Consider the following 57671-nt stretch of genomic DNA (forward strand, 5'->3'; position numbering starts at 1 on the left):
GCAGGGCCTGAGCCCAGAATAATCAATTTATGGTGTTGTATATCGCTCATTGGTGATCCGTTTTCTGTTCACGCATTGTATTGAGGCCTATTATGCCCGTTTCACCGAGCGGACAAAACAGGGATGAGTGCTGAATTTTTTAATCTGTCGCAGGTCAGACACTCTTTGTTTAGTCTTTCAGCACTAATTTCCAGAGTAGCGGACATTATTGTTCAGTTTATGCTCAGTCCGGTCCGTTATGCTGAATAAAGAGTATAAAAGTCCGGATTGTGTCTGGGGAGCCGGGGCTAAATATGTTATTTTTTAGCTCATTTTTATGGATAGATGTAAGGATATTTTTCTTGTCTCATAGTAGTCAAACAAATAGTCACGACAGCCGTAGCAAAGAAGCCGGTAGCAAAGCTGATTCCCGCGAAACTAAGATCGTCTCTTTCTCAGAACTGCTCGGACGGGTGGTGAAAGAGGGCGGGCTGATCATTGTTATCGGTTTCGCTGTTTTTCTGCAGTTCGCTCTGTTTGGTTATGACAGTCGGGACCCGGGCTGGTCTCACCTGGGGTATCAGCCAGAAGCGCGAAACTTTACCGGCTATGTCGGTGCCTGGCTGGCCGATCTTATTCTGTCAGTTTTCGGTATCGCTGCATGGCTGGTTCCGCTGATGCTATTAGTGCCAGCACTGCGCTTTATGGTGCGTCGGCATGTATCGCTGCTGGATGGTATCCCCTTTATGATGTTGCGCTTTACCGGCGCAATACTGGTGCTGCTCTGTCTGGCAACCCTGGCGGCCACCCATCTGTCCAATGCCGAAGCGATGCTGCCATTCAGTATGGGCGGGCTGGTCGGGCAGGCGGTGTCTGATCTTGCGGTATCGCTGTTTAGTCTGATTGGTAGTTCAGTGGTGATCTGGACTGTACTGTTGTTCGGCTTTACCTTAATGCTGGAACTGTCCTGGTCGCACTTGCTGGAACGACTCGGTCAGGCACTCTTTTCGCTGGGTGCTAAGTTGAAACCGGCGGTGCGTGAAAAACCTCAGAAACCAGCGGTAAACCCGTATGCTCAGGAGGATGAAGAAAAGCGTAATCTGCTCAGAGCCGCAGCCCGGCAGGGACATCCGCAAGAGGGCAGTTTGCGCACAGAACCGGGCATCAGTATCAACGTGCCTGTTGTGGGTGATGAGCGGCGCAACGACTCCAGAAGTCGTGATCAGCCGCTAACGGAATCAGCGCCGGAGAGTTACTCAGCCGATCATCAGTACGATGAGACACTGACGATGCCCCGGCGGGAATATGCCCCTGATCAATACGAGTCGGTCACCGTTAGTGATGAAGAACTGGACGCAATCCCGCTGGTGACACAGTACGCTGATCCTCACGCCTCGCAATCATTCCACCCTGATCAGCCGTTTGTGGCTGTCGATCGCAAAGGGGTTAAGGTGGTGCCTCTGTCGGAGGCGCATACGCCGATGAAGGACAGTGAGTTGGGACTGGATCATATCCCTCAGGCAACCCGTCGCCGTGAGCCGCGCAGAAAGATTCCTTCGCTGGATCTGCTGGATGCGCCTGAGCTTAAACAGGGGCACTGCTACAGCGATGATCAGCTGGAAGAGATGTCACGTCTGCTTGAAAGTAAGTTGAAAGACTTTGGCATCGTCGCCGAGGTTGTCGAAGTCAACCCTGGTCCGGTGATCACCCGCTTTGAGATGCAGCCGGCGCCAGGCGTCAAAGCCAGCCGGATAACCAATCTGGCACGCGATCTGGCCCGCTCCATGGCGGTGATGAGTGTGCGGGTGGTGGAAGTCATCGCGGGAAAATCGGTTATTGGTATTGAGATTCCGAACGAAGAGCGGCAGATGGTGCGCCTGAGTGAAGTACTTAACTCAAAACCCTATAAAGAGGCGTCATCCAAACTGACATTGGGTCTGGGAAATGATATCGCCGGTAATCCGGTGGTTGCCAACCTGGCGAAGATGCCCCATTTGTTGGTAGCGGGTACCACCGGTTCCGGTAAGTCTGTCGGTGTCAACGCGATGCTGCTGAGCTTGCTGTTTAAAGCGACCCCGGATGAAGTCCGACTGATGCTGGTCGACCCGAAAATGCTGGAGCTGTCAGTCTATGAGGGCATTCCACATCTGCTGGCGCCGGTTATAACCGATATGAAAGAAGCGGCAGGTGGTTTGCGCTGGTGTGTTGCTGAGATGGAACGGCGCTATAAGCTGATGTCCAAAATGGGCGTCAGAAACATCGCTGGTTACAACGACAAGGTTACCGAAGCCCGTGACCGGGGTACCCCTTTGCTTGACCCACTGTGGAACCCTGAAGAGCAGGGGCTGCCCTCTGATGCACCGGCACCCTACCTGGAGACACTGCCCTATATCGTCGTCTGTATCGATGAGTTTGCCGATATGATAATGGTGGTGGGTAAAAAGGTCGAAGAACTGATTGCGCGAATTGCGCAAAAAGCACGGGCGGCTGGTATTCACCTGATTCTCGCCACTCAGCGCCCCTCTGTGGATGTTATTACTGGTTTGATTAAGGCTAACATCCCTACACGGATCGGCTTTCAGGTGTCTTCTAAGATCGATTCGCGCACGGTACTGGACCAGAGCGGTGCAGAACACCTGCTGGGCAACGGCGATATGCTCTATCTGCCAGCGGGTAGCAGTCTGCCTAACCGGGTTCATGGTGCCTTTGTCAGTGATGATGAAGTCCACCGGGTGGTCGAAGCCTGGAAGAAGATCGGTGCGCCGGATTATCTGATTACCGACCTTTCTGAGGTGGTTGAAGGGGGCGGCGGAGCATTTTCCGGGGATATGGATGAGGAGCAGGATGCGTTGTATGACGAGGCGGTCGCTTTTGTTACCGAAACCCGCAAGGCATCGATCTCTTCGGTGCAGCGTAAGCTGAAAATCGGTTATAACCGGGCCGCCCGAATGATTGAAACCATGGAAGCCGCAGGCGTTGTGTCTACGGCCAGCCATAACGGTGCCCGTGAAGTGCTGGCATCGCCACCGCCTAAGGATTGATGATGACATTAAAGAAGATAGCCGCGGCTGCGCTGCTGGGTTGTTCGCTGAGTTTCTCTGTGCTGGCGGGTATCCAGGAAGATGCGGCCAGCCAGCTCAATAGTCAGTTGGCAAAGTTTAGTAGTTTCAGTGCTGAGTTCGATCAGGTCTCTGGCAGTGAAGATTCACGGCGCATGGAAAACTCACAGGGCACGCTGCTGCTGGCCAAACCCAACAAATTCAGATGGATTGCTACCGAACCGTTTGCGCAAAAGCTGATCAGCGATGGCGAAACACTGTGGATCTATGACCCTGATCTGGAACAGGCGACGAAACGCAAAGTGGCAGAAAGCGATGCTGGCGTGCCAGCCCTGATTCTCAATGGTCAGATAGAGGAGCTGCAGGCACACTATACGATTCGGCTGCTTCAGGAAAAAGGCGATGATCAGCTGTTTGAACTGTTGCCACTGCAAGAGGCTGATGTATTCACCCGTATCCGTTTGTTGTTTAGCGCGGGTCTGATTAAAGAGCTGCAGATGGAGGATTCTCTGGGTCAGCGAACATCTATACTCTTTAATAATCAGAAGCTTAATCCAGACTATTCAGAGGATGCTTTTACATTTATTCCCCCTGAGGGCACTGATATTATTGTCGAGAACAAAGCGGAGCCGGTTAACTGATGGCGGACCTGTTTGATGATCTGCAACCGCCAGGATATGAACCTCTGGCGGCACGGATGCGGCCCCGATCACTGGAAGAGTATTGCGGTCAGCAACACTTGCTGGCACCGGGAAAGCCGCTGCGCAAAGCGCTGGAGCAGGGCACTGTTCACTCGATGATTCTCTGGGGGCCACCCGGTGTTGGTAAAACAACGCTGGCACGCTTGCTCGCCCATCAGGTTGATGCCCACTTTATTATTCTGTCTGCAGTGCTCTCCGGGGTTAAGGATATACGTGCGTCGGTGGATCAGGCGTTGCAGGTCAAAGCGCAGTCCGGGCGTAAGACCATCCTGTTTGTCGATGAGGTGCATCGTTTTAACAAGTCCCAGCAGGATGCTTTTCTTCCCTATATAGAAGATGGTACGTTCCTGTTTGTTGGTGCCACCACTGAAAATCCCTCATTCGAACTGAATAATGCACTGTTGTCCCGGGCGCGGGTTTATCTGCTACGAAGTCTGGAACAGAGCGATATTGAAGCGTTGTTGCTGCGTGCCTTGCATGATAAAGAACGTGGCATACCGCAACAGCCGCTGGTGTTTGCTGACGGAGCGCTGCAGCAACTTGCTGCAGCCGCCGACGGGGATGGGCGTCGCGGGCTTAATCTGCTTGAAATAGCTGCGGATCTGGCTGATTTCGATGGCACTGAATATACCATTGGGCCGCAGATTATCGAGGAGGTGCTGAAGTCCAGTGCCCGTCGTTACGATAAGCAGGGGGATCTGTTCTACGACATGATCTCCGCTTTTCATAAATCGGTACGCGGTTCATCACCCGATGGTGCGCTGTACTGGTATTGCCGGATGCTGGATGGCGGCTGTGATCCTCTCTATATTGCCCGGCGACTGGTGGCTATCGCCTCAGAAGATATTGGTAATGCTGACCCACGGGCGATGCAGGTTGCCCTGTCGGCCTGGGATGCCTTTGAGCGGGTTGGCCCGGCGGAGGGCGAACGGGCAATCGCTCAGGCGGCGATCTATTGTGCCAGTGCGCCGAAAAGTAATGCGGTCTACCGGGCCTTTAATCAGGCGATGGCGGATGTGCGCAGTGAACCCGGCTATGACGTCCCGGTGCATCTGCGCAATGCGCCGACCAGTCTGATGAAGGACCTTGGATATGGGGCTGAATATCGTTATGCTCATGATGAGCCCGATGCCTATGCCGCCGGTGAGTGCTATCTGCCGCCGGAGATTGCGGGTCGGCACTATTACCAGCCAGAACCGCGAGGACTGGAAATTCGCATCGGCGATAAACTTGAGCATCTGCAAGCGCTGGATCGAGCCAGTAGCAAACAACGTTATAAGGATTAACCCATGCTACACCTGCTTTCCGTCGCCACAGGCGGCGCAGTCGGAGCCCTGGCCCGTTATTGGGTGAGTGGGGTGCTGGTGAGTAATGCCCAGTTTAAACTGCCCTATGGGACGATGCTCTGTAATGTACTGGGCTCCTTTCTGATGGGTATATTCTTCGTTTTGATTATGGAGAAAGCCCGCATCAGTCCGGAATTAAGACCGCTGCTGATGGTTGGTTTTCTCGGCGCATTCACAACTTTTTCCACCTTCTCGCTGGAAGCCGTGACCATGCTGCAAGAAGGGCATATAATGTCCGCCGCAATTTACATATTAATGAGCGTAGTGCTCTGCATGGTCGCCCTGTATAGCGGCTTATGGTTTACTCGCCTGTTCTGACTTTAAGGTTGTTTCTGACATCATGCTAGATCCTAAATTTTTACGTGCAAATCCTGAAGAGGTAGCACAGCTACTACTCAAAAAGGGTTATAAGTTTCCGGTTGACGAGTTTAATGCGCTGGAGAATCAGCGTCGTGACGTGCAGGTTGAGTCTGAGCGCTTGCAAAATGAGCGTAACATCCGCTCCAAAAACATTGGTAAAGCAAAAGCAGCAGGTGAAGATATAGAACCGCTGCTGGCTGAAGTCAGCACCCTGGGTGAGCAACTGGATGCCGCCAAAGAGCAGCTGAAAGTCGTTCAGGAACAGATGGATGCGCTGCTGATGGGGATGCCTAATATTCCCCATGAGTCGGTGCCTGCGGGACTGAGCGAAGACGACAATATCGAGATTCGGAAGTGGGGCGTGCCTGCTCAGCTGGATTTTGAGCCAAAAGATCATGTCGACCTGGGTGAGCAGAACGGCGGGCTGGATTTTGCCACTGCGGCGAAGATTACCGGTGCACGTTTTGCGGTTCTGCGGGGCGGTATCGCCCGTATGCACCGGGCCCTGATTCAGTTTATGCTCGATACCCACACCGCAGAACACGGCTATGAAGAGACCTACGTCCCTTATTTGGTGAACGCTGATTCATTGCGTGGCACCGGCCAGCTGCCTAAATTTGAAGAGGACCTGTTTAAGGTTCCCGGTGAGCGGGATTACTACCTGATCCCGACGGCTGAAGTTCCGGTCACCAACATCGTTCGTGATGAAATTATCGATGCTGAGCAGATGCCGCTGAAGTTTGTAGCGCACACCCCCTGTTTCCGCAGTGAAGCGGGCAGTCATGGTCGTGATACCCGTGGCATGATCCGCCAGCACCAGTTCGAGAAAGTTGAACTGGTACATATTGTAGAGCCTTCCAAATCATGGGATGCGCTGGAAGAGCTGATCGGAAATGCTGAAACGATTCTGCAGAAGCTTAATCTGCCATACCGTGTCGTCACCCTGTGCGGTGGTGATCTGGGTTTCAGTGCGGCAAAGACCTACGATATTGAAGTATGGCTGCCGGGTCAGCAGAAATACCGTGAAATCTCCTCCTGTAGCAACATGGAAGATTTCCAGGCTCGCCGGATGATGGCGCGCTGGCGTAACCCGGAAACCGGTAAGCCCGAGCTGGTGCATACGCTTAACGGTTCTGGTCTGGCGGTCGGTCGTACGCTGGTGGCTATTCTGGAGAACTATCAGACGGCAGAAGGTAAGGTGAAAGTACCTGAAGTGCTCCTGCCGTATATGGGCGGCATTACCGAGCTCTAAGCCTGAATCTGTCAAAAAAGCGCCAGTGGCGCTTTTTTTATACCTGCTGTCAGCTGTTGATGGCATAGCTGATACCTGCATCCATCGATAACTATTGCCCGGATAAAGCGTTTGAAAACACTTTAGAAGCATCGGGCTGAAAGGTACAATTCAGAGCCATTTTAACAACCTGAGATAGGCTGTTTATCGCTAGCGGAGAGAACATGAAAAACCGGTATGATCTGTTAATTGTCGGTGGTGGTATGGTGGGTGCGACCATAGCGGCGGCCCTGGGGAATACCGATCTCAAAATTGCGGTTGTAGAGCAGCAATACCCTGACCCGTTTCAGCCCGGTTCTGAACATGATCTGCGGGTATCGGCGCTGAGCATCGCGTCAGAACAGATTTTCAAAACTCTCGGAGTCTGGGATGGCATCGTCTCTCGCAGAGTCTGCCCGTATCGGCGGATGAAAGTGTGGGAAAGTGATGAAAATCGAGCGGCTACTGAGTTTGTCAGCGACGACATTGGTGCCGATCACCTTGGCTATATTGTCGAGAACAGAGTCATTCAGCTGGCCCTGCTGGAACACCTGAGTCAGTTCGACAATATCGATCTGATCTGTCCCGCAGAAACCGTTGATGTCGATTACTCTCCCGGCTGCAGTCTGCTGCGACTGGCTAATGGCCGTGAACTGATCGGTAAACTGATGATCGCCGCGGATGGCGGTGGCTCAAGGGTGAGAATGGCGGCCGGTATCGGTGTCCATAGCTGGGACTATGATCAGCATGCGCTGGTCGCTTCCGTTATCACCGAGCAGCCTCAGCAGGATATTACCTGGCAACAGTTTACCCCTGATGGCCCTATGGCGTTTCTGCCGCTGTCGGGGCACCGTGGATCTTTAGTGTGGTATAACCGCCCGTCTGAAGTCAGGCGGCTACTCAACCTTGATGACCAGCTGTTCATCAATGAACTGAGCACAGCGTTTCCCGATCGGCTGGGCACCATTGAGACACTACTGGAGCGAGGTGCATTCCCCCTGCGACGCCAGCATGCCCAGCAGTATGTCAAAGAGGGTGTTGCCCTGGCGGGTGATGCCGCCCATATGATCAACCCGCTGGCAGGTCAGGGGGTGAATATCGGCCTGCTGGATGCTGCTGTCCTGGCGGAAGTTATCCTTAAGGGCCATCGTCAGGGCGTTGAGATTAGCGATCTGTCATTATTACAACAGTATGAGCAGCAGCGACGCAGCCATAACCTGATGATGATGCAAGTGATGGATGGTTTTTACCGGGTGTTCTCTAATGACCTGTTACCGCTGAAGCTGCTACGAAACTTTGGTCTGGGCGTTGCCGAACGATTAGCCCCGGCGAAAAACAAGGTGATGCGTTTTGCGATGGGACTGGAAGGCACACTGCCGGCACTGGCCCGGGGTGAAAAGCTCTGAGGCTGAAAAACGATAATTGAGCTATTGTGAAGCTAAAGTCCTTATGCAGGCCTTAAAAGAAACATAAAAAAACGGAGCCTTCAGGCTCCGTTTTTTATTAGGGGAAGGTCGCTTATTTAGCGTCCTCAGCCTTCGGTGCTGCAGGTGCTGGCTTAGCCGCTGGAGCGGGTGCAGCAGCAGCCGGAGCTTCGGCTTTCTTAGCTGGTGCGGCTTTCTTAACCGGGGCAGCCTTAGCAGCAGGTGCAGCGGTTTTCTTCGCAGGAGCGGCAGCAGGTTTCTTAGCAGCAGGCGCAGGCTTAGCAGCGGCTTTTGGTGCGGCAGCTTTCTTCGCAGGGGCTGGTTTGGCAGCCGCTTTTGGTGCAGCAGCAGGTTTGCTTTCCGCTTTGGCAGCAGGGGCTGCTGCAGATGTCATGAACTTACTCAGGTCTTCAAAGTAGTTCATATCTTTCAGGCCCAGGCCTGCAAAGCTTTTCTCAATAACGGCGGTTAACTCATCTTTAGCTGAGTTCAGTGCAGCTATCTCTTCTTCTGCAACGCTGCTCAGTTTAGCTTCAAGTGTCTTAACGAACTCAACCTGAAGTTCGATCGCTTCTTTAGGATCTTTGATAGAAGACAGAGCCTGCATTTGCGCCATAGTAGCGTTAACAAAGTCAGATACATAACCAGACTGCAGGGCAATCAGTTTCTCTGCAGCTTTTTTGTTGATCTCAGCCATATCAACAACTGGCTTCATATTTTCCTTAACGTCTTTCATCATATCTTCGTACATGTTTATTCACCTGTGATCGCAAGAGTTTCAATCTTTGTGCGTTGCAGCAATTTTGTCCACTATATTAGCCGCATACAATAATGTCAATTATATTGTTGCGGTGCAACATAAGGATTATTTTTCAAAGAACACAACTGTTTGGCAGAAGTTTCCGACTGTATCAACCTAAAGACTATTGATGAAAAAAACATGACAATAGGCGAAAGATTGAGACTACCGGACGCGTCCTGCTAATTACTGTAGCTCAGTTCCTGTTAAAGTTGCGGGTAATCTGTCATTTCTTTGATCCGAACGGGTCAAAACAGATTGATTTAGTTACAATGATCGCAATATCTAGCTATGAGATCACAGACATTGGATAACGTTATGACTTGTCACCCGGCTTTTACCCTTCAGCGCACTGAAACAATTGAATCACTGGGCATCGATATGCAGGAGTATGTCCATACCCGCACCGGCGCTCTTCATTATCATATAGCCGCTGACAACCAGGAAAACGTATTCCTGGTTGCGTTTCGTACCGTGCCGGAAGACAACTGTGGTGTCGCCCATATTTTAGAACACACTGCGCTGTGCGGTAGTGCTAAATATCCCGTGCGTGACCCTTTCTTTATGATGAGTCGGCGTTCGCTGAATACCTTTATGAACGCATTCACCAGCAGTGACTGGACCGCGTATCCCTTTGCCAGCCAGAACCGTAAAGACTATTTTAATCTGCTGGACGTTTATCTGGATGCGGCATTCTTCTCCCGACTGGATCCACTGGATTTTGCCCAGGAAGGACACCGGATTGAGTTCAGCGAGGCCGATAACGCTGACAGTCCGCTGGTCTATAAAGGTGTGGTTTATAATGAGATGAAAGGGGCGATGAGTTCGCCGGTTTCCTATCTGTGGCAAACTCTTACCCGTCATCTGTTTCCATCGACTACTTACCATTACAACTCCGGTGGTGACCCAGAGGCGATACCCGATCTCAGCTATGAGCAACTGCTGCACTTTTATAAAACCCATTACCACCCATCCAATGCGGTATTTATGACCTTTGGTGATATCCCGGTTGAGGAGTTACAACAACGCTTTGAGGCTCAGGCGCTTTCCAGCTTTGAAAAGCTGGATGAAGAGATCGCTGTAGGGGATGAAAAACGCTACTTCTCGCCTGTCAGAATAGAGGAGGCCTATGCGCTGGATGATGAGGACAGCAGTGGTAAAACCCATCATGTGCTGGCCTGGTTGCTTGGCCCGAGTATCGATCTCGAACAACAGCTTAAAGCCAACCTGCTGTCCCGTGTGTTGCTCGACAACAGCTCTTCACCGCTGCGCTATGCTCTCGAGTCAACCGACCTGGGTGCATCGCCTTCGCCGCTCTGTGGTCTGGAAGAGTCCAACCGTGAGATGGGCTTTATGTGTGGTATCGAAGGCAGTGAGCCGGAGAAAGCCGCTGAGTTTGAACAACTGGTGCTGGATACACTGGCTAATGTTGCTGAGAACGGCGTGCCTCAGGAACACCTGGAAGCGGCCTTACATCAGCTTGAACTCAGTCAGCGGGAGATCAGCGGTGATGGTTATCCCTACGGCATGAGTCTGATTCTGGCATCGCTTTCCTCCGCTATTCATCGCGGCGACCCGATTGCGTTGCTGAATCTGGATCCGGTGCTGGCTAAGTTGCATGAAGAGATTACCCACCCGGACTTCATCCCATCGATGGTGCGTGAGTTACTCGATAACCCGCACCGGGTAAGACTGACACTGAGGCCTGACGCCAAGCTGGCAGAAAAACGCGATGCGGCTGAAACGGCGAAACTGGAAAAGATTCGTCAGTCTCTTGATGAAAGCCAGAAGCAGGCGGTTATAGACCAGGCTAAGGCACTTGAAGCACGGCAAAATCAGATTGATGATGAGTCTCTGCTACCTAAAGTCACCATTGCAGATGTCCCTGCGCAGATGCATATTGCCCAGGGCGCCGAAGCATCGTCGCAGGGGTTTACCTATCATTTTTACCCTCAGGGTACCAATGGGCTGGTGTATCAGCAGGTGATTATGGATCTGCCGCAGCTGACGGAAGAGGAGCAGCAACTGATTCCGCTTTACAGCAACTGTCTGACGGAGCTGGGTTGTGACGGCAAGAGTTATCAGGATACTCAGGCATGGCAATCACAGGTGTGTGGCAGCATCAGTGCTTACGCATCGGTGCGTGGCGACATTGAGGACGAGCAAAAAGTCAGCGGTTATATGACGCTCTCAGCTAAGGCGTTGCTGAGCAAGAATACTGAAATGACCGAACTGATGCATAAAACCCTCACCAGTGTTCGTTTTGATGAGCTGAGCCGGATTCGCGAGATGGTGTCTCAGCAGCGTACCCGTAAAGAGCAGAGCGTCACCGGGCAGGGCCACAGCCTTGCCATTATGGCCGCGGTCAGCCAGTTATCACCGGGCGGACTGTTATCCCATAACCAGCGTGGTCTGCAAAGCATCCGTGCGGTAAAAGCGCTGGATGAAGCTATCCGTGATGAGGGAAAACTCAAACAGCTGGCGAGCTCTCTGGAGCAACTGCATCAGAAGATCCTCAACGCGCCACGCCGTTTTCTAATTGTGACGGAAGCAGAGCATCAGCAGGCGATAGCGGAGACTCTTGCGGCGCAATGGCAGACCGCTGTTGATGACAGTGGCTTTAAACCCTTTACCCTGCCATCGACTCGTAAGGGTGTTAAGCAGGCCTGGACCACCAGCACCCAGGTTAACTTCTGCGCCAAAGCCTATCCTACGGTTCCGGTTGAACATCCCGATGCTGCCGCGTTGACGGTACTGGGTGATTTTCTGCGCAACGGTTTTCTACACCGAGTGGTGCGGGAGAAAGGCGGTGCTTATGGCAGTGGTGCCGGTCAGGACTCTGCTGATGCAGTGTTCCGTTTCTTCTCCTACCGGGATCCGCGTCTGAGTGAAACCCTGGCGGATTTTGATGCCTCTCTGACCTGGCTGCAAAGCAGTGAGCTTGAAGCACAAAAACTGGAAGAGGCGATTCTCGGTGTGGTGAGTAGTATTGATAAACCGGGCTCACCTGCCGGGGAGGCGAAGCAGGCCTATCACAGCGCATTGTTTGGCCGTACAGCCGAGCAGCGAGAAGCGTTCCGTCAGCGTATTCTTAAGGTGACCCTGGAAGATCTGAAGCGTGTCGGGGCTACCTATCTTAAACCTGAACTCGCCAGTGTTGCGGTGGTTACCAGCCCCGCGGCGGCGGCTAAACTGGATGATCAGTTCGAGATTATCGCCATTTAACGATGGGTTAACGTTTTATAAATAGGGAGTTCAGATAGCCCTTCTGCAACCGGCAGGAGGGCTATTGTTGTTTATGAAAAGCAATAATTTTCTGCTGGGTGCTGCGCTGATACTGGTATCCGAAATGTTTCTGGTGCTATCCGGAATGGTTATCAAGCAGCTGTCAGGTGAGTTACCCACGGAGATGATCGTTTTCTTTCGTAACTTCCTCGGTCTGATGCTCTTTATCCCCTGGTTGCTTCGCAATGGCGGCAACGTTCTGCGTACTCAAAAGCTACGATTTCATCTGATGCGGGCAGGGGTGGGTGTCACCGCGATGACCTGCCTGTTTTATACCTGGGGGCATCTGCCCCTGGCTCAGGCGGCGTTATTAAAGCAGACAGCGCCTTTCTTTATGCCGCTGATCGCCTTCTGGTGGTTGAAGGAGCGTATTAGTCTACAGGTGAAATTTGCGATTCTGGTTGGCTTTATCGGGGTTGCATGTATCATTAATCCAGACAAATCCGCTATCAATATCGGCATTCTGATCGCCTTAGTCGGTGCTTGCCTGGGGGCGCTTGCGAAGGTGACTATTCGTCGGATGAGAGATACGGAATCGCCACAGATCATCGTCTTCTATTTCGCATTTTTTGCTGCATTGCTATCAGCCATCCCTGCCTGGCTCAGTGGTGCCGGGCTTAATCTGGTGCAGTTCGGCTGGCTGATTGTACTGGCAGCGACCTCCACTGTGGCGCAGCTGTTCCTCAGTAAAGCCTATGGTCTGGCCCAGGCGGGCCAGTTAGCACCTTACACCTATGGCTCGGTGGCGATGGCAGCCCTGTTTGGCTGGCTGGTCTGGGATGAGGTATTGGGAATGAATACCTTGTTAGGTATTTTGCTGGTCAGTTGTGCCGGCATCGTGGCGATGATGGGTAAACGAGAGCCGGTGATTAAGCCGGCTACCGATCCGGTGCTTTGACGTTTAACGCACCTCTCTGATCACGCTTTTCGTTTCAGCCGCCATGCTCATCCTTCTCTTCTAAGGGAGGCGATTGGCTGAGGCTTTGAATGCGCGAGTCGCTGCGATAGGGCACCTGACTGCTGGGAACCCGCTTCGAGGCCGTTATCAGATGTGCCGGTTGGTCATCAAAAAAGATATGTGGGCGCAGCGCACTTAATACCGGCTCTTTACTCATGCCGCCGAGAAAAAACGCCTGATCGACATTCACACCCCATTGCCGCAGCGTTTTAATCACCCGCAGATGTGCCGGGCCGTTACGGGCGGTGACAATGGATAAGCGCAGCGGGGAGCGATCGGCACCGAGTTTCTGGTTGAGTCGGGACAAAACTCTGACCAGTTTGGCAAAGGGACCATCGGGTAACATCACGTCTTCATTGTCCGATTCATTCTGCTGAAAGCGCTCCAGTCCCTCGGTTTTGTAGATATATTCCGACTCATCTGAAAACAGCACCGCATCGGCATCGAAGGCGATACGGATCTGGTCACGGTCCGGCTGGAAGCTTTCCGGTGGATCATAGATCAGCGCAGCAGCACAGTCCTGGGTATCAATCGCCACCTGTGCATCATCTGAATGTCGTGTCAGCAGCAGGTCAACACTATAGGCCTGCAGAAAAGGGGCGAGGGATTCACCTCCGGTAAAGGCAGAGCGGGTAATATCCAGTTGGTAGTGCTGAATGGACTTAAGCACCCTTAAACCTGTGTCGGGGCTGTTTTTTGACATCACCACCACTTCAACAAGACGTTCTTCAGACAGGGCGTTAAGGCTAAGCAATGCTTCTACCAGATGAAACGCGGTTCCTTTGCCGAGAATCTTATCTTCCTGCTCAAACTGATAGCGGCGGTAGGCCTCAACATCCTCTTGCTGGTAGATACTGTCTTCATGTTCCAGATCAAACAGTGCCCGGCTGGAAACGCCAACCACCAGAACCTCATCAAAGGCAAATGTCATTATCTTGTCCGCTGTTTACGATCAATTCATCCATGCCGCTAGTTAACCACACTACAGGCAATGAATCATCTGTGAGTGCTGTTCAAAAAACAGTCTATGTTCGGTATGATCATTCCTATTCCGGCGTCATCCTTAACCCTGCGGTAACCCTATTTTGAAAGCTTCCCGTTGCTCAATTCGCAAGTGGCTGATCCGTATGCTGCTGGCGCTGATCCTGTTTCCTGTTTTGCTGGTACTGGCGCTGCGCTTTGTCGACCCGGCGGTGTGGATGTGGCAGATTCAGCGGGAACTTAATCCACCCACAGGTTATCCGGCAAATACGCACCATACCTGGGTGCCTCTGGAACAGATATCTCCGGCGATGCAACTGGCGGTTATCGCCTCTGAAGACCAGAAGTTCCCGCAGCACTGGGGGCTCGATCTGGAATCTATCTCGGATGCGTTAAGTGACAACGAAAAGGGCGGGCGGGTCAGAGGGGCCAGCACACTGACCCAGCAAACCGCCAAGAATCTATTCCTCTGGCCGGCAAAGAGTTACCTGCGCAAAGGACTGGAAGCGGGGTTGGCGGTATTAATGGAAACCCTGTGGAATAAGCCGCGTATTCTTGAGGTCTATCTGAATATTGTTGAGTTTGGCCCCGGAATCTATGGTGTAGAAGCGGCAAGTCAGACCTATTTCCATAAATCGGCGAAGCGGCTTTCAACCACAGAAGCGGCACGGCTGGCTGCGGTATTACCCAACCCTTATCGACTGAGTGCCGCACGCCCCAGTAACTATGTCTGGCAACGGGTTCGCTGGATTGAAAATCAGATGCGCCTGTTGGGACCTGATCACTGGAACCCATAAACTCACAGCGCTGAAGCTCTTTACCGGAAATAGCGCTGAAGCTCTCTGTCGGCAATATAATGCCGCAACAAAAAACCGCCCGGAGGCGGTTTCTGCATTGAGATTATCCTGCGTATGCTCAGGTATCTTCCGGTTCGTATCCCAGGTTGGGTGACAACCAGCGTTCCGCTTCGGTTTTCTCCATGCCGGTCCGTTTGGCATAGGATTCCAGTTGATCTTCACCGATCTTGGCGACACCGAAATACTGTGATTGCGGATGGCTGAAATACCAACCACTGACGGAGGATGTTGGCAGCATCGCGTAGCTGTCCGTCAGACTCATGCCGATGCGATTTTCGACATCCAGTAGCTTCCACAGCAGGCCTTTTTCGGTATGCTCAGGACAGGCCGGATAGCCAGGGGCAGGACGGATGCCCTGATACTTCTCTTTAATCAGCGCTTCGTTATCCAGCGTTTCATCGGCGGCGTAGCCCCAGAACTCCCGACGTGTCCGCGCGTGCATATACTCCGCAAGGGCCTCTGCAAGTCGGTCTGCCAGCGCTTTCACCATAATGCTGTGATAGTCATCATGATCGGCTTCATAGGCATCAATCATTACCTGATCACCGAAACCGGTGCTGACCGCAAAGGCACCAAAGTAATCGGCTTTGCCGCTCGCTTTAGGCGCGATAAAGTCGGTCAGACACATATTGGCCTTGCCATCGGTTTTCTCTATTTGCTGACGCAGATGATGCAGATTCATCAAGACCTCTGAGCGGCTGTCATCGGTATAGAGTTCGATATCGTCATCATTGATGCTGTTCGCAGGGAAGATACCGATAACCGCCCGGGCTTCCAGTTTCCGGTTATCAATGATGTCATCCAGCATCGCTTTCGCATCGTTAAACAGGCGGGTGGCCTCTTCACCGATAATCTCGTCGGTGAGAATGCGAGGATAGCGACCGGCCAGTTCCCATGAGTGGAAGAACGGTGTCCAGTCGATGTAATCACGCAACTCATTCAGATCGATATTCTCGAAGGTCTGAATACCCGGCTGTGTCGGTACCGGTGGGGTGTAGCTGTCCCAGTCGATCTTGAATTTGTTGGCCCGCGCCTGAATCAGCGAAACCCGGCGCGACTGACTCTGACGCTCAGCATAACGCTGACGTACCGCTTCATAGTCCTCCTGTATCTCTTTGACATAGGCGGGTTTTCGCTCTTTAGAGAGCAGGGTGCTGGCAACGTTTACCGCACGGGATGCGTTGGTAACATGTACCACCTGATCACGTTTATAAGCCTGATCAATCTTCACCGCCGTGTGTGCTTTAGAGGTGGTGGCACCACCGATCATCAGTGGGATGCTGAAGCCCTGACGCTCCATCTCTTTAGCGACATGCACCATCTCATCGAGGGACGGGGTAATCAGCCCGGAAAGACCGATAATATCGACATTCTCTTCACGGGCGGTACGCAGAATCTTCTCCGCCGACACCATGACACCCAGGTCGATGATCTCGTAGTTATTACACTGCAGCACCACGCCAACAATGTTCTTACCGATATCGTGAACATCGCCTTTGACAGTGGCCATCAGAATTTTGCCTGCGGTCTCGCTGGCGGCACCGGCTTTTTCCTCTTCGATGAACGGCATCAGATAGGCAACCGCTTTCTTCATCACCCGGGCGGATTTGACGACCTGAGGCAGGAACATCTTACCTGCACCAAACAGATCGCCGACCACGCCCATGCCATCCATCAGTGGACCTTCAATCACCTGAATCGGGCGGTCATACAGATGCCGACACTCTTCAACGTCTTCATCAATAAATTCAGCGATGCCTTTAACCAGCGAGTGTGACAGACGCTCCTGAACCGGGAGTGCACGCCACTCCAATACTTTCTCTTCAGTCTGGGAGCTACCATCGCCGCGGTATTTCTCGGCAATTTCCAGCAGTTTATCGGTGCCCTGGTCGTCGGTGTTAAGAATCACCGCTTCGACGGCAACCCGCAACTCTTCTGGCAGGTCATCGTAGATTGCCAGCTGACCGGCGTTGACGATGCCCATATCCATACCCTGCTGAATCGCATGGTAGAGGAACACACAGTGAATCGCTTCGCGCACCGGGTTATTACCGCGGAATGAGAAGGACACGTTGGATACACCGCCGGAGATCATCGCATAGGGCAGGTTTTTCTTAATCCAGCCGGTCGCGCGGATAAAGTCCAGCGCATAGTTGTTGTGCTCATCAATACCGGTGGCAACGGCAAAGATGTTCGGGTCAAAGATTATATCCTCTGGCGGGAAGCCTACCTTCTCGGTGAGCACCTTATAAGAGCGCTCACAGATACTGATCTTACGTTGCTCGGTGTCTGCCTGGCCATCTTCGTCAAACGCCATCACAACGACGGCAGCACCGTAACGACGCAGCAGATTAGCCTGATAGATAAACTTCTCTTCACCCTCTTTTAAGCTGATGGAGTTCACCACTCCTTTACCCTGAATACATTTCAGGCCCGCTTCAATCACCTCCCATTTGGAGGAGTCGATCATGATCGGCACCCGGGAGATATCCGGTTCAGAAGCGATCAGTGTGAGGAAACGGACCATCGCGGCTTCCGCATCCAGCATCCCCTCATCCATATTGATATCGATGATCTGCGCGCCGTTTTCAACCTGCTGACGGGCAACATCAAGCGCAGTTTCGTAATCACCCTCTTTGATCAGGCGTTTGAACATCGCCGAACCGGTGACGTTGGTTCGCTCACCGACGTTGACAAACAGGGTGTCTTTATTGATGTTCTGCGGTTCCAGGCCGGCTAAACGACACTCAATCGGAATCTCCGGAATCTGCCGGGGAGGGTATTCGTTGGCAGCATTACCCATGGCAGTCACGTGGGCTGGAGTCGTACCACAGCAGCCACCGATAATATTCAGAAAGCCCGCCTGAGACCATTCGCGGATCTCTGCTGCCATCTGCTCAGGCGTCTCATCATAGCCGCCGAAGGCATTGGGTAAGCCTGCATTAGGGTGAGCAGAAACAAAGGTGTTGGCGATGCGGGAAAGCTCTTCCACATACTGACGCAGTTCCTGTGGTCCCAGTGCGCAGTTCAGACCGATCGATAACGGCTTTATATGGCGTACCGAGTTCCAGAACGCTTCTGTGGTCTGGCCAGAAAGGGTACGGCCAGAGGCATCGGTAATGGTACCGGAGATCATAACAGGCAGGCTGATAGCGTGGTCTTCAAAATACTGATCAACTGCGAAGATAGCCGCTTTGGCGTTCAGTGTATCGAAGATGGTCTCAATCAGAATGATATCGGCGCCGCCTGTGATCAGTCCATCAACCGACTCAGTATAGGCTTCAACCAGTTGATCAAAGCTGACATTACGAAATCCGGGATCGTTAACATCCGGGGAGATTGAGCAGGTGCGGTTGGTTGGGCCAAGCACCCCGGCGACGTAACGTGGCTTATCCGGCGTTTCCGCGGTCACCTCATCGGCCACCTTACGGGCTAGCTGAGCCGCCACCAGGTTGATTTCATGGCTGATCGATTCCATCTCATAATCGGCCATGGCAATCTGGGTGGCGTTAAAGGTATTGGTTTCAATGATGTCGGCACCGGCATCAAGATAAGCGCGGTGGATCGTACTGATAACCTCTGGCTGAGTCAGCACCAGCAGGTCATTATTACCTTGCAGATCGACACTCCAGTTAGCAAACCGTTCACCGCGAAAATCAGCTTCCTTCAGTTTGCGATCCTGAATCATCGTGCCCATACCGCCATCGAGAACCAGTATACGCTCTGCCATTGCCTGTTTAAGCTGTTCGGTCTTATCTGTCTGAATAACTGCTACCACGGTGAAAACCTATTATAACCTGTTGTAAAGGCGGCTATTTTATAGGATTTATTCAGCTTTTGGGTGAGTTAGACTCATCTATGCATGAAAAACTTTGTGGTTGATAGGCAGTCCGAACATGCTAAACAGCCATATTGACGCAAAACTGACCGATCCTCGCTTATATTCTGCAAAAGTTATATTGATTAGATCTTAATTTTTTAAAATATACTGGTACAATTGCCGCTGCTTTAAAGGTAAGTGATATATTAACCTGGCGTCATGCGCTGCTTACCTTTGGTTTCAGGTCTGTTTAGTGATGCTGGAATAATCCGCAGCTAAGCCTGTGATGAGGCCGCTATCAATCGATGGTTAAAGCCAATGCTGAGGTCTGGTGTCGATAATATCTGCCAGCAGATAGATATCGGCAGGGATATGCTGAAACTGTTTTCAGCAGTATGAGAGTCCGGTTTTATCCGGCTAACTGAGACGTAGGTCATTTAAATGCTGCAAACATTCCTAAAAGCTAAATTGCATCGGGTTACGGTAACGCACGCAGAGCTTCATTATGAAGGCTCCTGTGCAATCGATGGTGTACTACTCGAACGCTCCGGAATTAAGGAGTATGAGCAGATACATATATACAACATCAATAATGGTGAGCGTTTCACTACTTATGCGATTCGGGGTGAAGATAACAGCGGCATCATCTCTGTTAATGGTGCGGCTGCTCACAAAGCCTCAAAGGGTGATCTGCTAATTATCTGTTCTTATGTACAACTTGATGAGCAGGAAACAGAAACATTTCAGCCAACCCTGTGTTATTTCGACAATGCAAAGAACGAAAATGATGCGCACCGGGTCAGTGATGCAGAGCTGCACCAGCGCAACATCATGACCGGCATTAAAAACAGTATTGCGGTGCAGGAAAACAACTGATATCTGCCGCTCTTAAGCTTTGCAAAAGCTGCTACCTGGCAGCTTTTTTTATGTCTGGAAGAAAATAGTGGATGATCAGAGGAAATCTTAGATTGTCGACAATTGATCTGAGTCATTATTTTATCACGCTATAAATGATCTAAAAACGCTATCAAAATAAGATTCTGTCTACATATCGTAGACAATTTAGCCTTTTGTAGTAGTTTATTTTTAAGGTATCTCGGTTAGAGTGTGTTTCATCAGGCTATACCTGCAGATAAAAATGATAGGCCTATAAAAGCAGGTGCTGCCGGTCTGAAACATATAATAACGGTTACAGCGAAGGGCCAGAGCTATGTCATATAAAGAAGAATACAGAAAATCAATCGAAACCCCTGAAGCGTTCTGGGCTGAGAAGGCTGAAGCGGTTAAGTGGTTTAAAAAGCCAGTGACTATTCTGAGTAAGGATGAAAATGGCATAGACCGCTGGTTTGCCGATGGTGAGATGAACACCGCTTATCTGGCACTGGACTATCATGTTGAGTCCGGGCGCGGCGATCAGGATGCGCTGATTTTTGATTCACCAGTCACTGACACTAAGCAGCGTTACACTTATTCAGAGCTGCGTGATGCAGTAGCAAAGTTCGCCGGCGTGCTGAAAGCTCAGGGTGTTGAGAAAGGTGACCGGGTTGTTATCTATATGCCGATGATTGCTGAAGCAGTTATCGCGATGCTGGGTGTTGCTCGTCTGGGTGCAATTCATTCCGTGGTGTTTGGTGGTTTTGCCCCCCACGAACTGGCAGTCCGTATTGATGATGCTGAACCTAAGGTGGTTGTTACCGCTTCCTGTGGTATTGAGATTGCAAAAGTTATCGAATACAAGCCACTGTTGGATGAGGCTATCCGCAAGTCAGCGCATCAGCCTGATAGCTGTATTGTTTTCCAGCGCCCACAGGTTACTGCTTCGATGATTGAAGGTCGGGATATTGACTGGGCAACAGCGGTTGCCACTGCTGAACCTGCCGACTGCACGCCGGTTAAAGCCACTGATCCTCTCTATATTCTCTACACTTCCGGTACCACCGGCAAACCAAAGGGTGTTGTGCGGGATAATGGCGGCCATGCGGTTGCCCTGAAGTACAGTATGAAAGCGATCTACAACATGGAACCTGGCGATGTATTCTGGGCGGCTTCCGATGTTGGCTGGGTTGTAGGGCACTCCTATATTGTTTATGGCCCACTGCTGGCTGGCTGCACTACCATTGTTTACGAAGGTAAGCCGATCAAGACTCCTGATGCTGGTGCATTCTGGCGTGTGTGTGCAGAGTATGGTGCTAAAGCACTGTTTGCTGCACCTACCGCCTTCCGTGCAATCAAGAAAGAAGATCCTGATTCTGAGCTGCTGAAACAGTATGATTTGAGCAAACTGCAGACAATCTTCATGGCCGGTGAGCGACTGGATCCACCGACCTATCACTGGACTAAAGAGACTCTGGGTAAGCCGGTTATCGATCACTGGTGGCAGACCGAAACCGGCTGGGCGATCTGCGGTAACCTCACCGGTGTTGAGATGCTTGAGCCTAAACCGGGTTCTTCAACCGTGCCTGTCAGTGGCTTTAATATTCATATTCTTGACCATGATGGTAACGAACTGCCTAACGGCGAGCAGGGCAATATCGCGCTTAAACTGCCGCTGCCACCCAGCTGTCTGCCAACCGTATGGGGTGACTTCGAGCGTTTCCGCACCGGCTACCTGAGTGAGTTCCCGGGATATTACTGCTCTGGTGATGGCGGCTATAAAGATGATGACGGTTATATTTTCATCATGGGGCGTACCGATGATGTTATCAACGTTGCCGGTCACCGTCTCTCTACCGGAGAGATGGAGGAGATCGTTGCCGATCACCCGGCAGTGGCTGAGTGCGCGGTAATTGGTATTAATGATCCGCTGAAAGGGCAGCAACCGATTGGTCTGGTGCTGCTTAAAAACGGTGTTGAGATTGATGATGCACAGATTGAAGCCGAACTGGTTGCGATGGTGCGTAAAGAGATTGGTGCGGTTGCCTGCTTCCGTCGTGCGATTGTGGTGCAGCGTCTGCCTAAAACCCGTTCGGGTAAGATCCTGCGTAAATTGCTGCGTCAGATCGCCGACGGTCAGGAATATACAGTACCCTCTACCATTGATGATCCGGCCTCACTGCCTGAGATTCAGGAGATCATGGGGCGTAATGGCCTGGTAAGCTGACCCTTACCGATTAAAGCGTTTTACTACCTTCAGGCAGCCATCGGGCTGCCTTTTTTATGTTGCTAGCGGATAGCGTGCCTTAAGTCCGTTAATCCGGTTAAGCTGCCAGCAAGCCTGACCATTTATACTAACCATATGCACTTTAAGGATCGCTCCAATAAACTGTTCGCTCTCTATCTGTATAAGGGTCTCTATGCTTCGCATCAATGCTTTACCACTGTTCGGATTACTCTTTTCTGTTATAGCGTCTGCCTCAACCCAGGTGAATGATTCAGCTATTTTTGATCAGAAAAACTTATATGGTCGCTGGAACTGTAAATATGCGATGGAAGATGCCAATACACGGATGAAAGTTGACTATGATATAAGCTATTTCGCAGATGGCAGAGCCAGTGGTTCCGGAACATTGTTACTCAGGATGCAAAATTTTCCTCAAATGGAGTATAGCCTTTCGAATCGTTCGACCTGGGTGGTTAAAGCGGGCTCGCTTATCTTATCGTCAGCAGAGTTTAAGCTGGTGAACAGAAGCCATCCGGAGTTGGATCAGATTCTTAATCTGGAGAGTTTATTTCCGCAGAATGTTCGTGAATCATCAACCATTCTTGAGTTAACTCAATCGACCCTTGTGGCACGATCTGACTCCTATGGTGGGGTCTATTCCTGCTCAAAGCGGGCACCGAAAATCTGATGCTATTGGTTCATAAGTAGTACAGATCTGTACTTTTAAGATGATAAAAAATAGCACCAAAGTTCTGCCGTAGTTCTTGAGTGTCAGTGATAAAGTGCTGTGACCTGGACGTTTCCGACAACTGTTGTTGAATGTTTGTGACGTTAGTACTGAGACATATCCTATGTATTTAAAATTATCGTCTTTGGGAATGACTCCTGGCTGTATAGGCTGGCGGGTTTTGACCTGTCGGGCTCTGATACTATTTTTGTCGGCCGGAATTGTGTCATCCAGCTTTGCTCATGGTGTTTCCGGCAGTGATGCGCTATTTATCCAGCAGACTAGTGGTATGCAGTTGTTTCCCTTTGCCTATCTGGGGGCGAAACATATGGTGACCGGATACGACCATTTGCTGTTTCTGACAGGTGTGATTTTCTTTCTCTACAGAATGAAAGAGGTTTACATCTATGTGACGTTGTTTGCCGTCAGCCATAGTGTCACGCTTTTATATGGTGTACTTAGCGAGGTGCAGGTTAATGCACATATCATCGACGCTATCATCGGCTTCTCTGTTGTCTATAAGGCGTTAGATAATCTAGGGGGCTTCCGTCGCTGGTTCGGGTTTCAACTTAACACCAAAGCAGCTGTAGTGGTTTTTGGTCTGTTTCATGGTTTCGGTCTTGCCACTAAACTTCAGGATTTTTCTTTACCGGCAGAGGGACTGGTAGCTAATATTTTAGCCTTCAACGCAGGTGTTGAACTGGGGCAGCTGGTGGCCCTGAGTGGCATACTTATTTTAATGAATATCTGGCGTAAAACGGATGCATTTCCCCGGCATGCATATTCTGCCAATGTTCTGTTGATGTCAGCAGGCTTTATTCTGATGGGTTATCAATTAACGGGCTTTTTGACACTTTCCTGAGGTATTCAATATGCGTGATATAGCTGACCTTAATCATGACCAGCTACCATCGGCAATGAGTTTAATTAAAGCCACTATGACGGCTATTGCCGGGGCCCTTGTACTGCTTGTTGTCATCATTTTGCCGGCTGAATATGGTCTTGATCCTACCGGTCTGGGTAAGCAGTTGGGTCTGACAATACTCAGTGTAGACCCTTCTGAGGTCGCTATTAACGCTCAATCTAAGACAATGGACACTCCGCTTAATGCTTATGTTCCACCGGTCTGGATAGGCAGTTCCCCATTTCGTTCCGATGAGGTCTCCATGACCTTAAAGCCAGGGAAGGGTGCAGAAATTAAAGCCAGAATGAAGTCTGGTGAAAATTTTGTATTCAACTGGAAGGCTCAGGGTGGTGATCTGTACTTCGATATGCACGGTGAGAAAATTGATGCGGGTGATGAATTTACCAGCTATTGGCTGGAACGAAGCAGGTCGAGTGCCAGTGGGTCCTTTGAGGCACCGTTTGATGGCACGCATGGCTGGTATTGGAAAAATAATGGCACTGAAATGGTCACGGTGTTTTTGGAAATAAGTGGCTTTTATGAAGCGCTCTTCAAGCCCTGAGTCAGCGCTTCACAACAGATAAGCTCTTTTCTGGTCTTATATTATTGCTTGAGGTTTTATTTGTTCTCTGAGGCTGAAGCCCGAAGCAGAATCCAGTCAAGCGCCCGGGTAGGCAGCACTCGTCGCAGAAAGCCAAACAGGTGGGTAGGGACTGTAACGTAGTAACGCGGCCTGGGCCGTTTACTCTCCAGCGCATGAATGACTTTTATCAGCACGGCTTGTGGTCCAAGTGTAAACATATCATCACCATCATCCGCTTTGCTCAACCGTTGCAGTACTTTCCGGTAAATATCACGAAAAGGGCTGGATTCAACATCGATATTGTCACGAAAGGCTATTAAGCAGTTATCTCTGAATTTACTTTTTACCGGGCCGGGTTCTATCAGCGATACATAGATACCGGTACCTGCCAGTTCCTGCCGCAGGGTATCGCTGTAACCTTCAAGGGCGAACTTACTGGTGTTGTAAGCGCCACGAAAGCGCATGGTAATCAACCCCAGAATAGAACTGTTCTGAATAATCCGGCCAAAGCCCTGGCGCCGCATTAGCGGCAGCACCCGACAGGTGAGCTCATGCCAGCCCAGCAGGTTAGTTTCCAGTTGTTGACGTAACAGGTCGCGACTGAGATCCTCTATTGCACCGGGCTGGCCATAGGCGCCGTTATTAAACAGTGCATACAGTTCGCCGCCGGTTTCTGCTTCAACCCAGTCCATAGCGTGTTGGATCGATTCAGAAGATTGCAGATCAAGCTGGACCGATTCCAGCCCCTGCTGCTTTAATCGTTCTACATCCTGCTGTTGTCGTGCAGTTGCAATGACTCTGTAGCCGCGCTGCTGCAGTCCGTTTGCTACATGATAGCCAATGCCGCTGGAGCAGCCGGTAATCAGTATTGTTTTCATCTGTTTCTCAAGTCTGTGCCGGTCTATACGATGGCTTAATGGTTGGCTAGATCTTATTCAGTAATGACAGAAACGCATGCTCAGGCACCCCTTTGCTGAACAGAAAGCCCTGCGCGTAAAAGCATTTTTCATCAATCAGGAACTGACGTTGTTCTTCTGTTTCCATGCCTTCAGCAATGACTTCAAGGCCTAGGCTGTCGGCCAGGGCGATAATGGCTCTGGAGATCGCCTGATCATTCATGTCACCGGGTATATCCCGAATAAAGGAGTGATCGATCTTTAGTCGGTCCAGCGGTAGTGTTTTAAGATAACTGAGAGAGGAGTAACCGGTTCCGAAATCATCAATGGCTAAGCGGATGCCCATCTCCCGAAGTTGCGTCAGCTCTTTACCGGCACGCTCTGGATTGTTCATGATCACCCCTTCGGTGATCTCAAGTTCAATCATTTCGCTACTGCATCGGTTTTGATCGAGTATTGCGGCAACCTCAGTCGCCAGCGAGTTAGAACCAAAATGGCGGGGGGATATATTGATTGAGATGCGCGGAACCTGGTATCCCTGCTGTTGCCATTCATGAATGTTGCGGCACACGGTATCGAGCACCCAGTGATCGATAATCTTAATCATGCCGGTTTTTTCAGCGACCGGAATAAACCGGGCAGGCTCGATGGTGCCCATTTGAGGGTCTTTCCAGCGAATCAGTGCTTCTGCACCGATAATGCTATTGTCTCTCAGGTCTATTTGCGGCTGATAATGTAGCACGAACTGTTCATGTTCAATGGCATTGCGCAGTGCACCGACCATCAGGATGCGTTCGAATGCCTGATCAGTCATCTCCTGAGTGTAAAACTCATAGCGATTTTTACCGGCGGCTTTAGCCCGGTACATCGCCGTATCGGCATTTCGGATGAGTGCTTCAGGCAGGTCGGCATCGTTTGGATAGAGGCTAATGCCGATACTCAGACTGATATGCAGTTGCTCATCGAGTTCAACCGGAAGGCGAAAGGCATCCAGCAGGTTTTGTGCAACCAGCGCAGCATCATTTGCATGTGCGAGATCTTCAATAATGATCGTGAATTCATCGCCGCCTAAACGTGAAATAGTATCGTTATCGCGAACATGGTTTTTAAGCCGTTCTGCGACTTTCTTAAGTAGCTGATCCCCCAGGTTGTGGCCAAAACTATCGTTGATCTCCTTAAACTCATCCAGATCAATAAATAAAAGGGCGACACCGGTGTTATTCCGTTTTGCATGCCGCAGCGCTTGTTCTAACCGGTCACCAAACAGCAGGCGGTTGGGCAGCTTTGTCAGCGGGTCATGATGTGCCAGGTAATCCAGACTTTTCTCTTTTTCCATCAGGGTCTGACGGGTTTTAATATGCTCGGTGATGTCACGGCTTGATTCTACCAGTCCGGTGACCTGACCATCGACGCCATAAAGAGGGCTGGCCATCAGCTCAAATGTCCGGGTTTCTCCACTCTTTATGGTGTGCTCATGTATCCGGGTAAATGGCTGTTTACTTGTCACGACATCTTTCAGCGGGCAGGCCTCGCAGGGGTTGTCGCTGTTATGGACCACTTTATAACAGGGTTTATCATGATGTTGCAGGCAGTTGAAATCATAATCGTTCGCCGCCCGATTTGACTTCATCACCTGGTAGTCGGTGCCAATCACCATCACCGGATCACCGATGCAATCGATTACCGCCTGTAAAAAGTCACTCTCCTCGCGAGCGTGTTGTTCCGCTTGTTTACGCTCAGTAATATCTCTGACGGTTGACAGTATGACCTGCTCACCGTTAATGGTTTGTAGTGCTGTACTTATCTCGACAGGAATTTTGCGACCGTCAGCGGTTGTATGAGTCGCTTCAAGTAGTGACCCTTTACTTCCTAACAGTGACAGACGTTGATGCCAGCTGTCGAGGTCATAAGACTGATCACTGATATCAGTAATTGACATCTGCAGAAGCTGTTCCCGGTCATAGCCGAGATAATCACAGCTAGCCTGGTTGATATCGAGTATCCGTGAGGTAGCGACATCAATGACAAACAATGCGTCGTTACTATGATCAATCAGCTGCCGGAACAGCCGCAGCTGTGAATCAATCTTATGTTTCTCTGTCAGGTTGGTGAGCAAACATTGTGTCTGAACGAAGTTGTGCGCTTCATCACGAACGATCTGTCCGTCGAGTCGAATATCAACCCGCTCTCCGGCCTTTGTCACTAGTTGATAAAGGATATTTTTAACATATCCATTGAGATGGAACGATGAGAAACAGTGCTCGAATTTTTCATCCTGACCTTCGGCCAGCAATCTCTTAAATGGGGTGCCTATAACTTCCCGGCTATCGTACCCCATTAACGCGCGCCAGCAGGCATTCACTTCGATGATATTGCCGGCAGCATCAAGTGACTGATAGGCCATCGGAGAGTTTTCAAAGAAAACCTGATAATGAGTTGCCTTACTACGAGTACTATTGAGCTGTTTATTCAGATTATCGATGGCATCCCGCATCATATGAATAAAGTGCGTTTGCAGCCGATCAATCAGATGCTGCCGTGTCAAAATTCCGATAACCTGTCCGCCATCATCGCATACCAGCAAGCGGCGAACATTCATGGTTTGCATAGTTTGCCGGGCTTCCAGAAGGGAAGTGCCAACACCAATCATTTGAACCGGGCTACTCATATAATCGCGCACCAGCGCGTTATTCAGATCGATCTGATCATCAAGCAGGCGGACAACATCCCGCTCGGTAAGAATGCCGTCAGCGTTGTGTCCATCTCCGACTACGACACTGCTGATCTTCTTTTCACTCATCATCGTGAAGGCATGGCGCAGTGTGCTGTCGGGTGTGACAAACAGAATAATCCGCTCCATCACCGCTTCCACATGCTTTATTTCGGCAAGGTATTCAAACCCCAGATGCTGAACAAAGTCGGTTTCAGTGGCGATCCCCCTGAGGCTGCCATCGCGGTTAATCACGACAATATGACGCAGACTTTCCTGTTGCATCTTTTCATACGCATGTTGGAAGTCGCAATCACCGTACATGGTTTTCACTGGTGATGTCATGATATCAGCGGCGGTCAGTCCACTGATATCACTATCAGCCGAGCTGACCAGGCGAAGTATATCTTTCTCGGTAATGATGCCCAGCGGTTCTTGCTGATCAATGATAACGATTGAGCTAACGTGGGATTTGCGCATGCGATGCAGAACGCTTAACGCAGCGTCAGTCGGATGGGCATGCAAAACATCCATGCTACATATGGTATTCAGAGTGACAACCGGTTCCGACATCTTTACTACGTCCTTAATTTAAAAATCTTTAGACTCAACGTTTGTGGTTGTTGCTATTCAGAGATTTATCTAAAAAAGACATATTAACAGGCATTTTTAATATGTCCCTCTCATCGTTATGTTTTCGTCTGAATTTAATAGATTCAACGTTAGCACAGGGGGTGGTTTCATATATTGATCAGGCTCTTAAGAATCATTAATTTATGGTTTTGAACGCTATTATTTACTCATTGGAATCAATCTATTTACTCCAGGAGCATTGAAGCCTGCCTGTCTTCTGGTAACGTACAATCGGACAATAACAAATAACATCAGATCTCAGCGAGGCAGGGCTTGTAGTACTGAGCTCTATACCACAAAGCTCAGTAATACAAAGCTTTGTGGTATAGAGCTTTGCGGTGAAAGCGATCCAGGGCTGAATGATGATGTGCGATAACGACAGAGAGTGAAATATGTTTGTGCTGAATGAAACCCATAATCCCGATTTACGCAGCTGGGTGAGCGCTGCAAACCTTCCTGATAGTGATTTTCCTATTCAGAACCTGCCGTTTGCTGTGTTTCGTCGTAAGGGGGCCGGTGAGTTATATCGTGGTGGGGTGGCTATTGGCGATCAGGTACTGGATCTGACTGCTGCCAGGGCTGCCTTCAGCGGAGATGCGGGCACCGGCGCACAGGCCTGTAGTCAGCCAACCCTAAATCATTTTATGTCACTGGGCGCACCGGTCTGGTCAGCGCTGCGGCTGGCGCTCTCCCGAGTGCTGCGAGAAGGCGCGCCAGAGCAAGGGTTTCTGGAAAGTTGTCTGATTTCTCAGAGTGATGTTGAGTACAGTCTGCCTTGTACTATTGGTGATTATACCGATTTCTATACCTCTGTTTTCCATGCCACCCGTGTTGGCAGCCTGTTTCGTCCGGATAACCCGTTACTACCGAACTATAAATGGGTGCCTATTGGTTACCATGGCCGCAGCTCATCCATCGATATCTCTGGTCAGACGTTCAAGCGACCACAAGGTCAAACTAAAGCGCCAGATGCGGATCAGCCAAGTGTTGGCCCCTGTAAGCGTCTTGATTATGAGTTGGAGGTCGGCATCTATATCGGTCAGGGCAATGCGCTGGGTGAGCCGATAATGCTGGATGACAGTGACCAGCATGTGTTCGGTTTCTGCCTGTTTAATGACTGGTCTGCTCGCGACATTCAGGCCTGGGAATATCAGCCTCTGGGGCCGTTCCTGGCGAAGAATTTTGCATCCACTGTGTCGCCCTGGATTATCGCTAATGAAGCTCTGCTGCCATACCGGGCAGCGTTTAAACGTGATGCAGAAGATCCTCAGCCGTTGCCTTACCTGTCATCAGTAAAGAACAGCCAAGAGGGCGCTCTGGATATCAAACTGGAGGTTCTGCTACAGACACAGACGATGCGCGATAAGGGTGAGCAGCCCGTTAAAGTCTCTGATTCAAATTTTGTCTACTCCTACTGGACGGTAGCCCAAATGGTGGCTCATCACACGGTGAATGGTTGCAACCTGCGCCCCGGCGATTTCTTTGGTTCAGGTACCCAGTCGGGCCCTGAACATGAACAGGGTGGTTCACTGCTGGAGCTAAGCAGAGGCGGTAAAGAATCGATTACCCTGCCGAATGGCGAGCAACGTACTTTTCTTGAGGATGGCGACACCGTGGTGATGCGCGGATTTTGTGAAAAACAGGGGGCTGCGCGTATCGGTTTTGGCGAAGTTGCCAGTACGGTTCTGCCAGCGAATAGCTGAGCACAGAGATCTGGCGATAAAAAAGGCAGCCGAGGCTGCCTTTCTGTTTTGATGATTACTTCTTCGGTTTCTTTTTGAACAGGCTCAGCAGTTTCTTTTTCGGATCATGTTCTTCAGTCGGTAGCGCTTTTTCAAACTTGCTTTTCAGGTCGTTCAGTTGTTTTTCTTTACGCTTATGACGAATATCGTCCCGTTTGCTGTTGATATCGACAACGTTATCGCTCATATCCGCTACTCTTATGCTCGCTGCTGGAGTTCTTGATGGCAGTTTAGCTCTGTAGCACCTTCAGCGGAAGCCCCAGCAGTGCATCGCCCATACCGTGGAAGTACCAGATAATAGCAATTAACCCGCCAATAGTGAGCAGGTACCAGAGCGCCGACATTATCTGGCCATATCGATCCAGTGGTAGTAGCAGACTGTGGTGCCGGCCTCGCCACTCGAAAAATACCTCAATACTGCCGATCAGTAGCAGAAAACCCAGCAGCGCCAGGCCGAAGGTGTAACTGAGCCAGATACCTGCTGCTGCCGCAGCGCCACACAGTAGTATCCCTGCCAGTGAGTTCATCGAAAAAGCGATACTTTTCAGAACATGGCCGCCATCGAGAGGCAGAATCGGCAGCAGATTGAACAGATTAAGGAGCGCGTTGAATGCACTGAGTCCCGCAAAGAACATCGAGCCAGTCACCCAGTAAGCGACCAGGCTGAGCAGCGATAACCCCAATCCAAAAAAAGGCCCCATCAGAGAGATAAAGACATCCTGCCAGCGGGTATTGATACGGGCATCGCTCAGGGCAAGACCACCAACAAACGGGATTAGATAGATCCCTTTGGTCTTCATTCCAAAGTGTTTCATCGCTCGGATATGGCCATACTCATGGATCACCAGGCAGAAAAGCAGCGCCAGTGCAAAGGGCAGGGAGAAAAACCAGGAGTAGGCTGCCAGGCTGGCTCCCGCCATGACCGCTTTAATCACTTTGGCGCTTTTCAGCAGTTTCAGGCCCAGAGCGCCGAGGCCGATAATGCTGAATGAACGTTTTTCCTGGCGTATCGGTGCTTGAGGCACCTGTCGCTCCATCTCTTCACGGCCATGTTCACCATCGCTAATCAGTTGCTCTCCCATAAAGAAGCGGTAGCTGACTTTAACCGGGTTCCACTGGACCTCCGTTTCCAGCCGGCAGAGAAGGGTTTCTCCCTGCGCGTTTTGTAACTCAAATCGGTGTTCGCTAATACCATCAAACTCGCCATCTGCATCGCGCCGGGAAACCGGGGTGTTATTCCAATACAGCAGTTGCCAGCCCGCCATCGAGCCTTCAAGACGCAGACTATGCCCCTGACAATCCAGATTAAGTAATTCCACTTCCATTTCCTGCAAAAAGATATCGGCGGGAATGGTTGCATAACTTGATGGCAGTTTAAAGTGACTTCTTCTGGCAAGCAGGTAGACTGCGGGGTTTGCAACCGACTATTCACTCTACTATGACGTCTACCCATCCTATTCTTTACTCTTTCCGCCGCTGCCCCTATGCGATGCGTGCCCGGCTGGCGATTGCTTCTAGCGGCATTTCTGTTGAGCTGCGCGAAGTGGCGTTGAAAGATAAGCCTGCCGAAATGTTGCAGGCTTCGCCAAAAGGGACTGTTCCGGTTTTAGTGTTGCCCGCTTCGTCTGAAAAAGAGGGGCAGGTGATTGATGAGAGCCGGGATATTATGCGCTGGGCGTTACGCTTGAATGATCCGGATAATTGGCTCTGCGCTGATGATCCTGATCGGCTATGGCAGGGCGAGGCATTGATTCAGGAGAACGACGCGGTCTTTAAACAGCACCTGGATCGCTATAAATACTTTGAACGTTACCCGGACCATCCGCAACACTATTACCGTGAGCAGTGTGAAGTGACTCTGGTTAAACTCGAACGCCTGCTTCAGCAACATGCTTATCTTACGGGAGAGCAGCGCCGCCTTGCAGATATCGCAATCTTCCCCTTTATTCGCCAGTTTGCCCATGTGGATCGGGAGTGGTTTTACAATGCGCCGTACCCGGCGTTGCAAAGCTGGCTGGATCAGCATCTGAATTCAGAACTGTTTATCAGGGTGATGCAGAAATCTTCGCCGTGGCAGAGCATATCCCAGCCTCAGGGTGATTAGCTTTAACGGGTTAAGCGTCTGAAAAGGTCTGAGCTGAGATAGAAAAGGCCCTGAAGAGTATTCAGGGCAAGATCTGAGGCATCAACAAAGATTCCTCCCGGAAAGGTTACAGGCAGGCGTTGACTGTTGGAATTTTCTGCGCCCAGGGACGCGCCTGTTCCAGCTGCAGTGCCAGAGCAAATAGTGTGGCTTCGTCAGCAAAACGGCCAGCAAAGTGCGATCCCAGTGGCAGCCCTTCAGGCGTCCAGTATAACGGTACTGACATCGCCGGTTGTCCCGTCGCGTTAAACAGGGCGGTAAATGGGCTATAACTGTGAGACAGATGAATGAACTCCTCAAGACTGGCGTTCTCATCTTTCATGACAAGATCTCCGATCAGTGGCGGTTCCCGTGTCAGTGTTGGTGTCAATATGACGTCATAATCCAGCATGAAGTTTGCCATTACCCGGCCCAGCGTATGAAACATCTCAATCGATTTGACATAGTCAACTGCGCTGATGCCGCCTTTCTCCCGCAGGATGATTCGGGTATTAACTTCCAGTTCCGGGTCCCTAACCGGCGTGCCCCGCATCTGACCGACCAGATCCAGATAGCTGCGGGTGCTGGCACCTATAACATTAAAGGCACTGTTTAAAAAAGCTTCCAGGTCTATTGGCAGTTGAGCGGGCGTAACAGTATGGCCGAGGCTTTCACACAGAGCCGCAGTGGAACGTACCGCATTCAGCGCCTCAAGAGAGCTTGAAAAGGGGGCGATCTGTTCAACCAGTGCAATTTTCAGTGGACGAACAGGTTGCTTAAGCAGATCAGCAAACGGTACGGCTTGTGCCGGCGCTGCGTAAGGTGCGCCAAGATCTTCACCCGCCACGGCATCCAGAAGTGCTGCGCTGTCCCGGACAGAGAGTGTCAGTGCATGGGCAGAGCCCATCCCTCCCCAGCCTTCACCTACCAGAGGCCCGCTTGGGACACGACCACGGCTCGGCTTCAGACCGAAAATGCCGCAACAGGAGGCGGGGACACGAATGGAGCCACCACCATCATTGCCATGCGCAAAAGGGATCGCCCGGGCGGCCACCAGCGCGGCTGAGCCACCACTGGATCCTCCGGCGCTGTGTGCGGTATTCCACGGGTTACGTGTGGCTCCAAAGCGCTGGGATTCAGTGGAGTAAGACGCGCCGAACTCGGGGGATGTTGTGGTGCCGATAAAGTTGCAACCGGCCGCTCGCAAGCGGCTGACTGTTGAGTCATCAATTCCCAGACGGGCTTCACCCAGCGCCAGAGAACCGTTGGTGGAGCGGGCTTCTTTGAGCGGTGCAAACAGATCTTTGATCATGGTTGGAATGCCGGAGAAGGGGCCTTCCTCTGGGGTTGTATTACGGGCAGCGTCATAGAGCTTTTCGGCGACGGCGTTAAGTTCAGGATTTACTTTTTCCACCCGCTCGATACAGACTTCAAGCAGCTCAGATGCTTGTATTTCTCCTGCTTTTATCAACGCTGCCAGGTCAGTAGCATCGTGGGAGTCGACCAGACGATGAGTCTCTTTCATAAAATATACCTATTTCGCATTCCGGGCTGATCTGTCAGCCCGGTAGTAATAAAAAGCCTGGTGTTTCTATAGGTCAGAACCACCGGATCTATCCGTGCACCAAGCGTGTTTATGTCACCGCTTCTGCTTTGGCGCGTGGTCCGCGGATAAACAGACTGTCGATAAGCCAGATGCCCGCGATAACAAAACTCACAATGGCAAGTTTCACGATGGTACTGCGCAGATCCGAGGCGCTGGCCGCCATGATGGCACCGACAATAATCGGGCTGACGAATTGCCCCAGATAGAGACAGGAGGTAAAACCACCGATACCCCGGCCACGTACTGCTTTTGGCAGAGCATGCATCACCTCGGCCATGACGTTAGGCACCAGCAGTCCCGCACCGATACCATGAATGGTGACGGCGACCAGTACATTCTCGTAGGTCGTTGCACAGGATAAAAGCCAGAGGCCTGTTGCCAGCAGAGCCAGCAGGATGGAATTACAGAAGGGAATACCGAAGGTACCGCGAAGCAACGGCCAGGAGAGTGAGCCGATCAGTGTTGCCAGTAAGCCAAGTCCCGCGGAAATACCGATTTTAGTCGTGGAGACAACCCCCATCTCGACCAACAGCGTTGGCGTCTGAATGGGAACGATGAAGTTCAGCACCATTCCCCCCAGAATCATGCCATAGCCAATGAATAGAGGAAGTTTGGCCACTTTCTCATCGCTTTGTGAAGCCTGAGACATACCTTCCACGGCTTTTTTAACCGGTTCCCAGAGCACTTTCATCATGAACGGGATTAACAGTAGTGGCAGTAGGTATAGGTAGAACGGTGTGCGCCAGGAGCTCTCGCCGAGCACTCCGCCGATGACGAAGAATATGGAACCGATCAGCCCGATCGAGACCACCTGATAGTTAACGAACTTCATCCGGTTCTCGCCATGCCAGTAGTCAGCTATGAGCGTTGTACAACAGGTCATAATCGCAGCTTCCGCACAACCGAACAGCAAGCGGGAGAAGACAATGCTGCCCAGGTCGTTCAGAATCGCAGGCAGGAAGCCCAGCAAAGCGTACAGAAAAGTAGCGATGATCAGCAGTTTTTTGCGTCCTGCCCGATCTGCCAGCCAGCCCGCCAGCGGCGCAACAATAGCGATGGCCAGTGCGGGACCTGTGACTGCCAGTGGCACCAGCATGTCGGCCTGCGGTTCGGAAGGCCCGAATTCAGCGCCCATTTTTGGCAGCATGGGGGCAACCATTACTGCCCCCATGATGGTTAAGCTGCTACCCAGTACCAGAAGAGAGCCTTCAGCTTTACCGGGAGCCTTGGTCGATAGATTTACAGTGTCAGACATGGAAGCCACCTCTTAAAAGCTTTTAGCGATACGGAAGGCCAGGTTATATCCCTCGGCACGATTAGACGCATCGAACTCTTTATAAGCATGCAGGGAGATAACCGGCGCGCCGGGCTTAAAGTAACTGAGGGCCGGACCGAAAGCGGTTACCTCCGCCCGGTTGCCATCAGTCACAGAGGGGCCTTCATCGTCTGTAAGCTGGCGATAGAAGTAGCCACCGACACCGATCGTCCATGGCCCGGCGTGCTGTCCCACCGCAAACTAATGACGATACTCAATACCGTTTTTATAGTCGGTATCGGAGTTGCGGGTGCTGAAATCCAGTTCAAAGCTTGACGACAGCTCCAGGCCAGTTTCGGTGATATAGGTCACACTATAGATAGGTGAGAATGCCCAGTGATTTAACCCCGGAGAGATCAGTCTGTTGCCATCGTAATCGCCGGTTGGTATCTGAATCTGGAACTGTGTGTTCATCGCGAGGTTGGGTGCAAGGTTCCATTGCAGAATCAGTGGTGTAACCTGTATGTCCGCGATATTAAAGACCTCAGCGCTATCGGAGAAAGTACCCACCGGAGTAGGAACCGATATCGAGTTGTCCATCTTGAAAACCGGCACAATGACATTGAAGCCATACTTAGCTCCCAGAACTTCATGCTCAGTCATTCTGACATACGCCACACTCAGGCTGAGTACATCCAGAGAGAAATCAATCGGAGCATCCTTCCCGTTAGCCCCTTTGAGAGTATCACTGGAGTAATATGCTGCACGGGAACCGAACGTGCCGGAGGGTGTAGCGGGCGGCATAAAGCCAGCCCCGAAATCGTAAACCCCCATTGCAGTGGTTGGCGCGCCATTTTCGGTAGCGAAGGCACAACTTGTTGCAGTGAGTAGCGAAACACCCCCAAGAAGGGCGATCAATCGACTATTTGTTTTTTTCATTATTTACTCCCAATGTTCTTATTGTGCTTTCACAATACAAAGGGAGCGGAAAATCAGTTAGCCGATATCAGCAAAGTTGAGATTGAGTACGGCGTAAAGTCTCGGATGGAAGTTCGCCAAAAAGCTGTTTGTAATCGTTAGCAAAGCGACTCAGGTGCAGGAATCCTCGCTCTACAGCGATATCATGCACTGATTCAGTGCGGTAAGGCGTGAGAAGTTCACGGTGCACTGCATTCAATCGCAGTGTTCTCAGGTAGGCTACAGGATTAGTCCCGAGAGTTTCCTGGAAACAGTACTGGAGTTTCCTGCGGCTGGCGCCAACGTTGTTGCACAGCTCTACAATGGTTGGGGGCTCGTTGATATGCGACATCATATAGTCCCGTGCCCGGTCGACCACCCGCTTTCGCGCCAGAGGCTCTAGATAGTGTACCTGTTCCTCATCAATCAGCTCCAGCAGATGTTGCAATACGCTGTCCCTGATACCTCGCTGAATGGCAGGGAGTTCGAGCAGGGATTGATTGCTATCCGGGTTCAGCACTGAGCCCAAAAGATTAACCAGTTCAACCTGATTGTTGAGCTGTTGCAACTGGTACAAGTGGGTGGTGGCTGTCAGATTAAGCTTAATATTCTGTTTTTGCAGGGACTGCTGCAGCATATCCAGTTGGGCAGAGATGCATATGACATCAATATTGGAGGGAGTCTTGATCTCCGGCAGACACTCACCGCGTGAAACCAGTAAACTCTGCAAGTTAAACGAATGGCCGTCACAATAGACATTATCTGCAGTTGAGGTCAGCGGCAGGTTAAACATGACAGAACCTTCCGGTGATGCCCCATTTTTGACCATTGCCTGGTTTGCTTTATCTCTGACTAACTGCATTCCATTGAGACTTAACTCAGTGATACTACCGGCAAACTGTCCGGGTGAGACCTGATCGTAACGCACATTCCAACCGGTCATGCCCGCTGCATGTTCGGTAATGTCAGATGTCTGTTGAAACTTAAGAACGCTCTCCCTGTGTTCATCGGAACTGAGAGTATTAAGCATATCAGTAACCCTGTTTATTTATTATTTGAACTCTCGCACAGGACAGCAAGCAGCATGCCTGAACGGGAGGGGGCTTCAATTTGTGCCAAAACGGATATCAGTACGCACCCATCGCACTATAAACAACAATATCCCGTCTCTGACGTGTTACCAGGACACTACAATCAGGCTCTGTTATTGATGCTTTAAAGCTCAATATGGCCTGTTTTTAATGATATCTGGAGACTCTATTTAACATGTTAAATAAATATCAGTCCAGTGATTTGGAAAAACAGATCTCTCTGAAGATCAGAGCTAAAGTGCGGTGTTGTCATCTTTTGGATGCCATTTTTTGGTAGATCAAGCTTGTTTGATTGAGCCCAGAGTCAGCTGTCGCTCCTCTAATGTTTTGAATTTCTGAGTAATATCGGCAGTGAAACTTGCGTCAAAAGAGTTTTTAAGGAGCGTAGGGTGCCTCGATGATCAGTGAGGACGTCAGTTGAAGACTCAGCCAGGAAAACCATTCTGGATCAGGCTATCAAAGGCGGCCTGGCTGATTTAAGCTAAAGAATTACCGGCACCTAAGATCTATGTCCGCGCGAATACACAGGCCGACAGCTTATTAAATTAAGTGACAGTCCTCGTCAGACGCCTTAGGTTCAGATCATCGCAGAGCTGATCATCTGCATGTCATGATCACTCACCTGAAACAGCCCAAAGCGGAATCGGTAGCCCCAGTTTTTATTACCCGCAGAGAATTCCAGCTGATCCAGTAACGGCAGAATGGAGACCTCCCGGGCATCAAACCAGCAAACATCCCGTCGAAATGGCTGAAATCCAGCACCCATATCAACCTGATAGGGTGCTGCCGGTTTCACAACCCCGATAGCGGTAAAGGCCTGTCGCTTAACCTTATCTCCCAGCCTCTCTGTTGGCGAGTAATATACTACAGTGTCTCCCGGCCTGATCCGCCTCAGGGGCGCGGCCTTGCCATGGCAAACCTGCATAAAACCTGCAGACTTGCCGATTCTGACATGGTCTGCTGAGGCGACAGCAATCCAGTTGTGTTTCATGATTGAGCAGGGGAAAAGACTCTGAGCCGGTTGCCATCCGGATCCAGAGCAACAAAGGTATAGCCGAACTCCATGGCGGTCGGCTCCTGTATCATCTTCAGTCCGCGATCCTTCCAGTCACTGTAGGTGTTACCGACGGCGGCCTTGTCTGGCAGTGGAAAGGCGATCTCTCCGCTGATCCCCAGTTCCTCTACGGCGGGTTGTACGTCCTGTTGCTGCCACAAACCGAACTTCATGCCGCTATCTAAAACAAACAGGGCAAAGTGAGGTGAGTTTTCTACCGGGGACTTCTCCAGTATTGCGCTATAAAACTCAACACTACGGGATGGGTTTTCGACATAGAGGATAATAAAGTTGCTATCAGGCATGACGCTGTCCTTGTGTAATTAAGTAGAGTGAGTGTCTTTTGACCCTCGACATCTGCAGAATACAGAAAGGGATTGTCAGTTTTTGTCAGTAGTGTTTTGATCCAGATACTTTTTGCTAACGAGCTTTTTCTAACAAGCTTATTGCGAAGGGATGTTTTCTGCTTTACGCCACTCTCTGAGTAACTGTCGGCGTCGGCGGGGGTAGTGTGCTTCACTCAGCTCCAGCTGTAAAACTCTATCGGTACGAAAGTGACGAAAGCTCTGGCGCAGTTCACACCATCCGACTAACACGCGAACATTATCAAAATAGCCCAGTGCAAATGGCCAGATCGTCCGGGTTGATTCCTGCTCTTTAAGATCAAGATAACGAATAGTGATTTTTTGTTCTGCGCGGATAGCCTGGCGAATCTGCGGAAATTCAGGAGGCTCCGCAGTAGATTGTTTTGACGGACCGATAAACAGCGTATTTTCATCCAGAGCAGTTTGCAGATCCTTTGGCAGCACCGAGGCGATCTTTACCATCGCGCTCCGGGCGCTGTCACTCAGATCAGAATCAGTGCGGCTTGCGACCCAGCGGGAGCCTAATACCAGGGCTTCTAATTCCTCCTCGGTGAACATCAGGGGAGGGAGCATAAAGCCAGGCTTGAGCACATAACCCAGCCCCGGCTCACCCTCAATACTGGCACCCTGTTCCTGCAAGCTGGCGATATCGCGATAGAGCGTCCGCAGACTGATTCCCAGGGTTTCAGCCAGCTGATAACCGGGTGCCGGATAGCGATAACTACGCAACAGATGGATCAGTTTGAGTAAGCGTTGAGAACGTGACAACGGTTTAATTCCATGCAAAAACAGAGATGGTTAGTATAACGATATACTGACAAAAAGTGACAGCGTTGGTTTTATTACGTATTTTTAGTTATTTATAAAAACAGGGATTAACCGGCCGATAAATGCCCATTGTGACGATACATAAATAGTCTAATCTACATTAGATATATTTTTTATATCATTGTTTATAAATAATTATTTACATTTTTTTATTGTATCCATCTAATCAGATTCTGCGCTAAGCCCTGACGACCGGCAGTTGATCCCAGCGGGTTGTATAGGCGGGAGAAAGGTGATTGCGCTGCATCTGCCAACCAGTGCTAAGCAGCTCTCCGGCAAAGCGAACCTGCCCCAGTCCGCTGTGATTGATATTGTCGACAGCCTGCATCAGACGCATCGTTGCAGGTGATTCCGGGGCGTCAAACAGGGAGGGCTGAAAGTGCCCGGAGCGGTACAGGTCGGAGAGCATAATTCCCGCTTTCATATAACGATGACCAGGCTGCCAGATCGACTTCAGTAATCTGAGTGCCGTGGCTGTCAGTCGTCGGGAGTCCGCACTGGGGACACTCAGAATGCGACTGGCGCTGTTGCTGTAGAACCCCTCGTGCTGACTATGAGGATTGGTGCGGATAAACACTGTTATCACTCTGGCGAGACTCTCTTGTTCCCGAAGTTTCTCTGCGGCCCGAGCTGAATACTGGGCAATAGCTGAACGCATATCATTGTATTCGGTAATCCGGTGAGAGAACGAGCGGCTGCACAGGATCTGCTGTCGGGGCGGCGGACACTGTTCCAGCTCCATACAGGGCTGGCCGCTCAGCTCTCGCACGGTGCGTTCCAGGGTGACGGAGTAGTGGCTGCGAATCCAGGCGGGATCACGGTCTGCCAGCGCCAGTGCTGTGCTGATCCCGTGTTGCTCCAGGCGTCGCGACAGTCGACGTCCCACTCCCCAGACCTCCTGTAGTGGCATAAGGCCCAGCAGCCGACGCTGTCGTTGCGGGTCGCTCAGATCAACCACTCCCTGTGTAGCGGGATACTGTTTGGCGGCATGGTTGGCCAGCTTTGCCAGTGTTTTAGTCGGCGCGATGCCTACTGAGACGTGGATACCGGTATATTGATAGACCTGCTGTTTTATCTGTAGTCCGTATTCGACCAGCGAAAAGTGGGTTTTCAGTCCGCTCAGATCCAGAAATGCTTCGTCGATGGAGTAGACCTCAATGGCTGGGGCCTGCTGTTCTAACACCGTCATCACCCGGGCAGAGATATCACCATACAGGGCATAATTGGAGGAAAATACCGCCACATTCTCCCGATCAATCTGTTCCTGCACCTGAAATAGTGGCACTGCCATTTTGATACCCAATCGTTTCGCTTCAGCGCTTCGGGCGACAACACAACCGTCATTATTGGATAGCACGACAATGGGGCGTCCCTGCAGGTCCGGGCGGAACAGTCGCTCACAACTGGCGTAGAAATTATTGCAATCAACCAGAGCGTACACCGGATACTTAGCCTCGCTGCCGTACAGAGTGGATAACCGTGGTGACGACACCAAACAACTCAAGGGTGCTGTCCTCGCTAAACCGGATCGGCGCGTAGGCTGGATTATGCGCCAGCAGCTGCAATGCAGGGCGGGTACGCAGCTCTTTAACAGTAAACTCGCCATTGACGCAGGCGATCACAATATCGCCATCCACCGCTTTCAGTGATCGGTCAACCACCAGAATATCACCGGAAAAGATTCCGGTGCCTTGCATCGAATCGCCCTCGGCACGCACAAAGTAGGTCGCGGCCGGGTGGCGGATGCAAAGCTCATTCAGGTCCAGCGTTTTTTCAATATAATCCTGCGCCGGCGAAGGAAAGCCTGCCGTAACGGAATTCATGAATAACGGTAGTGCAACAGAGGAAGCAGGGCACAGATAGCGCCCCAATAATGTAATAGTCATAGCAATACAAATACTCTACTGTATATATAAACAGTATATTAGTGACCTCTGCCTGGAGAGTAAAGCAGTTAATACTCTGACGTATTTATTTGTACTATTAATACATAATACATATCTTGTGCTTTTTATAATTGAGTGTCAGTGAGGCCCGGTTAGCCCGCAATTGTCAGTAAAGCTGAAGTGATCCGTCAGTGTCATAACCAACCGTTCTGCTACATTACAAAACAAAAAGGCTCTGTTATGTCGACGACCCGCGTTCAACGGTTGCTCACCGAATATGGCAGCAGTCATCAAAACCCCACCCATAAAGCGATCCACTGGGTGATGGTGCCACTGATCTATCTGTCTCTTGTGGCGCTTTTATGGGGTATTTCAATCGCAACTATCAATGCTGCGCTGCTGCTCAGTATTCCGATGATGATCTATTACCTGATGCTGTCCCTCAGATTGGGGGCAGGGATGCTGCTATTTATATAGGCTGGCTGAGATCACTATACCCATAACGCTATGGCAAATGGCCGTTGGGCTCTTTATTCCTGCCTGGCTATTTCAGTTTATAAGCCACAATATTGAAGGCCGGAAACCCTCTTTTTTCAGAGATATCCAGTTCCTGCTGATCGTTCCAATGTGGCTGATGTCGGCACTTTATCGCCGACTGGGAGTTGATGTGTAGCGACGTATCTCAGCAGGATATAGGCAGGAGGTGAAGATAGGCATATTCCCCGAAACGCCCAATAAACAAAAGCTATCAGAAGTTAATCTAATTTGTTGAATATTGACGCATATATCTGTTTATAAATGAAAATAAATAATATTAAGGGAGGGGTTGCAGCATTTTATCTGCCTGAATTCTTAATGGCTTAATGCGTGAAATAGAGTGGCTGGCTCTCAGGGTGTGTTGAATCCTTAACGCTTTTTAAGCTGCTGAGCGCGTGTTGAAAGGGCTTTTTCTCCAACAAGCGTAAGACGGTAACGATAGCGGGTTGGCATGACGGGGAGCGTGATCGATCTGATCGATTCAACCAGACCTTTGGTTATTAGGGGCTGCAACTCAGACGGCATAAATAAGGCATTATCAAAATCACCGTGGCGCACTTTCGTCAGCAACCTTATTTCATCCGCAGTCATAATGGAGTCATGTTTCATCGGGTTCTCCCTGGTATCACCTTTATGCATTCAGATAAGTGCTTTCTCTTTGCAGGTTTTACTTTTACGCGTTTTGTTTCTCGACACCTGGTTTCTCTATGTCTTGCTTTTCTATGCCTATAAAACGGTAACCAACCCCGGCCTCGGTTTCGATATAGTGGGGGCTGGTGGGGTCATCCTCCAGCTTGCTCCGCAGTCGCCCGATAAATATACGCAGGTAGTGGGTATCCTTGGTATGGTGGGCGCCCCAGATCTCTTTTAGCAGGTGTTGCTGGGTCAGAATACGGCCCGGATAACTGATCAGCATCTGTAGCAGTTCAAACTCTTTTTTGGAGAGATGCACATCTTCCTGATCAAGGGTGACCCGGCGGTTGAGCAGATCGACCACCAGACGCCCGTCGTCATAACCGGTCGGCGGCACCTCAATCCCGGAAAATGTGCGCAACACCGCCCGAATCCGTGCCAGCAGTTCATTGACGCCAAAGGGCTTTTCAACATAGTCGTTGCAGCCGCTATCGAGGGCCATCACCTTTTCCCGCTCGCTATCGCGCACCGAGAGTACAATCACCGGTCCTTTAAAGAAGTCACGGAGGCTTTTTAACACCTCCTGACCATCCATATCGGGCAGTCCGAGATCGAGAATAATCATATCCGGCGCGTCCAGTGCCGCCGCTTTCAAACCTTTAGCGCCATCCTCTGCTTCAAGAATAGAGTAGCCCTGCGAGCTGAGGCTGATATTCAGGAAGCGTCGAATTTGTAGCTCGTCATCAATTACCAGTATACGTGTCATCTTCGTCGCTCTTTGAGGGTAGTTGAGTTTCAGAAAGGGGCAGGGAGAGCCTTAGCGTGGTTCCAAAAGCCGGACCGCTTTCCAGCACCGCGGCACTGCCGCCATGAGCACCGAGGATTCCCTGGCAGATCGCCAGTCCCAGCCCTGTGCCAGCGGGATACTGATCGCCATGCGCCATGGTAAAAAACATATCAAAGATACTATCCCAGGACTCCGGTGGGATACCCGGCCCCTCATCGTGGATATCGATATGCAGTTGCGTGGCCTCGGCAAATGCGCTGATAGCGATAGCACTGCCTGCCGGCGCAAAACGGATGGCGTTTTCCAGCACGTTAAACAGCGCCTGCTCGATTAGCGCCGGATGCACATACAGCAGCGGCATCTCCGGCTGCAGATCGATGTTCACCGTCACCTCGTGTAACAGCGGTTTGCTGCGTTTGATGACCACACTGAGAATATCGTCAAGGCCGACCCAGTCGCGGTCCAGGGTCAGTTCACCGTGGCCGAGTCGGGTCATATCGAGCAGTTTCTGGATATAGCGATTTAACCGCTGAGCTTCGCTGAGAGTATTGTGCAATAACTCATCCTGCTGTGACGGGTCTAACGCGTCCTTCAACTCAATCAGGCTGGAAACCGAACCGATCATCGTTGCCAGTGGGGTTCGAAGATCATGGGATATTGAGGAGAGCAACGCAGACCGCAGTTGTTCCCGCTCTTTGACGGTGATCTCCTGTTGCAGTGTCTGACTTACCACGACGCGACTCCAGGCCAGACGTGCAAGCCCGATAAAGCCATCCAGACCAAAGCGTTGCCAGGTCGTCAGTGGGGCAGTGAGAGTGACTTTAAGCAGCCCCATGCAGTGTCCATGACTATTAAACGCCACCAGCAGTTGAGCCTCATACTCGCGAATCACAACCTCTGCAGCAGAGTGAGCGATATCAGCTGATTCAAGTTGGTACTGAGCAATAAGCCCGGGTAACTCGTCACTGTCCTGAAAGTATTCCTGGCTGACAAAGTCGAGACTTTGAGCCAGATGCTGGGCCAGTGCCTTAACAACGGAGGGACAGTTAATGCAGGTAAACAGCTCCTGTGCCAGTAGCATCTGCTGCTGGTTCCAGCGGCTGCTATCCTCCAGCGCGATCACTTTTTCCCGCAAACGTGCTGCCAGGTGACCGGTGACTACAGCCACCAGAACCAACAGGCTGACGGTAAGAATATCTTCCCGCTGCACCATGAAAAAGGTGAAGTGAGGTTCGGTGTGAAAGAAGTTGTAGGCCAGAAAGCTCAGCAGAGCACAGATCAGTGCCGGTTTAACCCGTGTGGTCACCGCTGTCAGTAGCACTCCGCCAAGATAGAGCATGGAAAAGTTAGCCTTGGGCAAAACCGGTGACAGAGACCAGGCGATCAATGTGACCACCAGCGGTGCCAGCCAGGGCAGAATCCAGGGTAAGTAGCGTTCACGAGTATTAGCTAATCTCATGATTTAGTTATCCTTTCCAGAAGACAGGCGAGAATATCACTATAACAGTGAGTAGCTCCAGACGCCCCAGAATCATAGCAAAAGAGAGTATCCATTTTGCCAGGTCGGGCAGCGGCTTAAAACTGCCCGCCGGGCCAATAATATCCCCCAGTCCCGGGCCGACATTAGTCAAAGCCGTCGCTGCACCGGTGAAGCTGGTGACAAAATCAACGCCAATGGCCGTCAGCAACAATGTAATGATGGCCAGGGTAAGGAAGAATATAAAGGAGAACGCCACCGCCGAAAAGATAATGTCGTCATGCACTAATTTACCGTTGTAACGAATAGTAAATACGCCGCGGGGGTGAACCAGCTTACGGAACTGATCCGCCAGGAAGGAAAAAGATAGCTGAAAGCGGAATATCTTCATGCCTCCGGAGGTAGAGCCTGAGCATCCGCCAATAAACGTGACAATGAAAAACATCGCGATGCTAAACTCACCCCACAGGGTATAGTCTGACGATGCATAACCGGTGGTCGTAATTACCGAGGTCACATTAAACGCAGTATGCGTCAGTGCGTCAAAAAACGGCATACTGCCGGTCATCATTAGCTGCGCGGTCAGAATAATCACCAGGCCCGCAACAATGGCTAAAAACCCCTTAACCTGTTGATCTTGCAGGCTCTTAAATGAGGGGTTAACCAGAAAGCGTATAAACAGGGTAAATGGCAGGCCTCCCAGCAACATAAAAAACACCGACACCCAGAGAATCATCGGTCCGAACCGCCCCATTGATCGGTCATCGGTTGCATAACCGCCGGTGGACACCGTGGTGAGCGCATGATTGACAGCGTCAAAAACATTCATCCCCGCTGCCCAGTAACTCAGTGCGCAGAGGGTCGTAATCAGCAGATAGCTGAACAACAGGGTTCTGGCCAGTTCATGAAAACGGGGCAGGGACTTTTCGGCCCAATCCGATGATTCCGTCTGGAACAGACGCATACCACCGATGCGCAGGAAGGGCAGGATTGTCACTGCCATGCCGATAACGCCCAGTCCCCCTAGCCACTGTAGAAGTGAACGCCAGAGTAACAGGCTGGGGGGGAGTTCCTGCAAACCACTCAGCACCGTAGAACCGGTGGTGGTAATACCCGAGACCGACTCGAACACGGCATCAGAGAGTGATAGCGGATGCTGGCAGAACAGCAGCGGCAAGGCGCCCAAAAATGACAACAGCATCCAGCTACTTGTAGTTAACAGATAGAGTTGTCGCGACGTAAGGGTAAACGAGGAAGCCCTGAACAGTATAATCAGAATAATGCCCAGCATCGTGCTGAGTCCGGCAGACAGCAGAAAGGTAATCAGTTCCGGGTCATGGCTGATAAAAAAAGCATAGCCCGTCGGTATCAGCATCAGTGCAGCCATTATTAATGACAAGACTCCGCAAACATACAGTACCGGGCGAAACAGCTTAATCATTGTGGTACACCCTCAAGAATCCATCGACTGATTATCCGCCGGACTGCTGTAAATAATCGATGTCAAAAAACGCAGAGGGGCGTAAATTTTTCGTAAAAAATATCTATATATAGCTATAACGACTCTGTCTCTATCCAGTTTTAACGATCTAGCCCTGTATCATGACAGAGGATTGATTTAGCCTGTCATGAAAGAACATCGGTGGAGGCTGGTATTCTCATCTGGCCTCCATCATGCAGGCAGTTTCACAAACAACAAGTTAAACGTCAGGTAACCCCATTCGATGAAAAACACTCAGGATTATTCTGCAAACGTTGCCGCCACAAACATGAAAGGCTGCCTTTATATGCTCCTGGCGATGGCGGCATTTTCGCTGGAAGATATGTTCATAAAAAGTGCCGTTGAGGTTGTACCGCTTGGATATACAGTGCTTGCGTTTGGTATCGGAGGCGCGCTGGTATTCCTCGGTCTGATGAAATCCAGAGGTGAGTCCACGGTGCCGCCGGATATTCTCAGTAAAGCGATGCTGGTCCGGGTTATTTGTGAAATTATCGGCCGTTCATTTTTCGCCCTTGCCATCATTTTAATGCCGCTCTCCAGCGCCTCAGCCATATTGCAGGCAACCCCGTTGGTGGTGGTGCTGGGGGCCGCAGTGTATATGGATGAAAAGATCTCAACAGCGCATTGGATAGCAATCTTTGCAGGCTTTGTTGGCGTACTGATGATTGTTCGCCCCGGCCCCGGGGACTTCAATCCGGCATCACTGTTTGCAGTGGGCAGTACACTGGGCTTTGCCGGTCGGGACCTTGCTACCCGGGCAGCTTCACCAAGACTCTCCAACTTTCAATTAGGTTTCTATGGCTTTCTGGTGCTGATCGCCTCAGGAGGATGCCTCTCACTGTTTGAAGATAACGCGTTTGCCATCAATTCTGCTTCGGCGTTAAAAATAGCCGGAGCGATCCTGTTTGGAGTGATTGCGTATAACGCGCTAACGGTTGCAATGCGCTCCGGCTCAGTCTCTGTGGTCGCACCGTTTCGTTATTCCCGGGTGATCTTTGCACTGATTTTGGGGATGGTCATATTTGATGAACAACCGGATCTTATGACCCTGTCGGGTACCTTAGTCATTGTGATCAGCGGTATTTACATCCTCTATAGTCGTCGCTTGAAGCGAGTCATCGTTGGCCGCAGTTAAAAAAGGCAACAAGATAAAAGCCCCGGACGTTTTGTTTTTTTCTGCGTAGTCTATAGTGCCTAAGCGGCGCTGTGTTCTTAACACAGACGGAACATCAGAAACTAGCGGGTCGCATCACTATCAGGAGGCAGCATGAACAACAGAAGTGACAAAAATACGCTCGCCAGCATCAACATCCCTCAGGAAGCCTTCGACTGGTATGACGAGTACGCCCACGGAGATATTGATCGGCGTACCTTTCTCAAGCGATTAGGCACGCTGGGGATTGCCGGACTGACACTGAGCGCAATATCAGGGGTGCTTATTCCTGATTACGCACTCGCCGAGCAGGTGTCATTCAATGACCCGGATATTAAAGCCAGTTATGTTGAGTTTGATGCCCCTGAGGGGCATGGAAAAGGGCGGGGCTATCTGGTCGTGCCCGCGGGCGTCAGCGCTGAAAAGCCGGCCCCGGCAGTATTGGTTGCTCATGAGAATCGCGGACTAAACCCCTATATCGAAGATGTTGCCCGGCGTCTGGCGAAATCTGGTTTCGTTGCGTTTGCCCCCGATGCGCTGTACCCATTGGGTGGTTATCCGGGTAATGATGACGACGGCCGGGCGATGCAGAAAACCCTGGTGCGCAATAAAATCGAAGGAGATTTCGCTGGCGCGGCGCGAATGCTGACAGCCCACGAACTGACGACTGATAAACTGGGTATGGTTGGTTTCTGTTTTGGTGGTTATCTGACCAACCAGATGGCGGCAATGCTGCCGGATATTATCAATGCTGCCGCACCGTTTTACGGCACCCCGCCACAAAACCCTGTGGCTGATATCAAAGCTCCACTGCAACTTCACTTTGCGGGTCTGGATACGCGGGTTAATGGATACTGGCCGGATTATGAGGCGGCGCTGAAAGCGGCAAATATTGACTACAACGCGTTTATCTACCCGGATGTAAATCATGGTTTTCATAACGATTCTACAGCGCGTTATGATGAGAAAAATGCAGAGCTTGCATGGAGTCGTACGCTGGCGTTTTTCAAGCAGTATCTGAGTTAGAAAAGAAAGCCGGTCACTCTGGCTTTAATTGTTCTCAGATGAATGTAGAGTACGTGATAAGTGGCAGCTGATCCGGACACGATTCAGCTGCCCGGATCTCAGCGTTTGCGTGCCGATGTCCACGTTTTGCGGATAGCAATCAGCAAGATAACTGCGGTATAGTCTTAACCCAGATACTGTAGGAAATCCGGTAAACGAGGATGTCTGGGTTAACTGCATGAGATCAGATGCCTCCGACGCGATCACCCGTCGGGCTTTAACCTGACGGTAGAACAACTTAAAGGCGTTATTGCTATGATAAAAAAACATCCTGCCGGAAGCAGTGCCGGATTCCGCACATTATTTGACCCCGCTAAAAACTAAAATCTTGTCTAAAGTAAACAGCATGCGGCTAACGTACCTGTCTTTGTGCCATGCAGTACGATCTGTTTGATAACCACCTCATTACTGACCAGGAAGGGCTGTATGGGACGCGCAATACTCTTTTGTCTGACACTGGTCTTCTCCCTATGGATGCCGTCCGCCATAGCAGCACCCTTATTATCGGAAAGCGTTGTTGACCTGCAGCTGCGCTGGCACCACCAGTTTCAGTTTGCTGGCTATTATGCCGCCGTAGAGAAAGGCTTTTACAAAGAGGAGGGGATAGACGTTCGGCTGCATGCCGGAGGCCCTGAGCATCAGCCAGTCCCGGAAGTTCTATCGGGAAGGGCGCAATACGGTGAAGGTAACAGTGAAGTCCTCTTTCAGCGTCTGCAGGGTGAACCGCTAGTTGCGCTGGCGGCGATATTTCAGCATTCCCCCTCAATTCTTCTTACGCTACAGCGTTCAGAGATCAACTCAGTACATAACCTGATCGGCAAAGATGTGATGCTGGCTGATCAAAAATCGGATGCTGACTTCATGACCATGTTGCTGAATGAAGGGATATCCCTGTCGCAGGTCAACATCATCCCCAGCAGCTATCAGCTTGATGATCTTATCTCGGGCAAAGTCGATGCCTTCAACGCTTACAGCACTAATGAGCCGTACTTGCTGCAACAGCACAACATTCCCTACAACATAATCGACCCGGTGACATACCAGATTGACTTCTACAGTGATATTTTATTCACCACTGAAGAGGAGCTGCGTAACCACCCTCAACGGGTTGAAGCGATGCGCCGCGCGACGCTAAAGGGCTGGCGCTACGCGCTGGATAATCCTGAAGAGATTATTGATCTGCTGATCAGTCAATATCAGGTGAATAAAACCCGCGAACATCTGCAATTTGAAGCTACCGAGATGCGTAAGTTGATTTTCCCGGGTCTGATCGAAATCGGTCATATGAATCCTGGTCGCTGGCAACATATGGCTGATACGTTTGTTAAAGCCGGACTTGTTGAGAATTCAGACGCTCTTGATGGGTTTATCTATGATACCAGCCCCCAGCGCGTACCCAACTGGGTACTGCCGTTACTGATTACAGCATTTTTGTTGTTAGCTGCCGCCTGGACCATCGCCTTTTATCTGCATCGTTTTAATCGGCAGATGGCTCGCGCTCAAGCGACGCTAAGAGAGAGTGAAGAACGTTTCAAAGCGCTCAGTGACGCCGCCTATGGAGGCATCGTTATTCACAACAAAGGGCTGATTCTGGAATGTAACAATGGTTTACCTGAGATGACTGGTTTCAGTTATCGGGAGCTCATCGGCATGAACGGTCTCGAGCTTATCGCCCCGGAACATCTGGATACGGTGATGAATAATATACAAAATGGATATGACCGTAGCTACGAAGTGGTAGGCGTTCGCAAGGATCGCTCAACATACCCCCTGGCGATAAAAGGTAAGAATATCACCTATAAGAATGGCCCCGCCCGGGTGATCGAGTTTCTTGATATTAGCGAACGGAAAAAGGCCGAAGAGAAGCTCAGACTCGCCGCCAGCGTTTTTACCCATGCACGTGAAGGCATAATGATCACCGATGTTGAGGGTAATATTATCGACGTTAATGATACGTTTACCCACATTACCGGCTATCCCCGTAGCGAAGTGCTCGGCAAAAACTCTCGTTTTTTAAAATCAGATCGCCACAGTAAAGAGTTTTATGCGGCTATGTGGGTAGCTCTGCAGAAGGAAAAAAACTGGGTTGGAGAACTCTGGAATCAGCGTAAAAACGGTGAATTATATGCTCAGCTGGTGACCATCAGTGCCGTCTCTGACGCCGCTGGAGAAACCAGCAATTATGTTGCACTGTTCTCTGATATCACACTGATGAAACAGCATCAGCAACAACTCGAGCATATTGCGCACTATGATGCGCTCACCAATCTTCCCAATCGCGTACTCCTGGCTGACCGTCTGCAACAGGCGATGACGCAGAGTAAACGGCGAGAGCGCTCACTGGCTGTCGTCTACCTGGATTTAGACGGTTTTAAAACGATTAATGACGCTCATGGACACGATATGGGCGATGAGGTGTTGATCAAACTCTCACAGCGTATGGGCGAGGTCCTGCGGGACGGCGACACCCTGGCGCGGATAGGCGGTGATGAATTTGTCGCGGTGCTGGTTGATTTGGAAAAAATGCAGGAGTGTGAATCGATATTAGAGCGCTTATTACATGCGGCTGCGAGTCCGGTCACAGCAGGTGATGTAACCTTGCAAATTTCGACCAGTATAGGGGCTACGATCTACCCACAGGACGGTGCCGAAGCCGATCAGTTAATGCGTCATGCGGATCAGGCGATGTATGTTGCCAAACAGATGGGAAAGAATCGTTATCACCTGTTTGATGTCCACCATGATGAATCGGTTAAGATTCAGCGCGCGAGTATCGAACAGATAGAATATGCTTTTGAACATCATGAGTTTGTCTTGTATTACCAACCCAAAGTGAACATGAGGACAGGGGAGGTCATCGGCGCGGAAGCCCTGATCCGCTGGCAACATCCTGAACGCGGCTTAGTTCTGCCCGGTGACTTTTTGCCAATCATTGAAAACCATCCAATAAGTTTGGAAATCGGCGCATGGGTGATTGATACCGCCTTAACTCAAATCGCTGCGTGGCGAGCTATCGGATTAACGATCCCGGTGAGCGTTAATGTGGATGCCCTTCAGTTACAACAGGCTGACTTTGCTGCCAGGCTGTCTGAGGCGCTGGCCAGACACCCCGGGGTTGAACCCAGCTGGCTGGAGCTGGAAATACTGGAAACCAGCGCGCTGGGTGATATTGCCGACGTTTCAGCCATAATGCACAGCTGCCGTAAACTCGGAGTTAATTTTGCGCTGGATGACTTTGGCACCGGGTTTTCCTCGCTAACCTATTTGCAGCGTTTACCGGTTGACCTGCTGAAGATTGATCTTAGCTTCATTAAAGAGATGCTTGAGAAGCCAGCTGATCGAGCCATTGTGATGGGTATTATTGGTCTGGCGATTGCTTTCCATCGCCAGGTAATTGCGGAGGGTGTGGAAACCACAGCTCTCGGCACTCAATTACTCGCGATGGGCTGTGAGCTGGCACAGGGTTATGGAATAGCCCGACCGATGCCTGCCGCCGAGATTCCTGGATGGAAAGCCCAATGGAAGCCAGATGCCGAGTGGCTTCAATGATGGTCATTGCTAAATCTCCGTCTAAACTGACTCTGCCTGAGATCAATCCCGGTACCGTTACGGTTCTGGACTATCTGATAGGTAAATTTCCACAAATTGACGCGCAGGTGTGGCGGCAACGGGCAAACAGCGGCAAACTGCATTGGCATGATGGAACCACCATCACCTCAGAGTCACTTTATCAACCGAAGCAGCGTGTCTATTACTATCGTGAAGTTGAGAGTGAGCCTGTCATTCCGTTTGATGAAATAATCTTATTTGAAGACACAGAGATTATGGTGGTCTATAAACCGCCTTTTTTGCCCGTCACACCCGGCGGCAACTATGTCAATGAATGCCTGCAAAACCGTCTACGGCTGAAAACCGGGGTGCAAACCCTGCAAGCGGTGCACCGTATTGACAGGGCCACTGCAGGGCTGGTGATGTTTTCGGTTAATCCGGAAACCTGTCACCTTTACCACCAGCTATTTGCCAGCCGCAACGTCAGCAAAATCTATCAGGCAATCGTCAGGATCGATGCAGGTAATGAAGAGCCTGAGAGCGGTCAGCAATGGGAGGTTGTTAACCGACTGCAACCTGGTGATCCGCGCTTTCTGATGCAGGTAGTGGAAGGGGCTGCCAACAGTCATTCCCGGATGCGTTGTTTAGAGCGGTTGCAGGACACAGCCCTGTTTGAATTAGAACCGGTGAGCGGAAAAACGCATCAGCTGCGGGTTCATATGCAGACCCTCGGATGGCCCATCCTAAACGACCGTTATTACCCCACATTGCAGCCCGAGTCAGCCGATGATTTTACTCACCCTTTGCAGCTGTTGGCACAGCAGTTACGCTTTATCGATCCGGTGAGCCTGCAAGCGAGAGCGTTCCATTGCGGCTATACACTGAATCTGGCAACGGGCTTATCTGAGAAGGTTTCATGGCAGCCTGAGTGCATATCCGGCTTAACCCTGTCAAAAGTGGGTAAATAAGCCATCAGTTTTATGCTGTTTGCATCGTTATCTGTATCTGTCAGAGACGATTTGCTGTTTGTATAATCTCTTCTATCCATCGTCCTAATCCTACTCATTAGCCTTAACCGAAAAAGATCTTATGCTTACCGCTATAAACGCTGGCCACGTAAAGCTTCTCAGCCTGTTTGTCGTTGCGTCCTGTCTGATCCTGGCGATTAATTTTGGCCTGCGATCGTCGATGGGTTTCTTTATGGCGCCGATCTCCAGCGAGTTTGGTTATGGCCGGGAGGTATTTGCCTTCTCGCTGGCGCTGCAAAATCTTTGCTGGGGGCTGTTTCAACCCTTCACCGGCGCCTTTGCCGATCGCTTTGGTACCTTCCGGACGCTGGTTATCGGGGCGTTAGTCTATGCATTGGGTATCTATATCACCGCGACTACAGACAGTGTCTGGAGTCTGCACAGTGGTGCTGGCATTCTGATTGGGATGGGTATTGCGGGAACCGGGTTTGGTGTCATCTTACCTGCGCTGGCACGGATGGTTGCGCCGGAAAAGCGCGCTTTCGCGCTGGGGCTGGGCACAGCCGCAGGTTCGGCAGGGCAGTTAATGGTTATCCCGGTGGCACAAGCGTTTATCACCCTGTATGGCTGGCAGACCGCACTCTTGCTGATGGGGGGTGGTGCATTGGCGATGATCATCCTGGCGACCACCTTTCGTAACGTGGATGAAACAACAGAAACAACAGAGAATGATGTGTCACCTCAACCGTTGAAAGAGGCACTGCAGGAAGCAGGTGGACATCTGCATTACTGGCTGCTGATCGCCGGTTTTTTTGTCTGCGGCTTTCAACTGGCCTTTATCACCGTACATATGCCGTCGTTTCTGTCTGATCAGGGGTTTGATGCGTCTGTTGCGGTGACCAGCCTCTCATTGATTGGTTTGTTTAATATCTTTGGCTGCCTGCTGTTTGGCTCCTGGTCCGGGCGTTATTCAAAGAAAAACCTGTTGGGAATTATCTATGCATTGCGCGCTGTGGTGATCGCATTGTTTATGCTGTTGCCCATCACCACCACAACGGTATACCTGTTTTCAATCGCAACAGGCTTTCTATGGCTGGCGACGGTACCGGCAACCTAGGGGCTGGTCGCACAGATGTTTGGCCTGCGGCATATGGGCACGCTCTATGGCATCGTGTTCCTCAACCATCAGCTGGGTTCGTTTGCCGGCGTCTGGATTGGCGGTTATATGTTCGACCAGACCGGCAGCTACAACAGTGTCTGGTGGGCGGCTGCAGGCATCGCTTTACTGACAGCGGTGATCCACATTTTTATCGATGAGCGGCCGGTAAAGCGACTGAGGGAAGGGCGCGTTGCTGCGATGGGATGATAAGCACTTTTTTTCATTCACCACAGCGATCACGGAGTACACAGAGATAATGCCTTTGTACTATCTCTCTCATCTGTCAGGTGCTTATAAATGCCAAGTGTAAAAAAATGCGCTTTCTGATAACAGTAAAGCGCAAAAATAGGGAACACAGATAAAGCTTAGTCTTCAATTTTTTCAATCAGATCGGCATAGAGCTCATCAAAACTTCTGAAAAACGAGTCGTTGTGTTTACAGCAACGAATGGTGCCGCTCTTGATATCGTAAATCCAGCCATGGACTTCCACTTTGCCGGTCGCCAGTTTCGCTGCGACTACCGGGTGGGTGCGAATATGCTGTACCTGCTGCAGGACATTTTCTTCAATGGCTTCGTTCAGATGCTCAGCGCCCACCGGATGATCATGAGGGATAGCGTGACGTTCGCGCACAATCTCCATCGCTGAACGACAGTGTCCCAGCCACTCTTTAACATGAGGCAGACCGTTCAGCGCATTCAGGTCCAGCGCCCCTTTAATCGCACCACAGTCGGTATGACCGCAGATGATAATATGACGAACCCCCAGCACCGCTACCGCATATTCAATCGAAGCGGTCATGCCACCGGTTTCATTACTGTGCGGCGGAATAATATTACCGGCGTTACGGCAGATAAACAGGTCGCCGGGTGCTGTTCCGGTCAGCAGGTTAGGGTCAATTCGGGAATCGGAACAGGTGGCAAACAACACATCAGGGCTCTGACCATCGGCCAGGGTACCAAACAGATCTTTATGTTCCGGGTAAACATTCTGGCGAAAATTAATGACGCCTTTAACTATTTTATCCACGTATGAACTCTCTTGGTTGTATATTGATGAGAAAATAACCGGTTATGGGCGGGTTGAACACCCACAACCGTGAAATAACGTGGACTTAAGGTACATTTACAGTACTCTCAAGAGACAACGTTACTCAATTTCAGCAAGCACTTCACCGGGGGTGACCCGGTCACCTTTGACTACATGGATCGCTTTAACGGTGCCGGAGATATTCGCATGAATCTCCATCTCCATCTTCATCGCTTCAGCCACCAGAATTGCCTGTCCCGCTTCGACGACGTCACCCTCTTTCACCAGCACTTCAAAGATATTGCCCGGCATCGCAGTGGTCACATGACCAGGTTGACTGGCATGTTTACGGCCACTGCTACCTTCAGAGACAAACTCGTTCTGGGGCTCAAAAATAACCTCTTCCGGCACACCGTCCATAGACATATAGATCTTACGCTTACCGCTACCAAACTCACCCACGCCGGTGATGGCAATATCATAGACCTCGCCATGAACCTCAATCTTAAACTCAGATGCACCGGCCTGGCCCAGCTTTGCCCCTTTACCAGCATCTACCGGTAACAGTTTCTCAGGCTTCAGGGTGCCCGCCGCCCGTTGTTGCAGGAATTCACGGCCGAGGTCCGGGAACATAGCGAAGGTCAGTACATCCTCTTCGGACAGCGCCAGCTCACCGATATCATCACGCAGCTTGTTCAGTTCAGGCTTGAGCAGATCGGCCGGGCGGCCCACATCAACACTTTCGTTACCGATCGCTTTCTTCTGCAACTGGGCATCCACTGCAGCAGGGGCCGCACCGTAACCGCCCTGAAGATAACGCTTTACCTCATTGGTGATGGTTTTATAACGCTCACCCGCTAGCACGTTATAGACCGCCTGAGTACCGACGATCTGTGAGGTTGGCGTTACCAGAGGAGGGTAGCCCAGATCTTTACGTACCCGTGGAATTTCAGCGAATACTTCGCGGATCTTATCCAGAGCGTTCTGCTCTTTCAGCTGGTTAGCCAGGTTAGACATCATGCCGCCCGGCACCTGATTGATCTGCACGGAAACATCTTCGCGGGTGAACTCACTTTCAAACTGATGGTATTTCTTACGGACTTCGCGGAAATAGTCAGCGATCTCAGCCAGCAGTTCAAGATCCAGTTCAGTGTCGTAACCGGTACCGCGCAGAGCTGCAACCTGACCTTCAGTGGCCGGGTGACTGGTGCCATTAGCAAATGAAGAGATCGCCGTATCGATGCGGTCAGCACCCGCTTCAATGGCTTTTAGCTGACACAGCGGGGCAAGACCTGCGGTAGAATGGCTGTGCACCACAATCGGCAGATCAAGCTCAGCTTTGAGTGCTGCAACCAGATCATAGGTGGCGTAGGGGGTCAGCAATCCGGCCATATCTTTAATCGCGATGGAATCGGCACCCATATCGCGCATAGCAATTGCCTGCTTCACAAACAGCTCAGGTGTATGCACCGGGCTGGTGGTGTAACAGATCGTTCCCTGCGCGTGTTTACCGGCTTTTTTAACCGCTTTCATGGCGGTTTCGATATTGCGGATATCGTTCAGGGCGTCAAATACGCGGAATACATCAATACCGTTTTTCGCTGCCTTTTCAACAAAGGCTTCGACGACATCATCCGCATAGTGACGATAACCCAGCAGGTTCTGTCCCCGCAGCAACATCTGCAGACGGGTGTTTGGCAGGGCGGCCCGCAGCTGACGCAGGCGCTCCCAGGGGTCTTCTTTAAGAAAACGTACACAGGCATCAAAGGTGGCTCCGCCCCATACTTCCAGAGACCAGTAGCCTACCTGATCCAGTTTTTCACAGATCGGCAACATATCTTCGGTGCGCATACGGGTAGCGATCAGGGACTGGTGGGCATCCCGCAGAATCACATCGGTGACTTCAATTTTCTTTGTTTGATTCATATTTACAGTACTCACTGTAGTTTCTCCTGCAACCGCTGTGGCGGTCAGCTGAAAGTAGTTTTTGCTATCAGACAAACGGTTCGGTACGTTAGCGAGCAACTTACCAGCCCGCATGGGCAGCAATTGCCGCGGCAACCGCCAGTGCCATTTCACTGGGGTGACGCTTGTCGGAATAGCTCAGCAGTTCCGGATGGTTTGGTACGAAGCTGGTGTTAAAGTTGGCAGCCTGAAAATCAGGATGCTTGAGAATCTGTTGGTAGTAGTTCGCCGTGGTTTTAATGCCGTGCAGACGCATATCATCCAGAGCACGCTGACCACGAGCCACGACCTCTTCCCAGGTTAGCGCCCAGACCACCAGTTTCAGACACATGGAGTCGTAGTAGGGCGGTATCTCATAACCGGTATAGATGGCGGTATCCACCCGGACCCCAGGACCTCCCGGCGCGTAATAGTGGGAGATGCGACCAAAGCTGGGCAGGAAGTCGTTTTTCGGATCTTCCGCGTTGATGCGAAACTGCAGGGCATAACCGCGATAGGCGATATCTTCCTGGCGGTAACTCAATGACAGACCCGAGGCGATACGCAGCTGC

The 57671-nt window shown here is 50.9% G+C and carries 44 protein-coding genes and 2 pseudogenes (1 of these 46 running past the window's edge); 23 read left to right on the forward strand and 23 right to left on the reverse strand.

The features are described from left to right. Positions 1 to 452: 452 nt before the first annotated feature. From Q0499_RS19405 to Q0499_RS19430, 6 genes are all read left to right on the forward strand, one after another. Positions 453 to 3020: a DNA translocase FtsK gene (locus Q0499_RS19405; protein WP_299203597.1), complete on the forward strand. Its 2568-nt coding sequence runs from the start codon at positions 453 to 455 to the stop codon at positions 3018 to 3020. Between the two features lie 2 nt (positions 3021 to 3022). Beyond that, the gene (gene lolA, locus Q0499_RS19410; RefSeq protein WP_299203122.1) at positions 3023 to 3679 is read left to right on the forward strand and encodes an outer membrane lipoprotein chaperone LolA; all 657 of its coding nucleotides are present in this window, start codon (positions 3023 to 3025) and stop codon (positions 3677 to 3679) included. Beyond that, complete coding sequence (locus Q0499_RS19415; protein ID WP_299203125.1) at positions 3679 to 5025, forward strand: replication-associated recombination protein A; 1347 nt, start codon at positions 3679 to 3681, stop codon at positions 5023 to 5025. The genes lolA and Q0499_RS19415 overlap by 1 nt, the downstream gene beginning before the upstream one ends. Positions 5026 to 5028: 3 nt before the next feature. Beyond that, positions 5029 to 5403: a fluoride efflux transporter CrcB gene (gene crcB, locus Q0499_RS19420; protein ID WP_299203128.1), complete on the forward strand. Its 375-nt coding sequence runs from the start codon at positions 5029 to 5031 to the stop codon at positions 5401 to 5403. A 22-nt stretch (positions 5404 to 5425) separates the two neighbouring features. After that, a complete protein-coding gene (gene serS, locus Q0499_RS19425; RefSeq protein ID WP_299203131.1) occupies positions 5426 to 6697 on the forward strand; it encodes a serine--tRNA ligase in 1272 nt (423 codons plus the stop codon). Positions 6698 to 6900: 203 nt separating this feature from the next. After that, positions 6901 to 8121, forward strand: coding sequence for a UbiH/UbiF/VisC/COQ6 family ubiquinone biosynthesis hydroxylase (locus Q0499_RS19430; RefSeq protein WP_299203134.1), 1221 nt, complete (start codon positions 6901 to 6903; stop codon positions 8119 to 8121). A gap of 112 nt (positions 8122 to 8233) precedes the next feature. Here the strand turns inward: Q0499_RS19430 and Q0499_RS19435 are convergent, their stop codons facing one another. Beyond that, entirely contained in the window at positions 8234 to 8890 is a 657-nt protein-coding gene (locus tag Q0499_RS19435; RefSeq protein WP_299203137.1) for a phasin family protein, read from the reverse strand. Between the two features lie 366 nt (positions 8891 to 9256). On the opposite strand from Q0499_RS19435, the gene Q0499_RS19440 reads away from it, so the two are divergent. Together Q0499_RS19440 and Q0499_RS19445 are read left to right on the forward strand one after the other, a co-directional pair. Beyond that, a complete protein-coding gene (locus Q0499_RS19440) occupies positions 9257 to 12163 on the forward strand; it encodes an insulinase family protein (RefSeq protein WP_299203139.1) in 2907 nt (968 codons plus the stop codon). A gap of 73 nt (positions 12164 to 12236) precedes the next feature. Further along, positions 12237 to 13121, forward strand: a complete 885-nt coding sequence (locus Q0499_RS19445; RefSeq protein WP_299203142.1) for a DMT family transporter — start codon at positions 12237 to 12239, stop codon at positions 13119 to 13121. Between the two features lie 34 nt (positions 13122 to 13155). Here Q0499_RS19445 and Q0499_RS19450 read toward each other — a convergent pair whose 3' ends face one another. Then, positions 13156 to 14112, reverse strand: coding sequence for a 5'-nucleotidase (locus Q0499_RS19450; RefSeq protein WP_299203145.1), 957 nt, complete (start codon positions 14110 to 14112; stop codon positions 13156 to 13158). 154 nt (positions 14113 to 14266) lie between these two features. On the opposite strand from Q0499_RS19450, the gene mtgA reads away from it, so the two are divergent. Next, the gene (mtgA, locus tag Q0499_RS19455; protein WP_299203148.1) at positions 14267 to 14959 is read left to right on the forward strand and encodes a monofunctional biosynthetic peptidoglycan transglycosylase; all 693 of its coding nucleotides are present in this window, start codon (positions 14267 to 14269) and stop codon (positions 14957 to 14959) included. A 118-nt stretch (positions 14960 to 15077) separates the two neighbouring features. On the opposite strand, the gene metH is transcribed toward mtgA, so the two are convergent. Continuing rightward, positions 15078 to 18797 (reverse strand): methionine synthase, encoded by a 3720-nt coding sequence (gene metH, locus Q0499_RS19460; protein ID WP_299203151.1) that lies wholly within the window; start codon positions 18795 to 18797, stop codon positions 15078 to 15080. A 483-nt stretch (positions 18798 to 19280) separates the two neighbouring features. Between metH and panD the strand changes: the two genes are divergently transcribed. The 5 genes from panD to Q0499_RS19485 all read left to right on the forward strand — a co-directional run bounded on the left by panD (position 19281) and on the right by Q0499_RS19485 (position 24132). Further along, positions 19281 to 19715, forward strand: a complete 435-nt coding sequence (gene panD, locus Q0499_RS19465) for an aspartate 1-decarboxylase (protein WP_299203153.1) — start codon at positions 19281 to 19283, stop codon at positions 19713 to 19715. Between the two features lie 334 nt (positions 19716 to 20049). Further along, on the forward strand, positions 20050 to 21939 hold the full coding sequence (locus Q0499_RS19470; protein WP_299203155.1) for a propionyl-CoA synthetase: 1890 nt from the start codon (positions 20050 to 20052) through the stop codon (positions 21937 to 21939). A gap of 193 nt (positions 21940 to 22132) precedes the next feature. After that, positions 22133 to 22627 carry a hypothetical protein gene (locus Q0499_RS19475; protein ID WP_299203157.1) on the forward strand — a complete coding sequence of 165 codons (495 nt, stop codon included), beginning with the start codon at positions 22133 to 22135 and terminating at the stop codon, positions 22625 to 22627. Between the two features lie 190 nt (positions 22628 to 22817). Next, entirely contained in the window at positions 22818 to 23528 is a 711-nt protein-coding gene (locus tag Q0499_RS19480; RefSeq protein WP_299203600.1) for a HupE/UreJ family protein, read from the forward strand. A gap of 10 nt (positions 23529 to 23538) precedes the next feature. Next, positions 23539 to 24132, forward strand: coding sequence for a hypothetical protein (locus Q0499_RS19485; protein WP_299203160.1), 594 nt, complete (start codon positions 23539 to 23541; stop codon positions 24130 to 24132). 56 nt (positions 24133 to 24188) lie between these two features. Here Q0499_RS19485 and Q0499_RS19490 read toward each other — a convergent pair whose 3' ends face one another. Together Q0499_RS19490 and Q0499_RS19495 are read right to left on the reverse strand one after the other, a co-directional pair. Then, positions 24189 to 25031 carry an SDR family oxidoreductase gene (locus Q0499_RS19490; RefSeq protein ID WP_299203163.1) on the reverse strand — a complete coding sequence of 281 codons (843 nt, stop codon included), beginning with the start codon at positions 25029 to 25031 and terminating at the stop codon, positions 24189 to 24191. 46 nt (positions 25032 to 25077) lie between these two features. Further along, complete coding sequence (locus Q0499_RS19495) at positions 25078 to 28332, reverse strand: EAL domain-containing protein (RefSeq protein ID WP_299203166.1); 3255 nt, start codon at positions 28330 to 28332, stop codon at positions 25078 to 25080. A 452-nt stretch (positions 28333 to 28784) separates the two neighbouring features. Between Q0499_RS19495 and fahA the strand changes: the two genes are divergently transcribed. Further along, the gene (fahA, locus tag Q0499_RS19500; RefSeq protein WP_299203169.1) at positions 28785 to 30095 is read left to right on the forward strand and encodes a fumarylacetoacetase; all 1311 of its coding nucleotides are present in this window, start codon (positions 28785 to 28787) and stop codon (positions 30093 to 30095) included. A gap of 55 nt (positions 30096 to 30150) precedes the next feature. On the opposite strand, the gene Q0499_RS19505 is transcribed toward fahA, so the two are convergent. Further along, a complete protein-coding gene (locus tag Q0499_RS19505) occupies positions 30151 to 30321 on the reverse strand; it encodes a hypothetical protein (RefSeq protein ID WP_299203171.1) in 171 nt (56 codons plus the stop codon). A gap of 43 nt (positions 30322 to 30364) precedes the next feature. Next, positions 30365 to 31453 carry a site-2 protease family protein gene (locus tag Q0499_RS19510; RefSeq protein WP_299203174.1) on the reverse strand — a complete coding sequence of 363 codons (1089 nt, stop codon included), beginning with the start codon at positions 31451 to 31453 and terminating at the stop codon, positions 30365 to 30367. Positions 31454 to 31548: 95 nt separating this feature from the next. Between Q0499_RS19510 and Q0499_RS19515 the strand changes: the two genes are divergently transcribed. Continuing rightward, positions 31549 to 32238 (forward strand): glutathione S-transferase, encoded by a 690-nt coding sequence (locus Q0499_RS19515; protein WP_363317841.1) that lies wholly within the window; start codon positions 31549 to 31551, stop codon positions 32236 to 32238. 106 nt (positions 32239 to 32344) lie between these two features. Here Q0499_RS19515 and Q0499_RS19520 read toward each other — a convergent pair whose 3' ends face one another. The 9 genes and pseudogenes from Q0499_RS19520 to umuD all read right to left on the reverse strand — a co-directional run bounded on the left by Q0499_RS19520 (position 32345) and on the right by umuD (position 41298). Next, positions 32345 to 33781 (reverse strand): amidase family protein, encoded by a 1437-nt coding sequence (locus Q0499_RS19520; RefSeq protein ID WP_299203177.1) that lies wholly within the window; start codon positions 33779 to 33781, stop codon positions 32345 to 32347. 109 nt (positions 33782 to 33890) lie between these two features. Then, positions 33891 to 35117: an MFS transporter gene (locus Q0499_RS19525; protein WP_299203180.1), complete on the reverse strand. Its 1227-nt coding sequence runs from the start codon at positions 35115 to 35117 to the stop codon at positions 33891 to 33893. Between the two features lie 12 nt (positions 35118 to 35129). Beyond that, positions 35130 to 36056, reverse strand: a pseudogene (locus Q0499_RS19530) (transporter). A gap of 67 nt (positions 36057 to 36123) precedes the next feature. Further along, positions 36124 to 37104, reverse strand: a complete 981-nt coding sequence (locus Q0499_RS19535; protein WP_299203183.1) for a helix-turn-helix domain-containing protein — start codon at positions 37102 to 37104, stop codon at positions 36124 to 36126. Between the two features lie 638 nt (positions 37105 to 37742). Next, the gene (locus Q0499_RS19540) at positions 37743 to 38156 is read right to left on the reverse strand and encodes an EVE domain-containing protein (protein WP_299203186.1); all 414 of its coding nucleotides are present in this window, start codon (positions 38154 to 38156) and stop codon (positions 37743 to 37745) included. Further along, positions 38153 to 38524 (reverse strand): VOC family protein, encoded by a 372-nt coding sequence (locus Q0499_RS19545; protein WP_299203189.1) that lies wholly within the window; start codon positions 38522 to 38524, stop codon positions 38153 to 38155. The genes Q0499_RS19540 and Q0499_RS19545 overlap by 4 nt, the downstream gene beginning before the upstream one ends. A 138-nt stretch (positions 38525 to 38662) precedes the next feature. After that, a complete protein-coding gene (locus Q0499_RS19550) occupies positions 38663 to 39352 on the reverse strand; it encodes a YafY family protein (protein ID WP_299203192.1) in 690 nt (229 codons plus the stop codon). Positions 39353 to 39590: 238 nt separating this feature from the next. After that, on the reverse strand, positions 39591 to 40853 hold the full coding sequence (gene umuC, locus Q0499_RS19555) for a translesion error-prone DNA polymerase V subunit UmuC (protein WP_299203606.1): 1263 nt from the start codon (positions 40851 to 40853) through the stop codon (positions 39591 to 39593). A 7-nt stretch (positions 40854 to 40860) separates the two neighbouring features. Continuing rightward, positions 40861 to 41298 (reverse strand): translesion error-prone DNA polymerase V autoproteolytic subunit, encoded by a 438-nt coding sequence (gene umuD / locus Q0499_RS19560; RefSeq protein ID WP_299203195.1) that lies wholly within the window; start codon positions 41296 to 41298, stop codon positions 40861 to 40863. Between the two features lie 240 nt (positions 41299 to 41538). Between umuD and Q0499_RS19565 the strand changes: the two genes are divergently transcribed. Both Q0499_RS19565 and Q0499_RS19570 read left to right on the forward strand, forming a co-directional pair. After that, entirely contained in the window at positions 41539 to 41775 is a 237-nt protein-coding gene (locus tag Q0499_RS19565) for an Mpo1-like protein (protein ID WP_299203198.1), read from the forward strand. Positions 41776 to 41812: 37 nt separating this feature from the next. Beyond that, a complete protein-coding gene (locus tag Q0499_RS19570; RefSeq protein WP_299203201.1) occupies positions 41813 to 41971 on the forward strand; it encodes an Mpo1-like protein in 159 nt (52 codons plus the stop codon). Between the two features lie 233 nt (positions 41972 to 42204). On the opposite strand, the gene Q0499_RS19575 is transcribed toward Q0499_RS19570, so the two are convergent. From Q0499_RS19575 to Q0499_RS19590, 4 genes are all read right to left on the reverse strand, one after another. Further along, on the reverse strand, positions 42205 to 42444 hold the full coding sequence (locus Q0499_RS19575; RefSeq protein WP_299203204.1) for a hypothetical protein: 240 nt from the start codon (positions 42442 to 42444) through the stop codon (positions 42205 to 42207). A gap of 64 nt (positions 42445 to 42508) precedes the next feature. Continuing rightward, entirely contained in the window at positions 42509 to 43234 is a 726-nt protein-coding gene (locus Q0499_RS19580; RefSeq protein ID WP_299203207.1) for a response regulator, read from the reverse strand. Next, positions 43212 to 44714: a DUF4118 domain-containing protein gene (locus tag Q0499_RS19585; RefSeq protein WP_299203210.1), complete on the reverse strand. Its 1503-nt coding sequence runs from the start codon at positions 44712 to 44714 to the stop codon at positions 43212 to 43214. Before Q0499_RS19585 ends, Q0499_RS19580 begins: the two co-directional genes overlap by 23 nt. A gap of 7 nt (positions 44715 to 44721) precedes the next feature. Next, the gene (locus tag Q0499_RS19590; RefSeq protein ID WP_299203213.1) at positions 44722 to 46173 is read right to left on the reverse strand and encodes a TrkH family potassium uptake protein; all 1452 of its coding nucleotides are present in this window, start codon (positions 46171 to 46173) and stop codon (positions 44722 to 44724) included. A 283-nt stretch (positions 46174 to 46456) separates the two neighbouring features. On the opposite strand from Q0499_RS19590, the gene Q0499_RS19595 reads away from it, so the two are divergent. From Q0499_RS19595 to Q0499_RS19615, 5 genes and pseudogenes are all read left to right on the forward strand, one after another. Continuing rightward, positions 46457 to 47368, forward strand: a complete 912-nt coding sequence (locus Q0499_RS19595) for a DMT family transporter (RefSeq protein WP_299203216.1) — start codon at positions 46457 to 46459, stop codon at positions 47366 to 47368. Between the two features lie 132 nt (positions 47369 to 47500). After that, positions 47501 to 48412 carry a dienelactone hydrolase family protein gene (locus Q0499_RS19600; RefSeq protein ID WP_299203219.1) on the forward strand — a complete coding sequence of 304 codons (912 nt, stop codon included), beginning with the start codon at positions 47501 to 47503 and terminating at the stop codon, positions 48410 to 48412. 465 nt (positions 48413 to 48877) lie between these two features. Continuing rightward, positions 48878 to 52000, forward strand: coding sequence for an EAL domain-containing protein (locus Q0499_RS19605; protein ID WP_299203222.1), 3123 nt, complete (start codon positions 48878 to 48880; stop codon positions 51998 to 52000). Then, entirely contained in the window at positions 51970 to 52968 is a 999-nt protein-coding gene (locus tag Q0499_RS19610) for a pseudouridine synthase (RefSeq protein ID WP_299203227.1), read from the forward strand. The genes Q0499_RS19605 and Q0499_RS19610 overlap by 31 nt, the downstream gene beginning before the upstream one ends. A gap of 121 nt (positions 52969 to 53089) precedes the next feature. Beyond that, a pseudogene (locus tag Q0499_RS19615) lies at positions 53090 to 54334 on the forward strand (MFS transporter). A 158-nt stretch (positions 54335 to 54492) separates the two neighbouring features. On the opposite strand, the gene Q0499_RS19620 reads toward Q0499_RS19615, so the two are convergent. The 3 genes from Q0499_RS19620 to Q0499_RS19630 form a co-directional block, all read right to left on the reverse strand. After that, positions 54493 to 55155 carry a carbonic anhydrase gene (locus Q0499_RS19620; RefSeq protein ID WP_299203230.1) on the reverse strand — a complete coding sequence of 221 codons (663 nt, stop codon included), beginning with the start codon at positions 55153 to 55155 and terminating at the stop codon, positions 54493 to 54495. A 120-nt stretch (positions 55156 to 55275) separates the two neighbouring features. After that, complete coding sequence (gene oadA, locus Q0499_RS19625; RefSeq protein ID WP_299203611.1) at positions 55276 to 57081, reverse strand: sodium-extruding oxaloacetate decarboxylase subunit alpha; 1806 nt, start codon at positions 57079 to 57081, stop codon at positions 55276 to 55278. Between the two features lie 100 nt (positions 57082 to 57181). Then, positions 57182 to 57671, reverse strand: the end of a protein-coding gene (locus Q0499_RS19630; RefSeq protein ID WP_299203233.1) for an acetyl-CoA carboxylase biotin carboxylase subunit. Its footprint extends 926 nt past the window's final position; the window shows 490 of its 1416 coding nt (coding positions 927–1416); its start codon lies beyond the right edge, outside the window; it ends in the stop codon at positions 57182 to 57184.

This window comes from uncultured Amphritea sp., assembly GCF_937127095.1.
In the GTDB taxonomy this organism is placed as follows: Bacteria; Pseudomonadota; Gammaproteobacteria; order Pseudomonadales; family Balneatricaceae; genus Amphritea.

Coding starts and splice junctions, on each gene's coding strand:
- lolA (WP_299203122.1), top strand. CDS start 3,023: ATGACATTAAAGAAGATAGCCGCGGCTGCGCTGCTGGGTTGTTCGCTG.
- Q0499_RS19415 (WP_299203125.1), top strand. CDS start 3,679: ATGGCGGACCTGTTTGATGATCTGCAACCGCCAGGATATGAACCTCTG.
- crcB (WP_299203128.1), top strand. CDS start 5,029: ATGCTACACCTGCTTTCCGTCGCCACAGGCGGCGCAGTCGGAGCCCTG.
- serS (WP_299203131.1), top strand. CDS start 5,426: ATGCTAGATCCTAAATTTTTACGTGCAAATCCTGAAGAGGTAGCACAG.
- Q0499_RS19430 (WP_299203134.1), top strand. CDS start 6,901: ATGAAAAACCGGTATGATCTGTTAATTGTCGGTGGTGGTATGGTGGGT.
- Q0499_RS19435 (WP_299203137.1), bottom strand. CDS start 8,890: ATGTACGAAGATATGATGAAAGACGTTAAGGAAAATATGAAGCCAGTT.
- Q0499_RS19440 (WP_299203139.1), top strand. CDS start 9,257: ATGACTTGTCACCCGGCTTTTACCCTTCAGCGCACTGAAACAATTGAA.
- Q0499_RS19445 (WP_299203142.1), top strand. CDS start 12,237: ATGAAAAGCAATAATTTTCTGCTGGGTGCTGCGCTGATACTGGTATCC.
- Q0499_RS19450 (WP_299203145.1), bottom strand. CDS start 14,112: ATGACATTTGCCTTTGATGAGGTTCTGGTGGTTGGCGTTTCCAGCCGG.
- panD (WP_299203153.1), top strand. CDS start 19,281: ATGCTGCAAACATTCCTAAAAGCTAAATTGCATCGGGTTACGGTAACG.
- Q0499_RS19470 (WP_299203155.1), top strand. CDS start 20,050: ATGTCATATAAAGAAGAATACAGAAAATCAATCGAAACCCCTGAAGCG.
- Q0499_RS19475 (WP_299203157.1), top strand. CDS start 22,133: ATGCTTCGCATCAATGCTTTACCACTGTTCGGATTACTCTTTTCTGTT.
- Q0499_RS19480 (WP_299203600.1), top strand. CDS start 22,818: ATGACTCCTGGCTGTATAGGCTGGCGGGTTTTGACCTGTCGGGCTCTG.
- Q0499_RS19485 (WP_299203160.1), top strand. CDS start 23,539: ATGCGTGATATAGCTGACCTTAATCATGACCAGCTACCATCGGCAATG.
- Q0499_RS19490 (WP_299203163.1), bottom strand. CDS start 25,031: ATGAAAACAATACTGATTACCGGCTGCTCCAGCGGCATTGGCTATCAT.
- Q0499_RS19495 (WP_299203166.1), bottom strand. CDS start 28,332: ATGTCGGAACCGGTTGTCACTCTGAATACCATATGTAGCATGGATGTT.
- fahA (WP_299203169.1), top strand. CDS start 28,785: ATGTTTGTGCTGAATGAAACCCATAATCCCGATTTACGCAGCTGGGTG.
- Q0499_RS19505 (WP_299203171.1), bottom strand. CDS start 30,321: ATGAGCGATAACGTTGTCGATATCAACAGCAAACGGGACGATATTCGT.
- Q0499_RS19520 (WP_299203177.1), bottom strand. CDS start 33,781: ATGAAAGAGACTCATCGTCTGGTCGACTCCCACGATGCTACTGACCTG.
- Q0499_RS19525 (WP_299203180.1), bottom strand. CDS start 35,117: ATGTCTGACACTGTAAATCTATCGACCAAGGCTCCCGGTAAAGCTGAA.
- Q0499_RS19535 (WP_299203183.1), bottom strand. CDS start 37,104: ATGCTTAATACTCTCAGTTCCGATGAACACAGGGAGAGCGTTCTTAAG.
- Q0499_RS19540 (WP_299203186.1), bottom strand. CDS start 38,156: ATGAAACACAACTGGATTGCTGTCGCCTCAGCAGACCATGTCAGAATC.
- Q0499_RS19545 (WP_299203189.1), bottom strand. CDS start 38,524: ATGCCTGATAGCAACTTTATTATCCTCTATGTCGAAAACCCATCCCGT.
- umuD (WP_299203195.1), bottom strand. CDS start 41,298: ATGACTATTACATTATTGGGGCGCTATCTGTGCCCTGCTTCCTCTGTT.
- Q0499_RS19565 (WP_299203198.1), top strand. CDS start 41,539: ATGTCGACGACCCGCGTTCAACGGTTGCTCACCGAATATGGCAGCAGT.
- Q0499_RS19570 (WP_299203201.1), top strand. CDS start 41,813: ATGGCCGTTGGGCTCTTTATTCCTGCCTGGCTATTTCAGTTTATAAGC.
- Q0499_RS19575 (WP_299203204.1), bottom strand. CDS start 42,444: ATGAAACATGACTCCATTATGACTGCGGATGAAATAAGGTTGCTGACG.
- Q0499_RS19580 (WP_299203207.1), bottom strand. CDS start 43,234: ATGACACGTATACTGGTAATTGATGACGAGCTACAAATTCGACGCTTC.
- Q0499_RS19585 (WP_299203210.1), bottom strand. CDS start 44,714: ATGAGATTAGCTAATACTCGTGAACGCTACTTACCCTGGATTCTGCCC.
- Q0499_RS19590 (WP_299203213.1), bottom strand. CDS start 46,173: ATGATTAAGCTGTTTCGCCCGGTACTGTATGTTTGCGGAGTCTTGTCA.
- Q0499_RS19595 (WP_299203216.1), top strand. CDS start 46,457: ATGAAAAACACTCAGGATTATTCTGCAAACGTTGCCGCCACAAACATG.
- Q0499_RS19600 (WP_299203219.1), top strand. CDS start 47,501: ATGAACAACAGAAGTGACAAAAATACGCTCGCCAGCATCAACATCCCT.
- Q0499_RS19605 (WP_299203222.1), top strand. CDS start 48,878: ATGGGACGCGCAATACTCTTTTGTCTGACACTGGTCTTCTCCCTATGG.
- Q0499_RS19610 (WP_299203227.1), top strand. CDS start 51,970: ATGGAAGCCAGATGCCGAGTGGCTTCAATGATGGTCATTGCTAAATCT.
- oadA (WP_299203611.1), bottom strand. CDS start 57,081: ATGAATCAAACAAAGAAAATTGAAGTCACCGATGTGATTCTGCGGGAT.